Raw genomic sequence first — 57,671 nt, 5'->3', positions numbered from 1 at the left:
ATCGAACAGCGCCGCATCGCTCCATTTCGCCCCGAGCATCAGCAGCAGTTCGACCAGGCGCTGCGCCAGATCGATCGCATGGAGCACGTCGAGCCGCTGGATTTCCGGGATCAGGAAGACCGCGTTGGCCAGGCTCTGGTCAAAATCGACGCTTTGTTCGGCGGCCTTGAGCGCGCGGATATAGGCGGTCAACGCCGCGCGCCAGTCGTCATCCGGGCGCACGGCCAGCCGCGTTTCCTCGCCCATCGCGCGGACCGTGGCGATCTTGTTTTCATAGACCTTGCAGACGATCGCCTCCTTGTTGGGAAAGAGGCGATAGACCGTGCCCACCGCGACGCGCGACTGTCGGGCGACGGACTGGGTGGACAGTCCGTCGATCCCTTCGGTCTTGAGGATATGGTGCGCCGCCTCGAGGATCGCGTCGAGCGTGCGCGTTCCGCGTTGCTGTACGGGCAAGGTTCGCTGTTCGAGGTTGCGCCCGGCCCGGGCGACAGGCTTGATCACGCGCAGAGTCTCCTTGCGCGGCCTCCTGTCATGCGTTGGGCCTGGTGTAAACCAGCTTGCCCCGGAACCATGTTTTCAGCACGCGGGTCTTGCCGATCGCCTCGGGCTTGGCCTGATGCTCGAGGTCGAGAATGTCCTGATCGATCAGGATGAAATCGGCCGATTTGCCCATGGTGATCGATCCGAATTCGCGATCGCGACCCATCGCCCGCGCGCCGTCGATGGTATAGGCCTGCAAGACCTGGCTCAGCGCGATCCGCTCTGCCGGATTGGCCGGGGGCTGCCCCGGAACGGCGCGGGTCACGGCCAGTTGCATGTTTACGAACGGCTGCGGATCGGGCGTGTTGACCGGGGCGTCGGACCCGGCAACCAGTATCCCGCCCGCGTCGCGTGTCTGGCGCACCGGATAGAACTGCCGCTCGTAATAGGAATCCGGGTTGTGAAAGGCCTTGTAGCCGGTGCCGGTGATCCGCTCGAAAAAGGGGACGACTGCCAGGTCATACTCGGGTTCGACATTGGCCCAACTATACGTGTAGGCCAGAAACAGGTGATCCTTGCCGATGCGGGCGACGTCTTCGGGCGCCACGATCTGCAAGTGCGCGATGGTATCGGGCAGGTGATCGTTGCCATCGGCCGCGCGCGCGCCTTCGATCGCGTCGATCGCGGTGCGCACTGCCGCATCGGCAATCGCATGGATATGCAGGGTGAAACCGGCCAGATGCGCGGCCCGGGCATAATCGAGGATCACCTGACGGTCATGCTGCAACCGGCCGGAACTGATCGTGCATTGGGCAGGCGTGTAGCCATGCGCGCGCGCAAAGGCCGCCGCGGTCGCCGCGTCGGAAAATTTCGCCGGATTGGCGCGCACGGTGGCGCACAGGGCCGAGCCGGTATCGACATAGCCCTTGACGATCAGCTTGCCATCGGCGCCGGGGCCGAAGATGGGCTGCAGATAGGGTTTGAGCGAGGGCGCATCGGGCAGCGTCGGCGGGTTGGCATAGGGATTGCCCTCCAGCACGCCGTCGGCGAAAATCTTGATCGCTTCGGCCCGGATCAGGTCGTCGCCTGCATATTTCGTGCGGATCGACCGGGCCTGATCGACCACCGCCTGATAATCGATCGCGCCGTTGGCCGTGCGGAACTCTTCCGGATTGTAAAGCTGCATCAGATTGACGCGGAACGACATTTTTCCCGACTGACGCAAAAGATCGTAATAGGGCAGCATCGCCGGCGTGACATAGGCATCCTGCACGGCGGTAATCCCCGAACTGGCGAGGCGCTCGGGCACTTTTTCGGGGTGTTGCATGATTGCGGCGAAATTGACCGTCAGCAGGTCGGGGGAGCCGAGCGCCACGCGCGCATCTTCGTTGACCGTGCCGTCGGGTTCTCCGGCCTGATCGACCCCGACCAGCTTGACATAGTCGGCCAGATCGCCGGCCAGCGTCGCCTTGCTGAATCCGACGACTTTGCCCATCGCGTTTCGCGCTTTGGCCAGTGCCATGCTGTTATAGGCGCCATGGTGGCCGTCATTGCCGAGCAAGGCGACCGGATGGTCGCGCGATGCGCGGTCGAGCGCGGCGCGGAAATTGGCGGCTTCGGGGCCGGGTTCGTTGCCTTGCGAGAAATTCCACTGCGACACGGCGACCCATTCGCCGGGCTTGATCTGAAAGCGGCGAATGCATTCCTGCACGAACGGCGCGAGATCCTTCAGGCTGATCGGTCGGGAATCGAGCGTGCATGACGGGACGTCGGCGGTCGCCAGCGGATGAATATGCGCATCGACCAGCCCGGGCAGCACGACGCGTCCACCGGCATCCTCGACCGTGGTGCGGTCGCCGACAAAGGCCAGCGCCCCCTGATGATCGCCGACATAGACGATGCGTCCATCGCGCACGGCCACCGCCTCTGCACTTGGGCGCGACTGGTCTTCGGTAACGATCCGCGCATGGTCGATGACCAGATCGGCGGGCGCTGCGGCCATCGCCGGGCCGGCGCAAAGGCCTGCCCCGGCCAGCAGAATTGCCTTGATGTTCATGGTCTTTCCCTTGTTTCCTGACAGTCTTTGGCAGGTCAATAGCGATAAGTCGCGGTCAGCCCGGCGGTCATTGGGCGGAAGGTGAAATCGCGGTGCACCGAATTGCCCAGCACTTCGGAATAGCGCGTGAGCAAAGGCCGTGAATTGAACAGGTTGTTGACGAACGCCGACACGTCGGCGCGGCCAAAGCGAACCCCGGCGCGCAGATTGACGAGCTGGGTCTGCGGTGCCGGAACCGCCGCCGCATCATAGCCGCCGTTGGCCGTGTCGAGCAGGGGCGTGGTCGACGACCGCGAATGATAGGTATAATCGACCCGCGCATAGCTCTGCGCCGCGCTGGACAGCGCCCGTTCATAGGTTGCACCGACCGTGCCCGACCACGGCTGGGTGTCGATATGGTCGCCCTTTTGCACCAGATACGGGATGGTCTGGGTAAACGTTGCGCTGGTATAGCCGATGGCGCCTTCGAGGGTGAAACCGTCGAACGGTCGGATCGTGATCTGCGCATCAAAGCCGTTGGACTTTGCCTTGCCGAGATTGTCGACAAACTGCTGACCGCAATTGCTGACATAGATCAGCTGTTGAATGTTGCTCCAGTTGACGTGATAGGCGCTGGCGGCAATTTCGAGATGGCGGTCGAACAGCTTGGTCTTGGCCCCGAGTTCATAGCTCCACAGGCTGTCCGAGCGATAGGTCAGCGGGACGCTGGAATAGCCCTGCGCCCCGATGTCGCAGAAATCCGACAGCGGCGCATTCGACCCGCCGATGCGATAGCCTTTGGCGGCCGTGGCATAGAGCAGGGTGCCGGGGTTGGCCTGATAGGCCAGCGCAAACTTGGGCGTGACCGGCGTTTCGGTGGTCGACGTGCGCGGCGCGATGATCGTCGCGCCGGCGAACGGGCCGGTCGACGATCCTTCGCCGATAAAGGTCGCCACCGCGACACGCAGCCCCGCCGTGACTTTCAGCTTGTCGGTCAGATGATAGTTCAGCTCGCCGAACACCGCCGCCTGGCGATCCTGGCCCGTGCTTTGCGCGATCAGCGAATATTGGTTGTCGATCAGCGGCTGGCCCATCACGTCCTGCGGCGAACCGCCGAGCACTTCGCCGAATTTCGGATCGGAGATGGCTTCGTGGGACCGCTGCTGCGAAGTCGACAGGAACAGCCCCGCCACCCACGACAGCCGTGTGGCGCGATCGGTCGATTGGGCGCGCAGTTCCTCGGTCCACGACGTCTGCACATTGCGCATCGCCGCATAAGCGGAATAGCCGGTGTCGCCCGCCACGAAATTGTTCGGCGGGGAAAAGATCGCCGGGATCAGCGTCGAATAGTCGTCGATCGCATTGTCGACCCGGTCGAAGTACGAGGTGTTCGAGATCAGGTTGACCCCCGGCAGATCGAGCTGAATGCGGATCGCGGGCAGGACAAAGGTATCGTGATCGGGCTGGGCCAGCGGCTGACCGTTGAGCAAGTGCCCGCCGTCCTGCCCCTCATAGCCCTCCCAGAACGTGCTGATGTCGTGGACCTTGCGATCCTGGACCAGCACCGACGGGCTGATGCTGAGATTGTCGGCGGGTTTCCAGGTTGCCGCAAACCGGCCGACGACGCTGTCGGTGTGATTGGCGTTGCGCTCGATCGGGGCCTGTCCATTGAGGGCAGGGTTCATGTTCTGACGGTCGATATAGCCGCCTTCGTGCTGGGTCCAGATGCTGGCGCGAAAGCCCAGCTTGCCCGCGATGATCGGTGCGCCGAGCGCCACGCCGATTTCCCCGCTCGCATCGCCGCCCTTGGTCGCGGACACTTCGGCGCGGCCATAGGCCGATACCGCATTCAGGCTGGGCTCGGGGGTGATGAAGCGGATCGCGCCGCCTTCGGCCCCGCTGCCGAAGAGCGTGCCTTGCGGGCCGCGCAACACTTCGACGCGGTCGAGGTCAAACACCATCGGATAGGTGTTCGTCGAGGAATAGCCGACGACGCGCGTCTGGATCGGCGTGTCGTCGACATAGATCCCGGTCGTGGCCGAGCCGACCTGCGAGCTGATCCCGCGGATCGAGATGTCCGCCTGCGATCCGAATCCATTGGGATTCAGCGTGACGCCGGGGGTCATCGTCGAGATGTCGGCGATCCCCTTTATCCCGCGCTGGTCGAGCGCCTTTTCGTTCATCGCCGATACGCTCTGGGCGATCTTGGACAAAGGTTCGGCATGGCGGGTGGCGGTGACCACGATTTCCGCCGGTTGGCCGGCTTCGGCTTCGGCGGCCTGCGCCTGAGCCCCGGCAAGGCCGAGCCAGATGCAAGGAGCAATCCGCAAACTCTGTTTCAGCCGTGCGCTGCGCTGTCCGGTCATGTCTGCCCCCATCTTTATATGAATATGAATTCATATTCATGTTGTCGGAACGGCGAGTCAAGCGCCTGTTTGTAAAAAAAGGGGCCTGCCCGAACTGGCGCAATGGCCGCTTGCCCATGGCATGTGCCGCCGCATACACCCACCGCCGACGCAGATCGTTGAAAGCTCCCGATTCATGACCGCTCGTTTGATGGTTTTTGGCCGTACCTGGATCATCGCCTCCGTTCTGGCGGTGCCGCTGCTGATGGTGGCGCCCGCCCGCGCCGATGACGCACCGCTCAAACAGCCGGGCCTGTGGGCGCAGGACTATCTGCACCGCGAGGCCGATCCCGCGATGCGGTTCGGCACGCTGCCCAATGGTCTGCGTTATGCGATCATGCACAACGATACGCCCAGCGATGGCGTCGCGATGCGGCTGCGCATCGGGTCGGGCTCGTTGAAGGAGCGCGACGACGAACAGGGACTGGCGCACTATCTCGAACACATGGCATTTCGCGGCAGCACGCATATCGCCGATGGCGAAGTCGTGCGCATGCTCGAACGCCACGGTTTGCGCTTTGGCCCCGATACCAATGCCTTCACCGCGCAAGACGAAACCGTCTACATGTTCACCTTTCCCAAGGCCGATGCAGACGCGCTCGATACCGGGCTGACGCTGTTTCGCGAAATCGGCGAGCGGCTGACATTGGCAGGCGCGGCGGTCGATGCCGAACGCGGGGTGATCCTGTCGGAAGAGCGGCTGCGCGACACGCCGCCCTATGAATCGATCAAGGCCAATCTCGGCAATTCGCTGGCCGGGACGCGTCTGCCGCAGCGCTGGCCGATCGGTCTGACCGAAACGATCAAGGCCGCCACGCCCGAACGTCTGCGCCGCTATTACGAAGCCAACTATCGCCCCGACAACGCCACGATCGTCATCGTCGGCGCCATCGACCCCGCCAAAGTCGAGGCCGAGATCAAGACGCGCTTTGCCGACTGGAAACCGGCGGCACCTGCCGACCGGATCGATCCCGGCATACCGCGCCCGGCGCATCCGGCAGCAGAATTCGTCGCCGCCGGGGTGCCCGATGCGCTGAGCCTGTCGTGGCAGCGCCCGGTCGATCCGCGCGCCGAAACGATCGCCTATGACCGCGAAAAGCTGGCCGAACTGGTCGCAATGACCATTTTCAACAATCGCCTCGGCGATCGCGCCGCGCGTCCGGGTAGTCCTTATGTCGAAGCACAGGGGCAGATTTCGGCCTCGCTCTATGGCGTTGCCGCGCTGACGTTCGTGCAGATTTCCGCCGCGCCCGAAAAATGGCGCGAGGCCCTGGCCGCCGTCGTCGAGGAACAGCGGCGTCTGATCGCCGATGGCGCGGGTGAGACCGACCTGAAGCGTGCCCTGACCCAGACCACGACGATGCTCGAAGCCGCAGCCGCCAATGCGACGACGCGCAAGGACGGCGACATTGCCGACGCCTTGGTCTCCGCCGTCAATGACGATCAGGTCTTCACCAGCCCGGCGCAGGATCTTGCGCTGGCCCGGCCGATGCTGGCCGCGCTGACCCCGGCGGACATCGGCGCCGCGCTGAGCCGGGTCTTCGCCGGTGCCGGGCCTGTGCTGTTCCGCGCGGCGCAGGCCGGGCCCGTCGGCACCCCCGCGCTCGAAGCCGCGCTGGCGAGCGATCAGCACGCCGCGCTTGCCGCGCGCGCCGTCGATGCGGCGGTGGTCTGGCCCTATACTCGCTTTGGCACGCCGGGCAGCGTTGTTGCGCGGCAGGACGATGCCGCGCTCGGCACGACGACGGTGCGCTTTGCCAATGGCAGCCGCCTGATGGTCAAGCCGACCGCATTCGAAAAGGACCGCATCACGGTCAAGGTCTTGCTGGGCAACGGCCGCGCCGGGGCAGATCCGGCGCAAATTCACGCGCTGTGGGCCACAGCGATGCTGCCGACGGGCGGCACGGGCAAGCTGGCGGCGGGCGACATCGAGCGCTGGGCCCAGGCTGGCGGCCGCACGATCGCGACCGAGATGAAGGCCGACCCGCGCGCCTTCGTGCTCGGCGGGACCACGCGCCCCGCCGATTTCCAAAGCGAAATGCAAGTGCTTGCCGCCGAAGCGCGCGATGCCGGGTTTCGCCCGGAACTGGGTGACAAGCTGGCCGCGATCGGGCCGATGATCGCGGGGCAGATCGATGCCAATGCCGGTGCGGTGTTCAGCCGCGCGCTCCATCGCCTGCTGACCGGCGGCGACACGCGCTATGTCGATGTGCCTGCTGCCGCCGACATCGCGGCGACCCGCGCGTCGGACTTGCCGGTGTTGGTAAAGGATGCGCTGGCGGGCCCTGCCGATGTTGTCGTGGTCGGCGATGTCAAAGTCGATGACGCCATTGCCGCGATGCAGGCGACGTTTGCCGCAGGCCCGGCGCTGCCCGCGCGCGCCGACGTGGCCGCGCGCCCTGTCTTGCCCGCGCCTTCTGCCGATCCGCATGTCGCGTATCACACGGGCCGCGCGGATCAGGCCTATTATGGCGAATACTGGCTGCTGCCCGATTATTTTACCGATCCGCGCCTCAGCTACACAGCGCGTGTCGCCGCCGCCGTTCTGCAATCGCGGTTGATTGACACGGTGCGCGAAAAGCTCGGGATTACCTATACCCCGATGACCGACGCCGCTGCCTCGGTGCAATTGGCGGGGCTGGGCTATCTCGGCGCGGTGCTCGAAACGCCGCCGGCCAATTTTCCCACATTCCGCGCGATTCTTGCATCCGAATTGAAAGACCTCGCGGCAAAGCCGGTGACACCCGACGCGCTTGACCGCGCCCGCCGCCCGCTGGTCGAAGGCCGGATCAAGGACATGGAGAGCAATGGTTTCTGGGCGACCTGGCTGCCGCTGGTGCTGCGCGATCCGCGCGTGCGGCAAGCGGTGCTTGAATCCAGGGCCGGGTTCGGCGCGGTCAGTGCCGAAGACGTCCGCGCGCTGTTTGCCCGGATCGCCGCCGACACAGCGCCGCTGACCGTCGAGGCGCGCGCCAAATAAGGATGGCGATTTTTGTGATCACAGTGCCATAGTGGGCGCAACGAATCATCCTTTGGGGGAATTGTGCCATCATGAAAGCCCGCCTGCTCGCGACGATCGCCGCGGTTCTGCCGCTTCCGGCGCTCGCCCAGCCCGCTGCCGACACCGTGCTGACGGGCGGGCAGATTCACCTGCTCGATGCGGCTGACCGGGTCGTTCCTGCGCTGGCGGTCCGTGACGGGCGGGTGGTCTATGTCGGTGCCGATGCCGGGGCGAAGGCGCTGGTCGGGCCCGGCACGCATGTCATCGATCTGGCGGGCGGGGCGGTCATGCCCGGCCTGATCGACGGGCACATGCATCCGCTGGCGGGCGGGCTAGGCCTGCTTTCCTGCACGCTCGACTATCGCCGGCTGACCATTCCCGAAATTCAGGGGATCATTCGCGGGTGTCTGGCCAAGGATCCCGGCGCGGGGGATGACAAGTGGCTGGTGGTGATCAACTGGTTTCAGCAGGAGACCCAGCCGCTGGGTGTCGAAACGACGCGCGCGCTGCTCGACGCGCTGCCGACGAAGCGGCCGATCCTGATCTCGTCGTCGTTTGGCCATTCGTCGCTCGCCAACACCCGCGCGCTCGAACTTGCCGGGATCACCGCAAAAACGCCCGATCCCGCTGGTGGCCAGATTCATCACGATGCCGCAGGCGCGCCGACCGGCCTGCTTGAAGACATGGCGCAAGGCCTGGTGACCGACAAAGTCCCCCCGCCGAGCGAGGCAGAAACCCAGGCCGCCGCGCGCGCCGCGCTGGCGGCGATGGCGCGGCAGGGGATCACCGGCTTTCTCGACGCGGTCGCGCCGCCGAGCGACATTGCCGCCTTTGCCGCCGTCGAAAAGCAGGGCGGCCTGACCGCGCGCGCCCATTTCGCCCCGTTGATCGAGCCCAAGGACGGCCCCGCGCCCGATGCGGCGATTGCTGCAATCGTCGCGCTGCGCACCCAATACGATCAGGGCGCGCTTCGCCCGCAGCCCACGATCACGGTGCGCAATGTCAAGTTGTTCATGGATGGCGTGATTACCGCGCCTGCGCAAACCGGTGTCATGCTCGCCCCTTACTGGACCAATCACGGCAGCGCCGACCACCCCGATTGGCGCCCCGGCCCGACCACCGGTCCCGCGCCCTATTTCCCGCCCGCCGTGCTTGCGCCGCTGATCGAGAAGATCGCCGCGCTCGGCTTTGATCCGCACATGCACGCCGACGGCGATGGTGCGGTGCGCATCGCGCTCGACGCGGTGGCGGCCTTGCGTGCGGCGCACCCTGCCTATGATACCCGCCCGGCCATCGCCCATGACGAGATCGTCGATCCTGCGGACTATGCGCGGTACAAGGCGCTGAACGTTGTCCCCGTGCTGTCACTTCAATGGGAAAAGCGCGCCGCCGACACCGTGCCCGGCGCACGCGATCAGATGGGGCCCGAACGTTTCGCCCGGCTCGAACCGTCAGGTTTCCTTGCAGATGCCGCCGCGCCGATCGCCTATGGCAGCGATTGGCCGGTCGATCCGCTGGACGAATGGTTTGCCTTGAAAGTCGGCGTCACTCGCCGGAACGACCCCGCTGCGGGCGCCGACTACGTGGCGCCGCTGCCGGGCCCCGGCCTGACTCTGGCGCAAACCGTCCATGCGATCACCACCGGGGCGGCCTATGAATTGCGCGAAGAGACGGTCGCCGGCTCGCTCGAACCGGGTAAATTTGCCGACCTCATCCTGCTCGATCATGACATTTTCCACGATGCCCCCGACACGCTGGCCAAGACCACGGTCAAGTTCACCATGGTCGGCGGAAAAGTGGTCTATACGGCGGACGCGAAGGACAAGACGGCGAAGTAATTGACAGCGGGGGGCTGACACACGCCGCATCAAGCGCCTATGCCGACGGCCAAAGCACAGGAGGCGTCATGGCCGATCTTTATCTGAAGGCGCTCGAATCCGAGCGCAAGGCATTGTGGGCAACGTGTCGGCTCAAGGGCCTGTCCAAGGACACCCCCGAACGCCAACGCATTGCCGCGCTTGACGAACTTTTGCGCGAACACAAGGCGAAGCGCAAAGCCTGAACGCGGCGTCCTGCGCCTTCTACACCATGCGCCGCAAAAGGCCGATGGGGCGGATCAGGGTGTGCAGGATCACGCCTGCGACATGGAGCACGATCAGGCCCGCCAGTGTCGCGCAGCCGGCGCGGTGGGCCCAAAAGAACAGACGGAGCGCCTGATGCGTGGGCGGGCCGCCGTCGAACGGTGTCGGCACCGTCATCAGCCCGAACAGACTGTAGCTTTTGGGCACCATCAGATAGCCGCTGATCAGCACTTCGGCGATCACCGCGTAGAGCGCGTTCTGGACCATGCGGGCAGGGCGGATCTGCGCGGGGGTGAGCCCGGCGGGCGGCGCAGGCTGGCGGCGGACCATGCGCCACCACAGACGCAGCGGAAACAGCACGATCAGCACGCTGGCCAGCGACATGTTGAGCCGCGACAGCATGGTGTGCACAGGCCCCGGCGCGATGAAATGCAAGCCGTAGCCGACGATGGTCGCGTAAAGGATGCCCACCGCAAAGATCCAGTGCAGCGCACGGGTCAGCGGGTCATGGCGAGCGATGTGCGCCGCCGGTGACAGGCCGCCGGGGGGATTCCCGATCGTGTCCGGCTTTACCTCGCGAACGACCGATTGGGGCAAGCCTCGTCCTTTCCTGTCGAACGGCACCGACCATTGCAGTCTGGTCGGCGCCAATCCGCGCCTCTTAGCCGATGTGCCGGAAATATCGACCGCGATGTGTCTGTTTGCCTGCAAGAATCCCCGTAAAAAATGATCTGCTGCAATCTGCTCGGTCATTCAGGCGGGGCGAGGATCGCGGGCGCCATCTGTGCGAATGTCGGAACATTGTCGGGGATGGCGTGCCATGCCGGGGCTGATGCGGTGTAGATGTGCATTTGGGGGGCTAGGTCGGCCGTGTCATCGAAGGCGCCGACCTTGACCGGTATGAACGGCTTGTGTTCGGGGACGCTCCACAGCGGGGTGCCGCAGTCGGGGCAGAAAGCGCGGATGACTTTGTCGCCGCTGTCGCCCCTGTCGTGGAATTCGTGCGGAGTGCCGCGCGTTATGGTGATAACGCCTTTGGGAACGAGAGCGACGTAGTTGGGGCCGCCGCCCGCGAATTTCTGGCAATTGCGGCAATGGCAGGCGCCGGTTCCCAGCAGTGGGGCGTCGATGGTGAAACGGATGGCGCCACAGGCGCAGCCTCCTTCGCGATGCATGGCAAATCTCCTTGTGCGGTGGTCGATGTGCAGCTCTTGCCATGGCGCTGCTGCCACCGTTATGTCAGCAGCCTGACAGCAGGGCGGAACCATGCGACGAACCGAGCGGCTTTTCCGAATCATTCAGATCTTGCGTGGCGCGCGCCGGGCACAGACGGGGCGCGACCTGGCCGTTGAGCTGGAAGTGTCGCTGCGCACGCTGTATCGCGATATTGCCGAACTGATCGCGCAAGGGGTGCCGGTGCGCGGCGAGGCGGGGACGGGCTATGTGCTCGACAAGGGCTACGATTTGCCGCCGCTGATGCTGACGGCGGATGAACTGGAGGCGGCGGTGCTCGGTGCGGCGTGGGTGGCGGGGCATGGCGATCCGCAATTGGCCAACGGCGCGCGCGACCTGATTGCCAAGCTGAGCGCGATCGTTCCGGCGGACTTGCGCCCGATCCTGCTCGACGCGGGATCAAAACCGATCAGTTTTGCCCAGCGTCCGGTCGACGGGATCGATGTCGCCGCGCTGCGCCGGGCGATCCGTGACCGGCATAAAGTCGCCATAGTCTATACCGATGCGCAAGGGACGGTGACGCAACGCGTGATCTGGCCGATCTTCATCGCCTATATCGAACACGTGCGCGTGATCGTCGCCTGGTGCGAAACGCGGCAGGATTTTCGCCATTTCCGCACCGATCGGGTCGAGCGGTTAAGCCCCGTCGGCACCGGCTATCCTGCCCGGCGCGAAGCTTTGCTGAAAAGCTGGCAAGCAGACTTCGACCGGAAACAGGCCTGATTCGCCCAGGATTAGCGGAAATTGACCGGCACGGAAAATGCGAGGTCTGCCTCAGCCAGGTCCGCAGGCGGTGGCGGGAAGGGGGCTGCATCTTTCACGGCGCGCAAGGCCAGCCGATCGAGCAACACGATCCCGCTTGATCGGGCGATATCGGCGGATACGAGATGGCCGGTATGATCCAGTCGAAATTCGACCAGCGCACTGCCTGCAAGCTCGATTCCCGCAGGGCGATGCATCTCGATCCGTTGCCATAACAGGGCGGTATAGGCGGATTGTTCGCGATGCGCAGGTGCCGCCGCCACAGGCGCCGGGGGCGGCGGCGAATTGTCCTCGGCAGATTGCGCCAGAGGCGTTGCGGATGCCATCGCCGTGGTCGAGGGTATCACAAGTCGCTGCGCGTCCTGGCGCGGGGCAGCCTCGGCGACGCGATCCGTGACGGCATGCACCTTTGCGGGCGATGGTGATCGCGTCGGCGTGGGCGGCGTGGTCAGATTGACCAGCGTCAGCCCGGCGGTGCGTGGGGGGAGCACCGGTGCGGCGGTTCCTGCTGAAAGAGCGGACAACGCTATCAACGCCAGACCGTGAACGCCTGCCGATGCGGCCAGTGCCCAGGGGCGCAGGCGCGCCGTCGCGGACGGAGAGTACCCGCCGATACTCTCCGCCGCGATTGTTGGCCGATCATGATCCCGCTGCAAGGCGTTGCAGCGGCTCGCCCGGCTCATGTCAGAACCGGGCGGACAGCCCGAGATTGAACGACCGACCGCGCCCCGGCACAGGCCGGATCACGGTGCCGCCGCTTGCGGTGTAATCGCCCAGCGAGATGCCGCCGAGCGGCAGGGCATAAGCCGTGTCGAACAGGTTTTCGACATCGAGGCTGACCCGGACAACGCCCCATGAATAGGCCGTGCGCAAGTTGACCAGGGCATAGGCCGGTGTCGTCGGTTCGTTGCGCGCCGGATCGACGCGGGTCTTGGTCGACACGGCTTCAAGATCGAGCCCGCCCTCGAACCCGCCGATGCGGTGGGTCAGCCCGGCTTTGATGTCGAGCGGCATCTGGTGATAGAGCGGCGTGTGAGCGGTCAGGTTTTGCCCATGGACATAGGCCAGCGATCCGGTCAGCCGGGTCTGGCCCAGGGCGCCGCCATTCCACAGCGGAACCGCGCCGGATACGTCGATGCCGTACAAGGCGGCCTCTTCATTATCGAACTGCAATTGGGAAAAGCCGGTGGGCATGCCCATCATATTGGTAAAATTCTTGACGAAGCCCGCATCGATGTAGTCGTTGACATGGGTGTACCAGGGTTCGACTTTGACGAACCAGCCGGATTTGCCGCCGCCGCTGGCGGTGACCGCGACGCTGACTGTATCGGCGCGTTCGGGCTTGAGATCGAGATTGCCGATATAGCCGTTGCCGTCGCCGAACCAGCCGATCATGCTGCTCGACATGCCGCCCGTACCCCAGCTGTAGCGTTCATAGAGATTGGGCGAGCGCGCCTTGTGCGCATAGCCGAGCTCGGCCACGACGCCGGAGGCGGGGGCCCATGATACCAGCGCCGATGCGCTCCAGTTGTCATCGGCGCGCCGGTGATCGGCGGCGTTGAACGCCATGGCCGCCATGTCGTCGGCCATTTGCATCATGCCGGTGCCATAAGGCGCGACCTGGCCGGTGTTCATCACCACCCGGTCGAGCCGGGCGCCGATCAGCGTCGAAAGCCGATTGCCCCATTTCGATTCCAGTTCGCCATAGAAGCCCAGCCGATCGCGCGTGCCGCCGTTGATATTCTCATAAGTATTGGGCCCCATCATCATGCTGCCGGCGACGGGCGGCCACCAGTCGTCGAGCGTTTCGGCATGGTATTCGTGGCCGAGATGCACCGTGTTGCCCGCCGCGACCGGCACGTCGAGCTTGATCGTATAGCCGCCCGAACGGACGCGCGTATTCATCGGCATGCCGCCATCGGCATAGCCGCCTTTGTCGGGCAGGAAATTCATGCGGTGATCGACCGCCTGGTAATTGCCTTTGAGATCGATCGCCGCCCAGCCCAGATCGTCATGCCAGTGGCCGTTGACAAACCAGGCCTTGTTGCTGGTCATATCCATGTATTGATTGGGGAAACCTTCATAGGGCGCATAGTGATAGCCGCCCTTGATCTCGATCAGGCCCAGATTTCCCTGATAGGCGAGCGCCAGTGTGTGATCGGTCTTGCGATATTCGGTCGAATGGACTTCGCCCAGATTGCCGCCGCCCCAATAGCGCCCGGCCGAAGCAAACGACCCGCTATAAGTCGCGCTGAGGCTTGAAGAGGCGACTGCCACTTGCGCGCCCACGCCTGCGGCGCCGTCATTGCTGCGGAAAAAGGCCGATGCCTCGCCTGTGTAAAGCAAGCCATCGCCACGGGCAAAGCGCGGCGCGGGGCCATTGACCGCAATGATCGCGCCGATGCTGTCGCCGCCCAGGCTGACCGGAGCGACCCCGGTGATCACCCGGATCGAGGCCACCGTTTGCGGGTCGGTATAGGATAGCGGCGTATTCATGTCGTTTGGACAGGCGGAATCGACCGGATGGCCATCGACGGTCATGCCCAGCCTTTGTTCGGACAGACCGTGGATGGTCGGCATGCTGGAAAAGCCGCCGCCGGTGTTGGCGGCAATGCCCGCGATCGCGGAGAGCAGAGCGGCGGTGTCGCTGCTGTTGCTTTGTATCGCGCGGATCGCGTCGCGTTCGATCCGGTCGGCCGTGGCCTGTGTGGCCGCAGGCGTTGGCGCGCTGTCGACATCGACCGGAGGCAGCGGCGTTGCCTGCTGGGCCATGGCGGGTTGCGATACCGAGGCGAGCAGCGCCACGGCGAGCGATGAAGCGTGAAATTTCATGAACAAGGATCCCGTCTTGAACGGTTGCATGGCCGAGGATCATGACCTCGGCCTGCGCAAGGCAAGGCGCGCGCCGAGCGGCGTCGCGGTCACGGCAAAATCGATGGCTGATCGGGAAAAAATGCGCGGCGCCAGCATCTGGGCGCAGCAGAGCCAAGGCTCAGATCAGCGCGATCGCGCCGGGAGGGCCGCGCGGGGGCGGCAGGGCATGGAAAGTCCGCAAGGGCGCGGGGGCCATGCGCGGGGGAAAGGCGGGCGCCGACGCAAGTATCGGCGCAATCGTCAGGGGAACGCCGGGGGCATCGGCAAGACCCATGCCGCCCAATACGGCGTAAGGACAGACGCTGGTGGTTTTGCCGTGATCGGTCCGGCCATCTTCGGTCTTGCCTGTCTGCGGCAGGGCGATTGCGGCAAGCGTCTGGTGCTGTGTGCCGTCACAGATCGCGATGACGATCGATCGCGTTTGCGATTCGATCATGGTGCCGGCGGGTATCAGCGCCTTCAGCGCAAGCGCGAGCACCACGACAAGCGCGGCGAGGCCGCGATGGTGCTGAAAAAACGCGCGCAATTTCCCCATGACGATGGCTGCTTACGAGCAATCCGCAGGCTTGTCACCGCGCCAGATCAAATCGCCGGGGCTGCAAACGATTTGCGATGGCCCCCGGCGAAGGATGGTCAGCGTTTGACCGCGACCAGTGCTTCGGGCGCGTCGGCCAGGATCGCGAGCATGGCGGTCCAGGCGGCGACGTTTTGGCGCAGTTGGTCCGGATCGATGCGGTCGAGAGTGTCTTCCGCAGTGTGATGCACGTCGAAATAGCGCAGCGCCGACTGGTTGAGATCGATGCCCGGCGTGCCGAGCGCGAGCATCGGTTCGACATCGGTGCCCCCGTCGACCAGTTTTCCGCCGTGGACCACGCCGAGCGGGGCAAGCGCGGCGGTCAGGCGGGGGATCACGGTCGCGGCGCTGTCGGGAAAGGCTGTGCCAAAGCGCCAGACGCGATCGGCGCCAAGATCGCTTTCGGCGGCAAGCGCGTGGGGTTCGCCGGCGTGCGCTTTGGCATAGGCCTGTCCGCCGAAACCGCCGGTTTCTTCATCGCCGAACCAGACGACGCGGATCGTGCGTCGGTGCGGCCCGGCCTGCATCAGCAGGCGCGCGGCGGCGGTGGTGATCGCGACGCCCGCGCCATCGTCGATCGCGCCGGTGCCCAGATCCCAACTGTCGAGATGGCCGCCGATCACGATCACGCCCGCCGCCGGATCGGTGCCGGGTACTTCGGCAATGACATTGCCCGACGGCCGCGTGCCGAGCTGATGATCGTCGAGCTCGAGGTGCAGCATGACCGGCCGGTTGTCTGCTTGGCCCAGTTTGACCATGCGTTCGAGGTTTTCGGCGTCGGACACCGACAGCGCAGCGGCGGGGATCGGGGTCACGCCGGGGGCAAAGTCTGTCGCGCCGGTGTGGGGTGCGCGGCTGTGGTCGGTGCCGATCGAGCGGATCACGATGGCCGCTGCGCCGCGCCTTGCGGCCTCGCTTGGCCCCATGAAACGCGCACGGCCTTCGCTGCCATAGCTTGATGCGTCCTGCGTCGGCTGCATCGCGTTGGTGACGAAGGCGATCTTGCCCTGCAGGCTGCCGACGGGGGCCAGCAACAGATCGTTGAAGCTCGCGAACCAGGCAATCGGCAGAGTGAGGCCGCCGGGCGGGGTCGGCGCCGAATTGCCCAGGCCCGCGATATGCAGCGGCTGCGCATAAGGCGCGACCACGGCGGCGCTTTCGGCACCGCGCTGCCATGCGGGCAGCGTGAAAGGCTCGACATGGACATGGGCAAACCCCAGCGCCTTGAGCCGCGCCACCGCCCAGTCGCGCGCGCGGCCCTCGGCCTCGCTGCCGTCCGGGCGCGGGCCGATTTCCGTGGTCAGCCCGGTAACGACCTCCAGCGCGGTATCATCATGCAGCGCACGCTCGCGCAAGGCGGCGACTGCCGGATCGACGGGGGCAGGCGTTTCGGCGCCCTGCTTTCCGGGAAGGGGGGGCTTGCCGGGAAGGGCGGGCTTGCGGAGCAGGGGCGCTTGCTGCGCCGTGGCGGCACCGGCCAGCAAAAGCGATGTCGTGAGGGCCAGTGCAGACAGTTTCATGGGCGATTTTCCGTTTCGGGACGAAGCGATGGGGTGAGCCTGACCTAAGCGGTTCATCAGGCTATCCGCAAACGCTTTTGAGGTTCGCGCGATGTGTCACGCAGCGGTCACGTGCAACAGGCAAAGGCAAGCGAACAATTGCTTATGGGGAGTTAACCAGGATGAGCGCTACCGCAGCCGCGTTGCCAAGCCCGCGCCCCGACCTTGATGTCGGTCTGGGCGATGTCGGGCTATATGGATTTCTTGCCGTGCTGGTCGCGGGACTGGGGTTCGTCGGATACAGCATTTATGCCGATGCGACGGCGGCCGGGGTGCAGGCCATCACGCTCCTGCCGTTTCTGCTGCTGTTCGTCGCCTTGTTGATCGCGCTTGGCTTTGAATTCGTGAACGGGTTTCACGATACCGCCAACGCGGTGGCGACGGTGATCTATACCCATTCGCTGCCTGCCCATGTCGCTGTGGTGTGGTCAGGCTTTTTCAATTTTCTGGGCGTCATGGCTTCGACCGGCGCGGTTGCTTTCGGCATCGTCTCGCTCTTGCCGGTCGAGCTGATCCTTCAGGTCGGCAGCCAGGCCGGCTTTGCCATGGTCTTTGCGCTGTTGATCGCGGCGATCGTGTGGAACCTGGGCACCTGGTATCTCGGGCTGCCGTCGTCTTCGTCGCATACGCTGATCGGCTCGATTATCGGTGTCGGTATTGCCAACGCGCTGATGCACGGGCGCGACGGAACCGCCGGGGTCGATTGGGATCAGGCTGTCAAGATCGGCCAGGCCCTGCTGTTTTCGCCGTTGATCGGCTTTTTTGCGGCGTTGTTGCTGTTTCTCGCGGCCAAGGCGCTGGTCCGGGTGCCGGCGCTTTACAAGGAACCGGCGGGCAATGCCCCGCCGCCGTTCTGGATCCGCGCGCTGCTGATCCTGACCTGCACCGGGGTGTCCTTTGCCCATGGGTCGAACGACGGGCAAAAGGGCATGGGCCTGATCATGCTGATCCTGATCGGGATCGTGCCCACTGCTTATGCGCTGAATCGCGCGGTTCCGGCGCATTACGAAACGCAGTTTCACATCAGTTCACAAGCTGCCGAGCGTGTGTTTGCCGCCCACGCTGCGCCTGCACCGGCGATCACGGTCCCGGCTGCGCGCGCCGAAGTGACGCATTATATCGCGATGCGCCAGTTTACCCCGGCGACGATGGGCGCGCTGACCGTGCTGTCGGGCGACATCGATCATCAGGTGGCAAGCTATGGCTCGTTGACCAAAGTGCCGGCGGCCATGACGCGCAACATCCGCAACGACATGTACCTTACCGGATCGGCGCTCAAGCGACTGGGCAAGGAAAAGGCCGTGACGCTGAACCCCGCCGAGACCAAGGCGCTCGATGTCTATAAAAAGGATCTCGAAAAGGCGACGCAGTTCATTCCGACGTGGGTCAAAGTCGCGGTAGCGATTGCCCTGGGTCTGGGCACGATGATCGGGTGGAAACGGATCGTGGTCACTGTCGGCGAAAAGATCGGCAAGAGCCATCTGACTTACGCGCAGGGCGCCGTTGCCGAACTGGTGACGATGGCCACGATCAGCGCGGCCGACAATTTCGGCTTGCCGGTCTCGACGACGCACGTGCTGTCGTCAGGCGTTGCAGGGGCCATGGCGGGCAATGGATCGGGCTTGCAGATGGGCACGTTGCGCAATCTCGCGATTGCGTGGGTATTGACGCTGCCCGCGTCGATCCTGATCTCCGGCTTGCTCTATCTGGGGCTGTCGCAAGTGATCTGATCGGACCTGGGTCCGGGTGTTCAGCGCGCCAACAGGCGCGTGGCCCGGGCGAGGTCTTCGATCCGGTCAATGTCGAGCGCGGCATGGCCGGGCAGCGGCAAAGCGGGGGCGTCGCGCAACAGCGCCCCCGCGCCGCGATCGCCGGTCAGCGCACAAAGCGCGGAAAAGTGGCGGGCGCCAAACAGGGCCGGGGGCAAGGCCGTGCGCGAAGCAGTGGAATCCGATGTGCTGCTGGCCAGACGGTCGCCGTCGAACCGGGCAATCATCGTCAGGACATGCTCGGGCGGCACGAGCGGCATGTCGGCCAGCGCAATCAGCACTGCCTGCGCACCCCGTGCCTCGGCCGCCGCCACGCCCAGTGCCAGCGAGCGCGATTGCGGCGCACCGGGGGGATCGAGCAGGATCGTGTCATAGCCGGGCAGTGGCGGCGTATCGGGGCCGACGACGGCCAGATGCGCGCGAAACGCAATCGCGCGCAAAGGGTCGGCGCAATGGCGGGCGACGGGTTTTCCTGCGAGCAAGGCGGCAAGTTTGCCCCCGCCGAACCGTTCGCCGCGTCCGGCCGCAAGCAGGACCAGCGCGATGTCGGCCGCGTTCACGTGCGCAGCATGGCCCCACGCGCCACTACGGTCGGCCCCCAGACTTCGCGCCCGGCGCAGGCTTCGTAATCCTGGACGAGTTCGGCCAGGATCGACAGCGCGAGCGTGGCCGGGTGGCGCGTCGCCGGGATCAGCCCGATCGAACCGCGCAAGGCGTCGATCCGCGTTTCGGAGACGCCGAGCTTGCGCAGCCGCTCGATCCGCGCCCGGTGCGTGCGCCGACTGCCGACCGCGCCATGATAGAATGCCGCGATGTCCAGCGCCTGGGGCAGCAGGAATTCTTCCCAATCGCGGTCGTGAAACAGGAATACCACGGCGGTCCATGCGTCGCCGACGATGGCAGGCAGGCGCGTGCGCGTGACCAGCGGTAACACGCCTTCGTCAACCGCGGCGTCGTCCGTTGGCGCATAGGCGCAGACGTCAAGCCCATAGGCACGGGCCAGCCGGACCAGCGCCGCCAGGTCTTCGCCATGGCCCAGCGCAATCAGGCGCAGCCGCGGCGAGTAAGTCTGGAGATGATCGCCAAGCTGCAATGTGGCCGCCTCGCGCCGGTCAAGCCGGGCCAGTGCATCGGCCACTTCGGCAAGATCGGGGTGCGGCGTGAACAGAAGGTCGATCCCGCCGCCACAGGGCAGGCGCACGTCGATATAGGGCGATCCAATGCCATAGCGCACCGTGCGCGCACTTCCGGCATCGAGCACCTCGAGCGCTTCGGCAATGATCGCGCGCTCGATGCAACCGCCCGAAAATGAACCGACGTGGCGCCCGTCGGCGAGCACGGCCATTTGCGTTCCGATCGCCCGCGAGGAGCTGCCCTCGATCCCGATCAGCGTGACCAGCACGCCATCGATGCCGTTGCGCGCGCCCTGGTCGATCAGCCGCAAGGCATCGACGGGCTGCGCGGCGATCATTGCGCGGTTCCGGGCTTTTCGGTGATGTAAAGCTGGCGGATCGAGGCGGGCGCGTGGCACTGCTGCACCAACTGGTTGGCAAGGCGCAGGCGTTCTGCCGTCAGATTTTTGTTGGTCAGCGCCAGCTTGCGTTCGCGCGCCACTTCATCGGCGGTGAACGGGGCGGTTCCGACAGGCGCGGTGCCCTTGCCCAGCACGAACACGACATAGTTCATCATGTCGGCGAGCTCGGCATTGTCCTTGATCCGGCTGTGCGCGACATTGGGCAGGCGGATCAGATAGGCGCGCGCTTCGGGCGTACACATGAACCAGCCGACCCGACCGGCCAGTTCGGGCAAGTGCGCGGGCACGGTATCGCCGGCGACGCCATGGCAGCCGCCGCAATTCTCGACATAGTCGATCCGTGCCTGATCAGGATCGGCCATCACACTGTGGGGATCGGGGATGGCCGGGGCGGCATGGACGCCGCCCCGAGCCAGGATCAGCATCGATGCCGCGGCAACAGCGCCCAGCATCGCAGCGGTTTTGACACCCGATCGCATTTTTCCTGCAAATCTCATGACTTGCCTCAGGCTGCGCCCACCATCACCGCCGTCGAGCAGTGGTATTCCATGCTCTTGGTGCCAAAGCACCAGATGATGTCGTTGTTGAGTTGCTGCGTATAGAGCTGTGTTTCGCGATCCGACCCGTCGCAGTTGCACTTGTTGGCAAAGGATTTGCCGCAGCAGTCGCGATAGGCGATCAGATAGGCCTTGCCGTCATCGGGATTGATGCAGGTGCCGACCCACGACACCGGCGAAGGCTCGGCGCCCGGCGGGCAGCTGTGAATGCCGCCGCCCGAGCACGTGCAGAGCGACCCGTCGATCGCGCAATAGCGCCAATAGTCGCACTTGGTGTCGTCGGTCGTCTGCGCGTTGCGGGCGAAGACGGTCTTGGATTCGGGCGAGCGGTCGGGCTTGGCCGCTTCGGCACGGCTTACCGGCAAAAGCGGAAAGACCGGCGCAGCGACCAGCGCGACACCAATACGGGCGAGCATGCCGCGCCGCGAAGTCCCACCGGCAAAGCGGCGCAGAACCTTTTCACCCAGGCCGTCAGCATTGAATAGTTTCATCGTTTCCCCCGTTGTCCGGTCGGTAGGCAGGGGCCGCGATTTGCCCCGAACGATGTCGGGATGCGGCCCATGCCGGGCATGGTGGTTCAAATACGTTTCGTCGCCTGCGATCTGTCCCTCAGGCCAGCTCAGGCTTCAATCCATCGATATAGTCCTGCACCGAGCGCACGCCCATTTCATGAGCGATAACCAGGCTTTCGAGATGTTCGCGGCTGTTGACCAGGCCTTTTGACAGAATCACGCCATCGGCATCAAGCAGGATCGCATAAGGCAGCTTGCCCACCTGATAGGCCTGACCGACATCGGGACCGTTGATGAACTGGTATCCGGCGAGGCCGTGACGATCGATCATTGCCCGTTGCACGTCGGGCGTATCGTCGCCGACAAAGATCAGCTGCACGCGTTCGTCGCGGGCAAAGCTTTTGGCCATCGGGATCAGGTTCTTGCACAGCGGGCAAGAGGCCGACACGAACATCAACAGGCGCAGCACCGAGCCGGGCGCTGCCCCGCCCACGGTGACATGGGCGCCGTCGAGCGTCGTGGCCGGGATGGCGGTCGATTTGCCGCCGACAGCGGGGCCGCCGGCGGTGGTCAGGGCTCCCGCCGGTGCGACACGAATGTGCAGCACGCCGACCTGGCGCGCCAAAGCGAGCAAGGCCACGACCAGCGCCAGGATCACCACCCAGGCAAAGATCGCGGAAATGAGAAGGGCAGTCAGCATGAGAGGTCTTATCTCCGTCCGCTGGCCAGCGGCGAGGCCGCCAGCGCAGCGAGGGCATTGAACAGCAGGAAGAACAGGAACAGGCAAACCCCGGCCGCCAGCGCCAGCGCCAGATCGGCCGGCACGAAGCCTTGTGCCGGCGCGATGGCATGAACCGCGACCAGCATGGCCAGCACGACATTGCGCGCCACCAGGCCCCAGCCGAGCGGTTGACGCAGTTGCGACCGACCGCATCCGCAATCGATGTGGCTGCGTCCGCGCCGGATATTGATCGCCATGCCGAGCGCAAACGCCAGGAACAGCGCCGCCGCAGCCAACGCGACCCAATGCAGGGTGCCACCCAGGAAAACGCTGGCGATCAGCGCGAGCCCCAGACCCAGTTCGAGCGGTGGCAGGATCATCGCGACCGGCGCAACCAGCGCTTCGGGCAGCAGCCGATAATTGGCCACGACCCCCGGCACGAGTTCGCGATGGCGCAGTTTGGCCAGGCCCGCCTCGACGAACACGATCCCGGTGCCGATGGCACCTGCAAGACCGGTTTCGACGAGAATCGTGCTCATGACTATTTTACTGCCTTCGCTGCGTAGCGGTTAGTTGGGCGTTGCGGCTTAGTTGGCGAGCTGAACCAGACCCGATCCGGCGTCCTTGATGCTGTGCTTGATTTCGCCGGTGGCGGGATCGATCACTTGCGCGGTGCCAGCAAAGCCCGAGCCGGCGCCCTGGCCTTCGCCTTCAGCGACGACGATCAGCTTCGGCGACGCTTCCTGCGTGACATTCAGCACCGTGGGATGACCTTCGACCGCGATCCGCTTGACCACTTTGCGCGCGGCCAGATCGACGTCCCAGATCTCGCTCGCGCCGTCCTTGTGCGTCCAGTATTCGCCGGCATGCATCAGCACGAAGAGATGGCCTGAAGCGCGGTGCAGCGCGGTAGGCTGACCGCCGCCGGGATACCAGTTGAGATCGAGCGGCTTGGCTTCGGCCTTGCGCAGACCGGCTGCTTCCTGGAGCGAGAACGGCGCGCCGACAGTCGGCTTGGCGCCCAGCTTGGCCGTATAGACGAGCCCGGTATAGCTCATCATCACGACCTGACCTTTGGCCTTGTCATATTGCACGTTGTCGAAAATCGGGTCGGTCGTCGCGCTGAAGAACGGATCGGTGCGCGTGATGTCGACTTTGCCGCCGGTCAGGTCGATCGCCGCGAGCGAACCGTCGGAGCACAGCGCGGCAAGGCCGACGCCGGGGTTGAGAATGAGATCGGCGCAACCGGGCAGTTCGAAGCTCTTGACGAACTTGCGCTTGGCAAAGTCGACGATGTTGACCGACGAGACCGGGCTGAAATTGTAGATATAGCCGGTCTTGCCGTCATCGCTGACGATGAAGTTGTGTTCGCGTCCGCCGACCAGAATGCGCCCCGGAATGTCGATGTCACCTTCGAATTTCAGGGTGGTGCTGTCATAGACCGAAATGTAGTCCTGACGCGTGCCGTGAATGCGGCGGGTCCAGTGCGTTTCGGCCGAATAGTAATACTTGCCGTTCGGGTCGATCGCCAGATCGCCCAAAGTCGCGGTTTCGATCTGTGCCACGTACTTGCCGGTGGCGCTGTCATAGATCGCGGTGCCGGGCAGGACAAAGCCGCGCTGGACAAAGAACCAGCTCGGCTTGGGGGCGGGAATCGAATTGACAGTCGATTCTTCCGGTTCGGTCGAGACCGTGCCGGCATGGGCCGAGGCCGAAACAAGTGCGACCGCGCCAAGCGCGGTGGCGGCGGCGAAACGGAGTGCGGCGGAAAGCCGGAAATTCTGCGCGGCGGACTTCATCGTTGTTTGCCCCCTATGGACGCGGGTGACGTCGGCATGCGTCGGTGGCGGGCCGCAAGGCCCAGGATTGTGATCACAACGTTTGACGGATGTCCTATTTTAGTCAAGCCACATTTGGCGAGGCAAGGTGCCTTTGTTGTTCACATAGTGCCCGAAAGGCCATGGACCTCTTCGGAGGTGATCGTCTGGGCCAGGCGGACGAGATGGCTCGTGGCAATGCGGATGAGCGCCGGCATGCGGTCGGCCCACGGTTTGAGATGGCCCGCAAAAGGTGTCGTTCCTTCCATCGAGGCGCTGATGAAGATCGCCACGGTGCGGACGTCGTCGGCAGGCAGCGCAGGATTGAGCGCGGCGACATATTCGGCAATCACATCGTGTACGCGCTGATAAAAGGCGCGCACCCTGTCGGCAATGAACGGATTGTGATTGGCCAGAGCCCACAGTTCGGTGAACAGGCGTGTCGTGCGCATCCGGGCAATGTCTTCCAGGCATATCTCGATGACCAGTCGCAGGCGGTCCTGCGTGCTCAGGTCGGGCTGGCGGACCTGGTCGTCGAGCAATTTGTCATAGCTTTCGAAAAGATCGTCGAGCAGGACCTGGATCAGCAGTTCCTTGCGCGGGAAATGATAGCTGACATTGCCGACTTTCATCCCGCATTCGGCGGCGATCCGGCGAATGGTAAAGGCCCCGGCGCCTTCGTTGATCAGGACGCGCAAAGCCGCTTTCAAAATTGCGTCGACCGTCTCGGTGCCGCGCACATAGGTTCCTGGCCGACCGGCCTGCGCGGGCGCGTCGGGTGGGGGCGGTGCCGCCTGTGCCTGTATTTCCACGGCTTCGCCGGATTTCACGACGTAGCCGGAGGGGGCATCGCCCGCGTCATCGTCGGAACCGTGTTCGAATGCCTGCGTTTTCAAGTTTGATCCTTAAGCCGGTCGGGCCTTGACTGGTCGGGCCTTGGTCGGTCGGGCCTTGGTCGGTCGAGAGTGTGCCGCGCGCCCCGCCCGCCGCTCGCTTGTCGCGAAATGTGCGTCAAATGACGGTTCGTTGCCAGCGCAAAGTCAGGCAACGGCGCTTTTAGCGTGTGCGATCTCCTTTGTTCGGGTGCGTCGCAATAAAGCGTTTGACCAAACTCTGGACACCTGTTCAGTTTTGGCAAGTTCAATCAAGCGAATCAGTGTTGTGGCCGCAGGTCGTGCGGTGCCGCTCCGGCGATTTTGGTCGCGGGCGCGGTGCAATGGGCCGTGTGCGCAAACCGGAACGTTCATTCCATTGGCAAGGGGACAAGACTGGCATGATGGGCCCTGTTGCGGAACATGAAACCGAAACGTCTCAAGCCCCTGCCTGGGCGGTCGGCGGGCGCAGGATGCCGCGCGGGGCCAGGCTGTTGCTGGCTTCGGCGGCGCTGGTCACCGCGAGCGCGGTTGCCGGGCAGGCCGTTTCGGGCGGCGGCGCGCCTTCTGCTGCGGCAGAGACCGAAGAAGGCATTCCGGTCACCGACTCGCTGACCAGGGAAAAGTGCGGCGCCTGCCACACCGCCGATGCGAAAGGCAATCTGTCGCGGATTTCCTGGGTGCGCACGACGCCCGAAGGCTGGGATCAGGCGATCAAGCGCATGGTTCGGCTGAACGGCGCCGCGGTCACGCCCGAAGAGGCGCGGCATATCGTCCATTACCTCGGGTCGAGCCACGGGCTTGCTCCGGAAGAGGCCAAACCCGTCGCCTATTTCGCCGAAAAGCGGATGATCGACGAAACCAATATCCCCAGCGAATCGCTGCGCACCGCTTGCGCCGCGTGCCACGCCTTTGCCCAGCCGCTGTCATGGCGCCGCTCGGCGCACGAATGGAAATTGCTGCAGGATTTCCACGTCGCGCTCTATTCGCAGGCCGATGCGCAGTACCGTCGCCCGGCGACCGACGAGCCCGGCGATGTGTTTGGCCAGGTCAAGCCTGTGGCGGCCAAGCCCGGCGCAATCCCGTTGACGTCCGGCGAAGTCGCGCTGGCCTATTTGCGCAAAGTCGCGCCGCTGCATTCGCCCGAATGGGCCGCATGGAGCCAACGCGAACAGAGCCCGCATCTGGCGGGCAAATGGCTGGTTTCGGCCAGCCTGCCGGGCAAGGGTTCGTTTTTCGGAACGATGGAGGTTTCGCCCGGTGCGACGGGGGAAGCCTTTGCCACGCGCACCACGCTGGCACCGCTTTCCGGCGGCCCTGTGATCACAACAAATGGCGGCGGCGTGGTCTACGGCGGCTATTCCTGGCGCGGCAAGGCACAGACCGGCATCGCGGGCAAACCGGCCCCGGATTCGTTCGATCAACCGCTGCGCGAAGTCATGCTGTTTACGCCCGATCGCAAGAGCGCGGCGGGGCGCTGGTTCTGGGGCGAATATCAGGAATTCGGCTTTGACGTGACACTGACGCGGGCCGATGGCGCGCCGGTCATCGGCGCCATTTCGCCCGGCGGGATTCAGGCCGGGGTCAAGGGGCAGACGCTCACGATCCTGGGCGATGCGTTCCCTGCCGGGCTGACCGCGCGTGACATCGACCTTGGCCATGGCCTGGCGGTGACGAAGATCGTTTCGGCCTCGCCCGGCGAAGTGGTGGTCAGCGTCGATGCCGATGCGGGCGTGGCGGCGGGTCTGCACGATGTGACGGTGGGGTCGGCGGTGCTGAGCGCGGCGCTGCCGGTGTGGCACCGCATCGCCTATATCAAGGTCGCGCCCGAAACGGCGCTCGCCCGGCTTGGCGGGGCGGCGCATCCGGCGGGTTATGGCCAGTTCGAAGCCTGGGGCTACGATGCCGGCCCCGACGGCAAGCCTTATACTGCCGACGATGTGAAAGTCGGCGTGGTCGATGCCGATTTCAGCCTTGAGGAATTCCGTGCCACCTGGTTCGACGACGACATCGATTTCGTCGGCAAGATCAGCAAGGCCGGATTCTTTACCCCCAATCTCGACGGTCCCAATCCGCAGCGTTCGGGCAACCGCAACAATTATGGCAATGTCTGGGTGGTGGCGACGGCAAAGTCCGCGCGCGATGCCCATGGTCAGCCGCTGGTCGGCAAAGCCTATCTCGTCGTCACGGTGCCCTCGTTCAAACGGATCGATCAGCCGGAGGTGGCGCAGTGAGCGCCCCTCTGGCGCACCGCTATCGCGCGGGGGAAATGCATCGCTTTGCCGCGGCGGGGGCGGAATTCGTCTATCTGCCGTCGGCGGGGGCGATTTTTGCCTTTGACGAGGCGACGGCGGGGATTCTGGCGCGGCTGTCCGCAGGAATCGTCGCGCATGGCGATCTCGTTGCCGCGCTGGTCGAGGACGGGATGACTGCGGCCGATGCCGAGGGCCTGCTGCGCGAATTGCGGCTGGTACGGCTGATCGAGGCGGAAAACGTGGTCACGCCGGGGCCGAAAGTCGATGCGCCGCCGGCCGATTACCCGCTTCAGGCGCTGGTGCTCAATGTCACCAACCAGTGCAATCTGGCCTGCACCTACTGCTATGAATTCGGGGCCGACAAGATTTCGACCCAGACCGGCAAGCCCAAGTACATGACGCCGGAAACCGCGCGCGCCGCAGTCGATTTCCTGCTCGAAAGCGCCAAGGGGCGCGAGGCGGTGCATGTGACGTTTTTCGGCGGTGAAACGCTGATGAATTTCCGCCTGCTGAAGGATGTCGTCGGCTATGCCGATGCGCGCGCGGCGGAAACCGGGCGGCGCGTGACTTATAGCCTGACGACCAATGCCACGCTGCTGACCGATCCGATCATCGATTTCCTGAGCGAACATGCCGTCGGCGTGACGGTGTCGATCGACGGGCCGCAGGACATGCAGGATGCCCGCCGCGTCTACAAAAGCGGCAAGGGCAGCTACGATGTGATCCTGCCGCGCCTCAAGGCATTGATCGCCCGTCACACGACGCGCGCGATTACGGCGCGTGTGACGCTGAGCGCCGGGGTGACCGATGTCGTGCGCATCTATCATCATCTCAAGCACGAGATCGGCTTTCACGAAATCGGCTTTGCCCCGGTGACGACGACGGACGACGGGCATGATTTCGGGCTCAATGGCGATTCGATGGGCGCGGTGCTCGCCGGGTTTCACGCGCTGGCCGACGAATGGCTGGAATATGCCTTGCGCGGGCAGATGCACGGCTTTTCCAATGTCTCGGAAACGCTGAGCGAGCTGGTTTCGGGCACCAACAAATCGCATCCGTGCGGCGCGGGACTGGGCCTTTTGGGAGTCAGCCCGTCGGGCGACCTTTCGCCGTGCCACCGCTTTACCGATGCCGACGAGCATGTCCTCGGCCATGTCGACAGCGGGCTCGATCAGGACAAGCGCGCCGATTTCCTGACTAGCGGCCATGTCGGCGCGAAGTATGAATGCACGTCTTGCTGGGCGCGCCCGCTGTGTGCCGGGGGCTGCCATCACGAGGCCTTTGTCCGTTATGGCGATACCGGCCATGCGAACCTGCACTATTGCGACTGGATCCGCGAATGGACCGATCGCGTGCTCGACATTTATGGCACGCTTGCCGTTCGCAATCCTGATTTCCTTGACCGCTTTGCCGACCGAAAGGGCTTGTCATGAAGCACCTGAAGCCATTGAACGCCAAGGCGCGCCGGATCGAGGCCGATCTTGCCGCGCAGGATAATGCCGCGTTGGAAGAGGACGTCGTCGCGCTGCAGCAGGCGCCGCGTCCGCACGTGCCGCTCGGCTGTTCGCTGTCGTTCTCGCCGGGCTGGGAAGTCGATGCCACGGGCGGCACGGCCGGGCTGTGCCAGCCGGTCGAACGGGACATCTATGACTGCTATGTCACCTGCTTCTGGCCGGTGCAGGTGGCCGACCATGTCAATTACTCGCCCGACTGGGCCAGCAATTGCGCCGCAGCCACCAAGGACTGGCGCAATCTGGACATTGTTTTCCCCTAAGAACCTATTTTCCCTGAATTTTCTCGTTTCTCCTCGGGGGGCATGTCATGCAGTTGCGATCGCGCCTGTTGAAATCCATTCATACGCTCTCGGCGCTGATCGCCGTTCCGCTGGCGCTCGCGTCGGGCGCGGCTCACGCCGGGACCTTGCTGCTCGGCACGTATCCCGACAAGCTGTTCACGGTCGATGACACCAGCGGCGCGGTCAAGGACAAGGTCAAGCTCGATGCCGGCCTGCCGGTTTCGCTGCGGCTGAGCGATGATCACAAGAAGATCTATGCCACCACGATCACCACCAGCGGCATCGTCGTGCTCGATGCCGATACGCGCAAGATCCTCAACCAGTTCAGTCTCAACACCCCGACAGTGCGCTATCGCTTCATGGGCGGCGTGCCCGATCCGAGCGGGCGCTATTTCTACACGGTGCTGATCCGCTTCGACAAGCTGAACGACCGCTATACCGTGTCGAAACAGCAATATGCGGTGATCGATCTGGCGCAGAAAAAGATCGTCCGCACGGTCGATATGGACGCGCAGGACGATGCGCTGCCAGGCGGCTTTCGCGCCTCGCTGATGCTCTCGCCCGACGGCAAGACGCTCTATATGTTCAAGAGCAAGGTTCTGGTGATCGATACGGCCAGCCTGAAAGTGGTTGACCGCATCGATCTGCAGAAGGCTGATGCCGCAGGCTATGAAGACGTTGCGCTGGGTGGCGGGGTCGAAGGGCTGCAACTGACGCATCCCAACGAACTGGTTTCGCTGTTCACGGCGTCGGACCCTTATGTCCACAACAAGATCTTTGGCCTTGGCCGCTTTGACCTGACCGCGCGCAAGTTTACCTTTACGCCGATCGGGCCGATCACCAATCAGATCTCGGGGCTCGAAGTGACCCCCGACGGCAAGACGGCCTATACCACCGCGACCAACGGCCTGACCGGCAGCAAGCGCTGCGAATTCTGGAAATTCGATCTCACCAGCCTGAAGCTGACCGACAAGCAGGAATTCCATTGCCGCTCGCGCTATACGCTCGGCATGTCGCAGGATGGCGCCAAGCTCTATATCTACGGCGCCAGCTACGACATCGAAGTCTATGATGCGGGCACGCTGAAACACGAAAAGACCTGGGATCTGGGCGCCGACGCGACCATGGCCGGGATGCTGGCGCTGCATTGATCATGGCAGTTCCGGCTCGGTCGGGCGGCGTTGGCATTGTCGGGCGCGGAATCGGTGCCGCTACGGCGGCGCATTGCCTCTTGGGGGGGGGGATCCCGGTGGTGCCGATGGTGCCGCCGGGATTCTCGCGCGGACGTGCGCCGCTGGTCATGCTGGGCGATCAGGCGCAAGCTCTGTTGCGCGATGTCTTTGTCGGGCATGCCCCGCTGATCGCCGGGCTGGATGGGGCTCATCGGATCACGCGGCGGATCGTGCGCTGGGGCGGCGAAGACCTTCATGCGGTGCCCCATACGGGGCTGGTGATTGCGGCTGACCGATTGGGCGATGCGCTGCCCTGGCCCGATGCGGCCGAGGCCTGCCCGCGTTTCAGCCTGTCGACCGAGGCACCCTGCGGCAGTGCGCTGCTTCGCTTTGGTCGGCGCGAAGCGGCGGCGACCCCGGTCGTGCTGCGGCCCGAAGCCGATCGCCATGCCGCGCTGGTCGAAGCGATCGAGGCGGGCTGGCTATTTTGCATTCCGACGGGCGATGACACCGGCTGGCTTTTGACAGTGGGTGCCGAGCCCGATCAAGCCTTGCGCGAGAGCCGTTTGGTCGCACCGGCGCTCGCAGCAACCGGCGCGGTCTCGAACAGGTTCGAGACCGCGCCGAGAATGCTCGATGATCCGACAGCGCCCGGATGCCTGACTCTGGGCAGCGGGGCGGTAGCGTTCGATCCGATCTGCGGCGATGGCGTGGCGACGGCGGTGCGCGGGGGGATTCTTGCGGCGGCGGTTGCAGCCGGGATGGTCGACGGCAAAAATCGGGAACTGGATCACGGCGCGCTGATCGGGCATTACCGCGCCATGCTGATTGCTGCGATGCGCCGCCACCTTGCCGTTTCCTGGCCGTTCTATGCGCGCGGAGGAACGGGGCCGTGGTGGCAGGAACAGGCCGAGGCGCTGGCCGAGGGGCACGCCTGGTGTACGCGTCAGCTTGCCGCGGCGGGCGAGGCGCGCTTTGTCCTGGCCGGTAATCGGCTCGTGCCCCGGGATTGCGCAGCCTGACCCCCTCTTCGCAACCCGCACCCTCTGCACCCGTTGCCAGCTGGCGCACCTATCGCCGGCTGGTGCCCTGGCTCATGCCCTATCGCGCGCGGCTGGTCGGGGTGCTGCTGATCAGCTTGTGCGCGACTGCTGTTTCGCTGGTGCAGCCGTGGTTGTCGAAGCTGATGATCGATGATGCGCTGCTGCGTCACAATTTTACCGCACTGGTGCAGATCGCAGTGGCGGTGGTGGTGGCGACGGTGGCGGGCGCGGTGCTCAATATCCTGTCGTCCTATCGCTATGTCGCGCTGTCGGCGGCGATGCTGTTTGACATCCGTGTTGCGCTGCTGGCGCATCTGCAGCGGCTGAGCCCGCGTTTCTATGCGCGGTTCCGGCTGGGCGATCTGATGAGCCGGATCAACAGCGATGTCAGCGATGTGCAGCGCGCGGCGGGCGATACCCTGCTGGCCGTGCTGGGCAATGTGCTGTTTCTGATCGGCTCGCTGGGCATGATGGCCTGGCTCGACTGGCGGCTGTTTCTGGTGGGCACGGTGCTGGTGCCGGTGGCGACGCTGCTTTTTGTGGCACTGCAACGCCGGCTGGTCGACATTACGCGCACGATGCGCGAACGCGGCGCGGATCTCGGCAGTTTTCTCGTCGATACGGTGATGGGCATGCGCGTGGTCACTGCGCTGGGCGGCCAGGCGCACGAGGCGCGGCGCTTTGCCACGCGCAATCGCGCGTTTGTCGGGTCGATGTTGCAGATGCAGATGGCCTCGTTCCTCGCCGGGGCCTTGCCCGGTGCGGTGCTGGCGGTGTCGAGCGCGGCGGTCACGCTCTATGGCGGATGGCGCATTCTGTCGGGGGCGATGACGATCGGCACGCTCGTCGCGTTCATGGCCTATCAGTCGCGCCTGTTCGCACCGGTGCAGTCGTTGCTGGGGCTGTCGGCGGGGCTGGCGTCGACGCGGGTGGCGCTGGGGCGAATATTCGAACTGTTCGACACGGCCCCCGATGTGCTCGATCCCGCAACGCCGCGCGCGCTGCCGCCGGGGCCTTTGTCGATCGTGTTTGAAGGCGTGCATTTCCGCCATGATCGCGACGCGGTGCTGACCGGGGTCGATTGCACGATCCCGGCGGGCGCGATGGCGGCCATTCTGGGGGAAAGCGGCGCGGGCAAATCGACGCTGGCCGATCTGGTCGTGCGGTTTCGCGATCCCGATGCGGGCCGGGTGCTGATCGGCGGGATCGATGCGCGCGATCTGGCGCTGGCCGATCTGCGCCATGCGGTGGTGCTGATCGATCAGACGCCGTTTCTGTTCAATGCGACGATGGCCGAAAACATCGCCTTTGCCGTGGCGGGCGCGACCCCCGAGGCGATTGCCGATGCGGCGCGCGCGGCGGGCCTCGGCGATCTGGTCGCGCGGCTGCCGCAAGGGCTCGATACCCCGGTCGGCGAACGCGGGCAGGCGCTGTCGGCGGGCGAGCGCCAACGGATCGCGCTGGCCCGCGCGCTGTTGCGCCGCCCGGCGGTGCTGGTGCTCGATGAGCCGAGCGCGGCGCTCGATAGCGAGACCGAACGGCGCGTCGCGGCGGGCCTGCGCCAGGTCTTGCCCGATGCCACGATCCTGATCATCACGCACAAGCCCGCGCTGGCGGAGCTGGCCGACAGGGTGATCACGCTTGCCGACGGGCAGGCGCAGACCGAGCTGCGCAAGCGTGCCTGATCGCGTGCGCGTCGCGGTGATCGACAGCGGCGTCTATCCGACGCACCCGCATATCGTGCCCACCCGCCTGTTGCCCGGCGTGGCGATCGCCGCCGACGGCACGATCGATCATGGTGCAGACGCGACGCTCGATCGGCTGGGCCACGGCACGGCGGTCACCGCCGCGATCCAGGAACTGGCGCCTGAAGCGGACATCCTGCCGATCCGCGTGTTTCGCGATGGCCTGCGTGCCAGCGCGCGCGCCCTGACCAAGGCGATCGTCTGGGCGGCGGGGCAGGGGGCGCAGGTCATCAATTGCAGTCTGGGCACGATCAACCCGGCCCATGCCGCCTTGTTTGCCGAAGCGGTGGCCCGGGCGGGCAACGCGCGGATCGTGGCGCCCTGGACCGGGCCCGATGATGCGCCATGCTGGCCGGGGCAATGCGCCGGGGTGATCCGCGTCGGGCTCGACTGGGATCTGCCGCGCGGGGTGGTGCGGCTGGCCGATGGCCTGCACTACGCCTCGGGCTATCCCCGCCCGATCCCCGGTGTCGAACAACGCCGCAATCTCCACGGCATCAGCTTTGCCACGGCGCAAGTCAGCGGACTGTTCGCGGCCGAGCGCATGTTCTGAAAAAAATGCCCCCCGTGCCTTGGGCACGAGGGGCATCTGTATGCGATGGGCCGGGATCAGTACTTGTAGCCGAGCTTGATCCCGAAGAATTGCGGTTTGATCGGATAGCTTCGCGAGGAATTGGCGCAGAGCTGGATCGAACAGAACGTATTCTTTGACAGAATGCCGCGTTCGTCAAAGGCATTCTGGATGAACGCCTCGGCGGTCCACTTGTCCTTCTTGATCCCCGCCGAGAAGTCAAAGCTGGCAAAGCCCGCCGTATCGCCCAGCAGACTGTCATTGAGCGCGATCACGTCCGACGTGCTCGACGTCTGGTAGAACATGGTGCCCTGAACGAACGATTCGAGACCGCTAACCTGGAAGTTGTACCGTGCGGTCGTTTGCAGTTTCAGGCGCGGCTGGCGCGGCAGGCGCGTGCCCTTGGGGGCGGCAACGTCGGCAGAATTGGGGCAACTGGCCAACTGGGTGTAGTAGTTGTTGTTGGCATCAAGGTTGCAGATGTCCTTGGACAGGGCTGCGTCGTTGTACGCACCCGAAGCCGACAGCACGAGTTTGCCGAGCCGCCATTCGGCATCGAGTTCGGTGCCATAGACGCGGGCGGCGCCGGCGTTGAGCGTCAAAGTCGAGCCTTGCGTATTCGGCACGACGACGCCGAACTGCATGTTGTTCCATTTTTCGTAATAGATCGCGCCGTTGAAGCGGAAATTGTTGCCCCAGCGCGTCTTGAAGCCGAATTCAAAGTTGTCGAGCGTATCGGCCTGGTAATTCGGACGCGGCGTGCGGTTGCCGCCGCCCGGACGGAAACCGGTCGAGTATGTGACGTAAAGCATCTTGTCCGAAGCGGCCTGCCACGTCAGGCTGAGCTTGTGAGTCTCGCCGGTCTGGTGGAATGTCGTGTTGGTATTGATGCAGGTCAGGCGTGGGTTGCCTTCGAATTTTCCGTAGATGACCGTCGGATCGCTATTCCAGCAGCCCGCCTTTCTGGCCTGTTTCCATTCACCGCCAAACCCGACCGTACCATTGTCCGAGACATAATAGCGAACGCCGCCGGTCGCCTTGAGGTTGCTGAGGATGTTGATGCTGCCTTCGGCAAAGGCGGCGCCGTCCTTGTAGTGCTGGTCGGTTTCAACGAGGTATAGCACGTCGGGATTGAGTGTGGTGTTGATGGCCGGCGAAAAGCCCGTCCACGCACCAGTGCCCGTAGCCTGACCCAGGCCCTGAATGTAATAGTCGCCGTTGTTTTCGGCCTTCTGGAATTGATAGAAACCGCCCACGGTCAGGTCAAAGGGCCAGCTCTTGGGCACCGACAGGCGCACTTCCTGAGTAAACTTCTGCTGATGGATCAGGCTGTTATACTGCTGGGTCGGATCAATGACATTGCCGTTCTTGTCCAGAAACTTGGAATAGACGCCGTAATCAACCGGGTCTTTTTTGGCAAGATTGTCGTAAGTGACCGAATAATAGGTATAATCACTGGCATTGCGGATCTTGCGGTTGAAATAGCCGGTCGCCGAGACCAGGTCGAAATCGCCAATTTTGCCGTGGACGGTCAGCGCTGCCTGATACCAGCCGTCTTTGTCGTAGGTCGGGCGGAAGTCGTGGACCGCGAGATCGCCGATGCGCGGGTCGAAGTTGAACGAACCTTTCGCATCGAGATATTGGTATGTGAATTCAGGCGTGATCGTCCAGTCGTCCGAAGCCTGGATCGTTGCCGTCGCGCGGGTGCCATATTCGTCGACCGGGTTGTAGTTCTTGCCGGCAACGGCTGCGTTGTTGGTGGTATAGCCCGTGTACTGATAGGTCAGCGTGGCATAAGGGTTGTTGATATAGCCGCCATCGTGGCGATAGAATCCGACGAGGCGCACCGCAATCTTGTCGGTTACGGGCAGGTTGATGAAGCCTTCGATCATCCCGCCGGCATTGCCCTTGCCGTATTTGTTGGCCTGAACGTCAATGCCGCCCTCGACCACGCCGAGCTTGGCCTTGTTGGTGATGATGCGGATGGTGCCGGCCATCGAGCTTGAGCCGAACAGGGTGCCTTGCGGGCCGGAAAGCGCTTCGAGGCGCTCGACGTCATAGATGTGAACTTCGGGCAGGCGCCCGGCCGTGGTGATCGGGATTTCGTTGAGATACGTGCCGACGGTCGACGCGGCGCCGCCCGACGCGGTGATGCCGCGAAAGAACGGCTGGCTGCGACCGGGCCCGAGCGTCGAGAACGAGACCGACGGCAGCATGTTGGCAAAGTCGGCAAAGCTGACCACCTGATGCTGTTCCAGCTTGGCCGGGTCGATTGCCAGCATGCTGATGGCGACTTTTTGCACGCTTTCCGTCTTGTGCGTCGCGGTGACGACGATTTCGGTAAGGCCGGAGGAGGTGTCGCCTGCGGCTGCCGGTGCGCTCTCTTGCGCCGCGGCCAGCATCGGCCATGCCATGCCGGCCAGCGCCGTGGTTGCACCCAGTATTTTCAACAGTCGCGATCGGCGATCCGTTTGCATTTCCATTGCTTGCTTTCCCCCATGTCTATGCATGTCTCGTCGCTCTCATGCCGCAGTGCGGCATGAACGAAGGCCGGTCGTGTCGGCGCTGGCATCATTGATGGCAAAAGTCCCCCAATGCCGGAATCAAGGCACATGCCCCGGCATCGGGCGCGCTAGCGCCACATCAGCAATTGCGTTTGGTTCCCCTTGAACTTTCGCCGAATTTCACAAATACATGACGACCGTCCAAGGTTGATAATGGTGCAACGCGGCGCTGAGTCAACACCCTTGTCTGCGCCTTGTTTGACAAGGATTGTGGCGCTTCAAATCGGGATTCGGGCGATCGGCGACGGGCGCGTATCATGCGGTTGCGAAGGTGATTGAGGTGCAAAAAAGGCGGGAGGGGCGTGGGCCCATCCCGCCATGTTTTGGTGCAGGTCCGTGATCAGTACTTGTAGCCGACTTTCAATCCGAAAAACTGCGGCTTGGTCGGATAGCTGCGCGACGATCCCGAGCAATACTGGATCGAGCAGAACGTGTTTTTCGACAGGATGCCCCGGCTGTCGAAGGCGTTCTGAATGAATGCCTCGATCGAGAACTTGTCGATCGAAGTGCCTGCCGAAAAGTTGAAGGTGGTAAAGCCGCTGGTATCGCCCAGCAGTTGGTCGTTCGACACGTCGAGGTCTGACGTGCTGCCCGACTGATGAAAGACCTGCGCCTGGAAAAAGGCATTGGTCCGGGCCAGTTCAAAGTCATAGCGGGCGGTTGCGCTGCCCTTGAAGCGCGGCTGGCGCGGCAGGCGGGTGCCCTTGGCGGCGGCCATGTCGCCAGTTTGCGTCGCCGGGTCGAAGAGGACCGAGCAATTCGGAAGCTGGGTGAGGTCGGTTCTCGATGTCAATTCGCAGAACTTGGATGACAACGCCGCGTCGTTATAGGCGCCGTTCGCCGACAGGCTCAGCCCGTTGAACGGCTTCCATTCGACATCGCTTTCGATCCCGTAAACGCGCGCATTGCCGGCATTTACGGTCACCCCGGCGCCCTGATACCCCGGCGGGATCACGACATATTGTACGCCTTTCCACGCTTCGTAATAGATTGCGCCGTTCCAGCGCAGATTGCGGCCAAAGCTCGTTTTCCAGCCCATTTCGTAGTTGGCCAGCGTATCGGCCTTGTACGGCGCGGCATTTGACAAGCGGTTGCCCCCGCCGGGGCGGAAGCCTGTCGAATACGTGGCGTAGAGCATTTTCGAAGGCTCGAACTGCCAGGCCAGGCTGACCTTGTGCGTTTCGCCGGTCTGGTGATAGCCGACGTCGGTGTTGATGCAGCTCAGCCGGGATGGGTGGATGAACTTGCCGTACAGCACGCTCGAATCTTCGTTCCAGCAGCCACCGGTGCCATTTGCCTGATGGGCGTTGGGCGAGTCCGCGCTGCCCCAGGTGCCTGCAAAGCCATAAGTGCCGTTGTCCGATACGAAATAGCGGATGCCGCCGGTCGCTTTCAACGTGCTGGTCAGATTGACATTGCCTTCGGCGAAGGCTGCGCCATCCTTGAAGTGGCGATCTTCTTCGACGAGGTAATAGGCATTGGGGGTGTAGACCCCGCCCACCGCCGGAGAGAATGGCGGATACGTGTCCGGCACGCCGTTGTTTGTTGCGCTGCTCAGGCCCGGAATGTAATAGTTGTCGTCATAGCTCAGGCGCTGGTATTGATAAAATCCGCCTAATGTGACTTGGAATGGCCAGATTTTCGGGGTGCTCAGGCGTACTTCCTGGGTAAATTTCTTGTCATGCTCGTGGCCGTAGTATTGTTGCGTCGGGTTGATGTATTTTCCATTTTTGTCCGTAAAATTGGTGTAATAGCTTCCCACCTTGCCTTTGGCGACGAGTTGGTCATAGGTGACCGAATAATACGTGTAGTCATTGGCATTGGAATAGGTGCGTGAAAAATATCCGGTGGCCGAGACGATGTCGAAATCGCCGATCTTGCCCTGAATCGACAGTTCTGCCTGATACCAGTGATCGCGCAGCCAGGTCGGGCTGTAGTCATGGACGGCCAGATCGCCGACGCGCGGATCGTAATTGTACCCGCCTTTGGCATCGAGGTATTGATAGGTGATCTCGGGCGTGATCGTCCAGTCGGGCGCGACTTGCCAGGCGAGGGCGGCGCGACCGCCATATTCCTCATCGGGGTTGTAAGCGTTCTGGACCAGCGCCGCGTTGTCGAGCGTAATCGGCACCGACTGGTAATTGTAGACCCCGTGCGTGTTGTTGATGTAGCCGCCGGTCTTGTCGTAAAATGCCATCAGGCGGATCGCGACAGTGGGCGCGAGCGGCAGGTTGATAAAGCCTTCGATCTGGCCCCCGGCGTTGCCTTTGCCCCATTTGTTGGCTTCGACATCGATGCCGGCTTCGATCTTGTCGAACTTGGGCTTGTTGGTGATGATGCGGATCGTGCCGGCGAGCGAACTGGCGCCGAACAGCGTGCCTTGCGGACCCGAAAGCGCCTCGACGCGCTCGACGTCATAGATATGGACTTCGGGGTTCGATCCGGTCGAGGTGATCGGAATGTCGTCAAGATAGGTGCCGACGGTCGAGGCCTGGCCGCCGCTGACCGAAATGCCGCGAAAAAACGGTTCGCTGCGTCCGGGCCCGAGCGTTTCGAACGAAACCGACGGCAGCATCTGCGCATAGTCGGCAAAGTTGGAAACGTGGTTCTGTTCGAGCTTGGCGGAATCGAGCGCCTGAAGGCTGATCGGAACCTTTTGCAGGCTTTCCGACTTGTGCGTCGCGGTCACCACGATTTCGGTGATGCCCGAACTTGTCGCCGGTTGCGGCGCGGTGTCGGGCGCTTCGCCGGCGCGGGCGATGGTGGGGGCCAATGCGGCAAGGCCGGTCAGCATGGTCGAAGCCAGGATCATGGAGGCCCGGCCATGCGCCCGCCGGATTTGCTGCGTCCGGATTTGCCGGAAATGTGTTTGGCTCATTCTGCGCACCCCATGTTTGCCCGGCCTCTTGGCCGTGGCGTATCCGACACGTTTGGAGGTCCGCGAAAATCCCCAGCCGGCTGGCTGATTTTCGCGCACGACCGGCTCAATGGCCTGCCTCGCAAAGGCCTGTTTCGAGGCGGCAAACGGCTTTTGTATTGGGGGCAGCCGCATTGAGGTTGCCCGTCCGGAATTCAATCTGGCAGTGATCGTTTCGCAGTCAACGACCTTGCTCGCAGGTGCGTAAAAAGGGTGGCGGGACATACGATCGGCATAAGGCGCGCAGGACTCGACAAGCTGCACCAGATGCCGCAGGACTTGACGCAATCAGGCGCAATCAAGACGGGTCGTCGCAATCGATCGATCCGAAGGCAGGAGCATACAAGCCATGGCTGGACCCAATGCGGCAGGAGAAACCACCGTTTCCCTCGATGCTGCATTAGCTCATGCTGCAGCCCTGCGGGGCCGCGATCCGCGCATGGCGCTGGAGCAGGTGCGCGAAATTCTGCGCGTCGTGCCCGGCCATCCGCAGGCGCTGCTGATCGAGGGGCAAGCGCTGCACATGCTCGGCGATCTGCCGGCGGCGCGCATGGTGCTGACGCGGCTGATGGCCGAACAGCCGCGTTCGGCGCTGACCGCGTTCGAGCTGGCCTTGACGCATGGGGGGCTGGGCGAACACGATCTGGCAGTCGACGCGCTGGAGCGCACGGTCGCGTTGAAGCCCGATTTCCTGCCTGCCTGGCACGTGCTGCCGGTCGCCTTGCGCGCCGCCGGGCGCGAGCGGGAGGCGCGCAAGGCCGATGTCCGCGGCGTGGCGGCATCGGCGCGCGATCCGATGCTGGTCAAGGCGGCGGTGGCCATGCACGAGGCCAAGGACAGCGGGGATTTCACGCCGGTCGAAGCCATGCTTGACGAGCGCGTGCGCCTGATGCCGCGCGATGCGGCGGCGCTGCGTCTGCGCGGCGAAGTGGCCTGGCGGCAGGGCAAGCTGGACGAGGCGATGGACCTGCTCAACCGGACGCTGGAGATTGCGCCGGGGTTTACCGCCGCGCGCGAATTGCTCGTGCGGATCATGCAGATGGGGCCCGATGTTGCGGGCGCGCTGGTCCATGCCACCGAACTGCTCGATGACGAGCCGGACAATGTCGGCCACGCGCTGCTCAAGGCTTCGCTGCAAGTGCGGCTGGGCGAACAGGACGCTGCTGCCGAAATCTATCGCGCGCTCGTCGCGCGCGGCATCAAGAATCCCCGTATCTGGCTCAATCTTGGCCATGTCGACAAGACGCTGGGCAATCAGGCTGATGCGATCGCCGCCTATCGCAACGCGCTGGCGCTCGATCCGGCGCTGGGCGAGGCATGGTGGAGCCTTGCCAATCTCAAGACCGTGCATCTGACTGCCGAAGACATCGCCGCCATGCTCGGCGCCGAAGCGAATGTCGAAGACGACGAACAGGCGAGCCAGCTGCAATTCGCGCTGGGCAAGGCCTATGAAGACGCGGGCGACGCCGCCAAAAGCTTTGCCCATTACGAGCGGGCCAACGCGTTGCGGCGCAAGGATGTCGATTACGAGGAAGCGCGCATCCTCGGCGGGGCGCAGGAACACGCCGCGCTGTTCACCGCGCCGTTTCTGGCCAGCCGGGCCGGGCAGGGGTGTCCGGCCAATGATCCGATTTTCATCGTCGGCCTGCCGCGCGCGGGATCGACGCTGGTCGAACAGATCCTGTCGAGCCATTCGCAGATCGAAGGCACGATGGAGCTGCCCGATCTGATGATGATCGGCGACCGGCTCCATTCGCGTGTCGAAGACGGCGAATTCGCCAGCTTTTCCGACGTGGTGCGCTCGCTCCCCGCCGCCGATCTGGCGCGGCTGGGCGAAGAATACCTCGATCGCACGCGCGTCCACCGCAAAGAGGGCAAGCCGCGCTTCATCGACAAGATGCCCAACAACTGGATGTATGTCGGGCTGATCCGCCTGATCCTGCCCAATGCGACGATCATCGATGCGCGGCGCCATCCGATGGGATGCTGCTTTTCCGGGTGGAAGCAGTTTTTCGCGCGGGGCCAGTTGTTTACTTATGATCTTGCGGAAATCGGCCGGTACTATCGCGGCTATGTGGCGCAAATGGCCGCGTTTGACCGCGAAGCCCCCGGCGCAGTGCATCGCGTGATCTACGAACGCATGGTCGCCGACACCGAAGGCGAAGTGCGCCGCCTGCTCGATCACGTCGGCGTGCCGTTCGAAGAAGAGTGCCTGTCCTTTTACCGCAACCGCCGCGCCGTCCGCACCGCCAGCTCGGAACAAGTGCGCCAACCGATCTTCACCGGCGGCGTCGACCACTGGAAACAGTTCGAACCCTACCTCGGCCCCTTGCGCGATGCGCTGGGCTCGGTCGAGACGGCCTATCCGGACGTTCCGGCGGATCTGGTCTGACTCGAGCGCGGGGCGATGGGGCGTCTTGCCGGCGCGCTATTGGAGTGAGTGGAATTGGGGACGGACGGGAAAGGCTGCTGTCAGCAGGGAATGGCAATTGCTGTCGTTCATTCAAGTCTTGCGCGACACCGGATTGAAGGCGTAAAATAAGAATACCACTCCTCGAATTTTCCTGACCAGATGATCTCTATAATCTTGGAAAGGCCGATGGTCGATCAATTGCCGCAATGTCGGCACAAATCGCATTAGCAATTTCAAAAACTTTTGAACGAACAATTTTTGTCCGTCACGCCATTAAAAGTAAAAGATCTCTTTTTGCTTGAGTTGAACATTACAACTGGACCATCGTCCTGATCAGATTGATAAAAATAACTTCCGCCATCAGCAGGGTATTTTTTTCCTTTATAATATATGAAAACTTTATCGTGATCGTAACCCTCGATCATCAAATTTCCATACTTCTTAAAGTTACAAACATATCTCCACTCTAGTCCGTCAGGTGCTCTTGCATAAGAAAAATCGCATATAGAAAAAAATAATAAAACTAGAATTATTTTGCGAAATTTAATATTATTTGACATAATGAGTCGCCTATTTATTCGAAATATTACTATTGAGGCAATTGAATGCTGTATGCTTGAGGTTTGAACCTTTGAAGCGATGGAACCGTTCCGTGTACGTGTATCGCGTTTCCACGGCCAAATACCGGCCCGTCAAGCGCCCTAATCCAGGCGATGTTGTTTGGACTGGAAAAGTTTGGGTTGGCATAATTCAGGTTTTCGCCAACAGAGGATGGAGTTCCGTTGGCGCGGTCCCGAAGATATGAATCCACGAGGTCGCTGACATTGGGCTTGACCCAATTATCCGGTATTTCCTCAACAGATGAATGTGGTCCAATTCGATCCTTACCAGTCCAAGCTATGGGTCCGTTAATATCAGAAAACTGCTTTCTCGCATCAACAACATCAAAAACATTTCCTCCCCAATGCCCTGATGATACACGATTAAGTATCGTATCTATGATGCCATACGCCTGTTGATTCCCCGCACTTCTGACCCATTCTGTCTGAAGAGTTTTTTTTAAATTCGTTATGTCTTCTCTTGAAAGAATAAGAGTGTTGTCTGTCTTCCCGGGGTTTGCTTTGGCTATCGCTGCGGCCGTTGTCATAGGCGCCGTTACAACAATTTCATTGTTGCTGTCCGTGGGCAGCGCCGCTGACGCCTGCCCTTGCTGCGAATTCGAGCCATCGATTGTGCTCTGTGACACGGCGGCGGGCGCATCTGCGTCCTTTGCAGTAAGCGAGGCAGGGCCGGTTGGGTTCGGCGCAGCCGCACTTTCGGGCGGCGCGGCCTCATTTGCAACGCCCTGCCGAGCGCTAGCCCCATCCGCGACAGCATTCCCGGTGGTATCACCATCCAAGCCAGGCGCCCAACCGGGACCAACAAGATGCGCGATCCCGGCGATCCGCCCATATTTCGCGGCGAAGGCCTGGGCTTCTGCGATTGGCGCAGCAAGCAGAGCACCAGCCCCTGCATTTTGCGCATCACGCGCCTTTGCCGTCAAATCGGCATCGGGCTCCCAGCGATACTGGTCGATCCTTGGCGTTCGATACAATACCCCTACTTCATTGGTCACGTGGTTCCAGGCGAGCACATCCTGCTTGGAAGGGTCCGGTTCGCTTGCGGCAGTGCCATCCGCAGGCGCACTTGTGGCTGTGCTTTCACTGACCGGCGTTCCTGCAGCGTTCACATCCGCAGGCTGGGCCACAGGTGTTTCGGAAGCATCAGCACCGGTGCCTGCTGCATCGATCACCTGTTGTGCAAGCGCGCGTTGCGCCGCCAATGTCGTGCCGCGCGCAATGCCCCACTTGAGATCGTTCATGGCGGCAAAGCTGTCGTTGTGTCCCCAAATCGGGCGCGGCGTAAACACTCCGGCCATCAAGTTGGCGATACGCGCGGGGATCGGTCCCGTACCTGGGTAGGGAGGCGTCGGGTCATCCGTTGATGAAATGATCGGAGAGGCCCCCGTGCCGGGACCATTTGCGCCCACATCGCCTGCGTCGGGCACGCGCGCCGATGGATTGCCTGCGGCAGGCGAAGACAGCGACGGGTCGTATGGCGGCACGGTCAATCCACTCACGTCAGGGGTGAAAGGCATTGGCGGATCAGATGACCACATCGGAATTTCCTTTGCAAGGCGGCGCAACACCCTGCTGCAACCGACAAAGAAAATTGGATCGCGCAGGACCACACTTCGCCCTGTTTCGAATTCGCGTGGGTCGCATATCGGCAGATACTCAGGGAGCTGGCCCTTAGTTCGCGCAGTACCCTGTAGTCGGCCATTCCGGCCACCGGAGAAGCAGAACGGGGCATTCAGACCTTGACCCCGCCGTGCATGAACGACACCCCTGGAATGCTGGCCAAGAGGTCGGACCAAAACGTCCTTTGAAACCCCGTGACATTTGGGCGATTCGCTTCTTCCTCGATGAGCACAAGCGAATGCGAGATCGCGCGCTGTTCGATCTCGCCATCGACAGCAAACTACGCGGCGGATTGGCGATCTCGTGAGCGGGGGATCTGTGCGAAACCGCGCTACCGTTATTCCACAGAAGACCGGCAGGCCGGTGCAATTCGGAATCATGACCGAAGCGCGCAACAGCCTGGCGATCTGGCTGGCGAGGCGGGGTGGTTCGCTGCGCGATTTTGTCTTTCCCAGTCGCGTGGACTACCTCGGTCATCTCAGTACCCGCCAATATGCGCGACTGCTCGATGAGTGGGTCTCGGCGGTCGGCCTGGACAAACGTGAATATGGAACACATTCCATGCGGCGAACGAAAGCTGCGCTGATCTACAAGGCGACTGGGAACCTGCGCGCCATCCAGATTCTGTTGGGTCACACCAACATTGAGAACACCGTGCGTTATCTCGGTGTCGACATCGATGACGCTGTCCGAGCGAACGGAGCGCTGATCAATTGCTGGCCCATTGCACTGTCGGTGGGCCGACAATCACATCGTGAACCAACGACGGCTTACATCGACGTGAACGGCCAGCTTAAAGGTCAGCTTTTAGGGCGGCAGCCGACCGTTTTGACGCCGGGGCCTGTTCCTATTACGGACGGCGGCATGATTGTCCTTCTTTCGCCTGCAAAGACGCTCGACTTTGAGCGCGCTCTCCCGCCGCTGGAGGCCACACGGCCGCATTTCGCCGAGGAGGCGCGTGGGCTTGCCAAGGCGGCGGCGGACTTGTCAGCGCAGCAGTTGGCGAGCCTGATGCATATCTCGCTGCGGCTTGCCGAGCTGAATGCTGGGCGTTTTCGGGACTTTGACAGTTTGCCCGAGCGGGCGGCGCTGTTTGCCTTTGCCGGGGACGTGTACACCGGGTTTGAGGCGCATACGCTGGACGAGGCGGGGGTTGCCTTTGCGCAGGACCATGTGCGGATGTTGTCGGGGCTTTATGGGCTGCTCCGGCCGCTCGACGCGATCCGGCCATACCGGCTGGAAATGGGTACGCGTTGGGCGCCGGGGCACACAAAACTGACTGACTGGTGGGGGGCGCGTATTGCCGAACTGCTGCTTGGGCAGTTGGCCGACGAGGGATCGGGCGTGGTGCTCAATCTCGCCAGCTTGGAATATTTCGCTGCCGTCAAAGGCAAGCTGAGCGGCGCGCGCATCATCGAGGTCGAATTTCGCGAGCCCGGCCCGGATGGGCCGCGCTTCGTCAGCTTTCATGCAAAGCGCGCGCGCGGCATGATGGCGCGCTGGCTGTGCGAGCATCATATTACCGACATCGATGCGATGCGTGGTTTCGACAGCGACGGCTATCGCTTCGATGCGAGCCAGAGCGAGGCCGATCGCTGGCGGTTTACCCGCGCATGAGCGGCTCGGGAAAGGGTTCCGCCGTCGTCATCGGGGCATCCGGCGGGATCGGCGGCGCATTCGAGGCGGCGCTGATCGAGGAAGGCGCGTTCGATGCCGTTTACGGCTTCGCCCGGTCGCGGGGCGGGGCGCAGCATCTCGATCTGACTGACGAGGCGAGCATCGCGGCAGCCGCCGCCATCGTGGGCAAGGGGGCGCCTCCGACGCTGGTGATTGTCGCGACGGGGCTGCTCCATGCAGGCGGCCACGGGCCCGAAAAGGCGTTGCGCGAGCTCGACCCGGCCTGGCTCGCACAAGTCTATGCCGTCAATGCGATCGGCCCTGCGCTCGTGGCGAAACATTTTCTGCCGATCATGCCCAAGGCCGCGCGCACGGTCTTTGCCGCGCTTTCGGCGCGCGTGGGATCGATCAGCGATAACCAGCTTGGCGGGTGGTACGGCTACCGCGCGTCAAAGGCGGCGCTGAACATGCTGGTGCGCAACCTCGCTATCGAGGAACGCCGCCGCAACGCCCGCGCGATCGTCGTCGCGCTGCACCCCGGTACGGTCGACACCGCGCTGTCCCGCCCGTTTCAAGGCCAGGTTCAGCCCGGGCGGCTGTTCGACGCCGAACGGGCCGCGCTGCAATTGCTCGATGTGATCGAAGACCTGAAAGGGCCCGACAGCGGCAGGCTGTTTGACTTCGAGGGCAAGGAAATCGCATTTTGACTGCGTCAAGCGACGGCGCCGCCTGAGCTGCACCCTGCAAAAAAAGGGTTCATCGCGGATTTGCGGGATGAGTTTGTCAACTTTGTCACCCCGGACTTGATCCCTACGGCATTCACACATTCCACTTTTGTTCATCAATTCCCGCGAAGGCGGGAATCCAGAATTCGACGTATGATCAAGACGTCAGGCTGACTGGATTCCCGCCTTCGCGGGAATGACGATGGTTTATACCTCATTGATTTCACGGTATAAATTTCGTGAGCCGTGATGTGTGAATGCCGTAGGGATCAAATCCGCGATGAATCAAAAAATAGGGGGAACCAAAAAATGGGGGCCAACTTGCGTTGGCCCCCATTGTCATCCGCGTCTGCCATTCGGCAACCGTACAGTCTGCAACCATGCGTTTGGGCGCATTCCCCGCCGAGGGGGCGGGGCGGTCGCGACCGGTCGGACGGGCTTCCCCGCGGGGCAAGGCCATCTGGCCGGGTGCCGTCGTTGCGTGATGCCCTTCTTGCTGAGGCAAGGTGGCAGGCATGCGCGCCGCTTCGGCGGATGGTTTCCTTCGCCCCTCATCCTTGCGGCATGATCCCTTGCGGGGCTCTGCCTGTAGCACCGCTCCTTTACCGCGCGCCGGCTGACGCGCGATGAAAGACGGATTCCCACGGGCAGCGTGGGGAAGGTGCGGACACTGCCCTTATGCCGACATTCGGGCGCACTTCATTCCATTCGGCGCGGAGCGGGTCCGCGTCGGCCGGGCGCATGCAAGCCACGCTTTTCGTGTCGGTATTCGGTTCGCATCCTTACGGCGGCCTTGCCCATGACGCACCGTCCCTGCCCGAGCAGCCGCGAGCGCTCGTGCCGGTATGGCATGCCGACAGGGTTCGGATAACCGTTCCAAGGCCGGGAATTTCGCTTACCGATCAAGCGCTTCGGCCGATCATTCGGCGATATTTCCAGTCTCGATGAAGAGAAGCTGCGCCTCTGTTCCGAGTCGATCAAGTGAAATTTTTCGAACTTATCCACAGGTCGCGATCTTGGCGGTGGACAATCGGGCAAGCCTTTGGCGGTGTGTCAAAAAACAAAAAAGGAGGGCGCAAAACGCCCCCCTTTCATGTCCGGAATGCGTTTGCGCTTAGCGGTCGCGCTGGGCGAGCAGGCGCAGGCGCAGGGCGTTGAGCTTGATGAAGCCTGCCGCGTCTTTTTGATCATAGGCGCCGGCGTCGTCTTCAAAGGTGACGTGGCGTTCGGAATAGAGGCTGTCGGGCGATTTGCGTCCGACGACAGTGGCCTGGCCTTTGTAGAGCTTCAGCCGCACGGTCCCGTTTACCTTGATCTGCGAATGGTCGATCGCGGCCTGCAGCATTTCGCGCTCGGGGGCGTACCAGAACCCGTTGTAGATCAGTTCCGCATACTTGGGCATCAGCTCGTCTTTGAGATGCGCCGCGCCGCGATCGAGCGTGATCGATTCAATCCCGCGATGCGCGACGGCATAGATCGTGCCGCCGGGCGTTTCGTACATGCCGCGGCTCTTCATCCCGACGAAGCGGTTTTCGACGAGGTCGAGCCGCCCGATGCCATGCTTGCGACCATATTCGTTGAGCGTGGTGAGCAGTGTTGCCGGGCTTTGCGCCACGCCGTTGATCGCGACGCCATCGCCCTTTTCAAAGTCGATGGTGATATATTCCGGCTCGTCCGGCGCGTCTTCGGGATTGACCGTGCGCGAATAGACATAGTCGGGGACTTCGGCCCACGGGTCTTCGAGCACTTTGCCTTCGGACGAGGTGTGCAGGAGATTGGCGTCGGTCGAAAACGGGCTTTCGCCAAGCTTGTCCCTGGGCACCGGGATCTGATGCGCCTGGGCCCATTCGATCAGCGCGGTACGGCTGGTCAGATCCCATTCGCGCCAGGGGGCGATGACCTTGATGCCCGGTTCGAGCGCATAGGCCGACAGTTCGAAGCGGACCTGATCGTTGCCTTTGCCGGTGGCGCCGTGCGAGACGGCATCGGCGCCGGTTTCGCGCGCGATCTCGATCAGCCGCTTGGAAATCAGCGGGCGCGCGATCGACGTGCCGAGCAGGTAATCGCCTTCATAGCGGGCATTGGCGCGCATCATCGGAAAGACGAAATCGCGCACGAATTCTTCGCGCAAGTCGTCGATATAGATGTGTTCCGGTTTGATCCCGAGCAGTTCCGCCTTGGCGCGCGCGGGCTCAAGCTCTTCACCCTGGCCGAGGTCGGCGGTGAAAGTCACCACTTCGCAATTGTAGGTGACCTGAAGCCACTTGAGGATGACGGAAGTGTCGAGCCCGCCGGAATAGGCAAGGACGACCCGCTTGATATCGGACATGTGCGATTCCCTCATGAATCGGGGCAGAAATAGGCGTGGGCGCGCGTATCAGGCGACGCCGGTCGACGCAACCGCCCGGCTGCCGATCACCCGGCGGCGGAGCGCGGGCAACTGCGTCGCGAGCGTCGCGGCGCGAAAGCCATAGCTGATCAACAGCGCCAGCCAAACCCCGCTGTCGCCAAACGGGCGCAAGACATAATCGCAGGCGAGATAGCCCATCGTCGAGACCAGCGCCGCATTGCGCAAGGCGCGCCCCTGCGTCGCGCCGATGAACACCCCGTCGAGCAGCCAGCTCGGCGCGCCGACCAGCGGGGCGAGGGCGGCAAAGGGCAGAAAGGCGAGCGCGGTCTGGCGGACATGCGGATCGGTGGTGATCGCGGCAACGCCCCAGGGCCCGCCCGCCAGAAACAGCGCCGACAGCAGCGCACCGCCCGCCAGCGAAAATTCCGCCGTCAGCCGCAAGGCCCGATCGAACGCTGCCGCCGAGCCGCCGCCGATGGCATGGCCGATGCGTTCTTCGGCCGTCAGCGCAATGGCATCGAGCATGAACGCGGCAATCGCGATGAATTGAAACAGCACATGGTTCGCCGCGAGCGTCACTGCGCCGAGCCGAGCCCCGGCGCTGGCAAACCAGGTAAACAGGATCAGCAGCGCCACCGTCCGGATCATCACATCGCGGTTTACCACGAACAGCCGCGCCAGCCGATCGCGCGCGAGCACGACGCCAAGGCCCGTGCGCGCCAGCAAGGCCCGCGGCCGCGCGCCGCCGGGGCCGATCGCCAGCGCCAGCCCGATCGCCAGCGCCGCCCATTCCGCCGCTGCCGTGCCCAGCCCGACGCCGCGCGCGCCCATGCCGAAATGCCACACCAGCGTGACATCGAGCGCGACATTGATCGCGTTCATGGCCAGTTGCAGCACCAGCGCCAGCCGCGTCTGCCTCCGCCCGATCAACCAGCCGTTGACCGCAAACCCGGCAAGCGAGGCTGGCGCGCCATAGAACCGCGCGGCGACAAATGCCCGCGCCGGCCCCGCCACCGCGCCGCCTGCCGGCAAGGCGACAAAGCCCAGAGCCATGATCGGCCCGGTCAGCGCGAGCAGCAGCGCCCCGATGGCGAGCCCCAGCACGACCCCGCGCACGAGCAAGGCATCGCCTTCGTCCGCATCGCCCGCGCCCGCCGCTTGCGCCACCAGACCCGAAATCCCCATGCGCAAAAAGCCGAAGCTCCAGAACACGAGATCGATGATCGCCGCCCCCAGCGCCACGCCCGCCAGCGCCGCAGCATCATCCATCCGCCCGATCACCATGGTATCGACCAGCCCGACCAGCGGCACCGACGCCTGCCCGATCATGATCGGCCAGGCCTGCGCGATCACCGCGCGCCGGGTGAGCGGGCGTTCGGTGTGATGGACGTGATGCGGGGCAGGATCGCTCATGCCCCCGTCCATCGGGGGACGTCGCGGCCAAGGCAAGATCTTATCGGCCGCTCTCCGCGACAGTCGCAGGCGGAACCGGCCACGGGGCACATTACCGATCCTATCGCTCGGATCTTGCCGTACTCTGGGTGACCACGGTCAGGCTTTCGGGCGGGAGCGTTATCGAAAGCCGCGCGCCTTTCAGGCGCGACAGGCGCGGCGGATCGCTGCGCAAGGGGTGGCTGTCGGCGCCGTCATCCTTCCACGCATATTGCGCGGGGCCATATTGCATGAAACGGGCCGGGCCATGCATCGCACTGATCTGCCTGCCCCGGTTTCTTGTCAGGAGTTGCACCGTGAACGGCTTGGTCGGGCTTCGGTTGATCAGCAGCACGCCGAGGCGGTGGTCGGGGCGGCGCACGGCATAACTCATGACCCATTCGTCCCGGCTCCCTTTCACGCGCGCGCCTTTCACGATACTGGGCAACAGTTCATGACGACCGCCGCCCGGCACCAGCCAGTCCCTGGTGATAAGATGCGCTGCCTCGAAGCTGGGCATCGGCTGAACGGCCTGACCGTTGCCGTCTGCGGTGTAGAGCATCATGTTGCCAAAGCCGCTGCACGGCTGGCTTTCATTCATCGGCAGGTCCGGCCCATAGCCGTACATATAAACGGCCCCGCCGCCCGCATCGAGAAACTGGCCGATAATGTCCGCCATCAGCAAGGCACTGGGCATTTCGGCCATGGCGCGCCCGGCAAAGGCCGAGAAGCCGTACTCGGAAATGACCCAGGGAATATGACGCGGCACCCCGTCGGCTGCAATTCGTGCGAGCGCCGCCCGCATCAGCCGGTTTTCCTCCAGCAGCTTGGCATGAATATCGCCGCAGATGTCGTCGAACGGGAAATGTTCGAACGAAAAGAAGCCCAGATCGCCCATCCGCCCGCGCGCCTTCAGATAGCGCATGAAATGGCTGTTCCATGAGTGATCGGGATCGGCATCCAGCTCCAGATCGGTAAACGCGCTTTGCAGGCTCGGCCCGCCAAACGTGATTCCGGGATTATCCGGCTTCAACTGGTCGACCAGCGCGAGATAGAGCGCGCCATAATCGGCCGCTTCGCCATATTGCCCGTCGGGTTCCTCGCCCAATTCGACCTGACGAACCGGATAGCCGCGCCGACGGACGTATCGCGTCTCAGCCACGGCATTGTCGGGCGTGTCGTACAACAGGCCGATCGGCAGCAGTATCGGCCGACCGTTGCCCAATCCGTCGGCAAAGATGCGGTCCAGTCCGGGCTGTTCGGTATCGTCATCGCGGTCCTCTTCCCGGTGCCACGGGTCGGTCGAGGAAACGCGCGCGAAAGTCTGGTTTTCTCCGGACGGGAGATGGTGGATCAGGTCGATCAGGTGCCCATCGGGTCCGGCCTGGCCCAGCGCAATCTCGCGCACGGCAAAGCCCGCCTTGTCACGCCAGTCGCCGCCGCCGCCGGGCATCGCCGTGTGCGATCCCTGTTTGAGCAGCACGCGCACAAACTTCGCCGTGATCGGGTGATCGGTCAGCCGCAGTGTCTCTGTTCCGCCTTTGCCGCGAGCGTGTCGTTGCAGCGGAAAGGTAGTCCAGGTTGCCGTGTCGTCGTATTCATCATCGCTGGTCCAATACTGGACTTCGTATTGCACGGCGTAGGGATCGGCCCAGGCAATCCTGATGGTATCGATCGGCGCCATCGCATCGAGCCGCACGACCAGCCATTGCCAATGCGGCTGGCCATCAAGGACATGGGTCGGATCGAGATAGGGGTTCGACTTCCAGAAACTGCTTTCGTCACCGTCGGTCAGCCGCGAGTAGTCCTCGTCATTGGCCTGATCGGTGGTGTCTCCCCGCCTCGGCAGCCGATAGCCCCAGGACAGCCGGATCGGCGGCCCGAGCGCGTCGCTCGATGTCCAGTAGCCCTGTTTGTGAACCGGGTCGCTCCATTGGCCGACGGGGTTCCAGTGCCACGCCTCGATGCCCAATTCCGTCCGCAGCCGATAGATGGAGGACTGCAGGCCCGACGCTTTCACGGCGGCGATGTTGCCGGGCGTCAGCAGCCTGTCGCTGTCGCCGGCCCTGACGCCGTCGATCCCGATGCCCAGCGCCTCTGCCGGGTCGAAGATGCGGTGTTTGCCGGAGGCCAGATCAACGATCACTTGCGCCCGATTGCTGTCCTTCGTTTCGGCCCGGGCATCCCCGGGGAGCAGGGCCAGGCCGATGGCGCAGCCGAGCATGCGGCGCCCCCTGACGCGGGCCGTGCCGTGACCGATCGACCCGGCACTCAATTGTGCGGTTGGGGTGCTGAGGTTGGCTGCGCGTGGGGATGGTCCCAGTGGCTGGCGGCGTTGTCGTTGGGGTTTTTGTGCTTGTCTGTATTGGAATGGCCGGGCTGGGCCTGCGGGCCGCGATCCGGCGCGGGCATTGGTGCAGAGGCGTGGCGATTGGGGTGCGTTTCTGCCGCTGCGGCGGGATGCGCAGGCAGAGTGCGAGCAGGGAGGGCATGCGTGGGGCGGGGGGCTGCGGGGCGAGGCAGGTTCTGATGAGACGGGGCAGGCGCCTGCGGATTCACGCTTGCCCGTGGTTGCGCGGCAATCGGGGCAACGGCGTGATGCGGCAACGGGGGCTGGCGAGCAGGCATCACTGCCCTGTATGGCGCGGGCTGCATCGGCGCCGGGTTCTGCCGTTGCGGCTGGGGTTGCGGGCGATTGGCAAAGGCGCCTTGTCGGGGCTGGGCTGCAGGCGGCGCGTACTGGTTCTGTCGGTCGCCGGAATAGTTGCCCCCGGAATGGTTGCCTGACGTGATGATGGCCGTGCCGACGACGGCGGCTCCGATCGCGACGGCATAGGCGGCGCGGCGGTCCTGTTCGGGCTGCCAGGTTGCGCTTTCGCCCTGCTGATGCTGATCGTGCCACGTCTGCCAATCGGAATCGCGTGACCGTGCTGCGTTCCAGCGTTGTTGCTGCTGGAACAGATTCTCGCGGCGCGCCTGCCAATCGTCGGCATAGGCCGCCTGTCGCTGACTATATTGCGCGGCGTGATAGATCGCGCGCGACCGATCGTAGTAGCGGGCCGCGTTTGCTGCCCGCTGCTGTGCATAGCTGTCGGAAAGGGGGGCTCCATCCGGGCCGTAAAGACCGACCAGATTGTCCCCGTCATAGGCATATCCGCCATCGGGATCGGTAATGTAGAATGGCCGATCGGCGCCGCGTTCATAATAATAGGTGCGCTGCCCGCCGGGCAATTGTTCGACCATGCGATAGCTGCCGTCGTCCGAACGCCATACCCACGGTCTGGTGCCATCATAGCTGACGGTATAATCGGGCGGTGTATCGCCAAAGGCGCGGCTCATCGCATAGGCGCGGTCGGTATATCCATAGCGCGTCCGGTCATGCCTGAGGCCGACGTGGATGGGCTTTGCGACCGGCGGGAGCGCGGCTGCCGACGGGGCATAGGCGATCGGTGCCGCAGGTGTCGTTGCCAGGGGAAGTGCGGCAATCGGGGGAGCCGTCGCCGGCTGATCGCTGGCCGAAGCGCTTTCGTTCGCGCCGGGCTTTTGACAGGCGCTCAGGCTCAAGGCGAGTATGCAGGCCGTCATGGCTGTTCGCGATGCGGTAGAGCGAAATGTCGGCATGGATTTTCCAATGTGTTGTGGCGATTATGACCGTTACCGTGCAGGAAAATCCGTGAACCGGGCCTGAGGTGGCCAGTCATTGGGCATTAACCTGGCCCCCTTTGTGGCGTAGATGTTCACCACTGAACGGGGCGGTCATATCGGCTTTCGCCAAGTATACTGGGGCCTATACCGGGGCCGGCAGTCCCGCGGCAGCTTCGGAAAATACGCAGAACCAACGTGCAGCTTCTCACAGGTGCGCGCAGGCCTGTCGCTATTGGTTTTTTATCCTGAAATGCCTGCCGACTCGGCGTGTCTGTCGTTGATGGTCGTTTGCGGGCGATGGATCATCGGTCCAAAGCCCGATATTCCCGAGTTCCGGCGCATATTTCCCCGGTAAATCCGTACTTTTCGTCAAACCTGCATACATCGCTGCGATCTGGTGCTAGGGGGCCCGATTGAACATTCCCCAAAATTGCGAGCCCTATGCCTTTTCCCCCGCTTCCATTGCCGATTTCCGAAGCCCTGACCGAACAGGGATATGCCGAACCAACGCCGGTGCAGGCCGCCGTGCTGGCCCCCGAGGCGCAGGGGCGTGACCTTCTGGTTTCTGCGCAGACCGGCTCTGGCAAGACGGTCGCCTTTGGGCTGGCGATGGCCGATGCGATTCTTTCCGCCGACATGGGCCCCGCTGCGCGCGCGCCGGTCGCTCTGGTGATTGCGCCGACGCGCGAACTGGCGCTGCAGGTCAGCCGCGAATTGATGTGGCTGTTTGCCAAGGCCGGGGTGCGGATCACGACTTGTGTCGGCGGCATGGATGCCTCGCGCGAACGGCGTGCGCTCTATCAGGGGACGCAGATCGTCGTGGGTACGCCCGGACGCTTGCGCGATCACCTTGAACACGGCGCGCTCGACTTGTCGTCGTTGCGCTATGTCGTGCTCGATGAAGCCGACGAAATGCTCGACATGGGCTTTCGCGAAGATCTTGAGGAAATCCTCGAAGCGACGCCGGGCGATCGCCGCTCGCTGCTGTTTTCGGCCACGATGCCCAAGCCGATCGTCGCGCTGGCCAAGCGTTATCAGCAAGACGCGCTGCGCATTTCGACTGTCAGCGAAACCCCCGGTCACGGCGATATTTCGTATCAGGCGGTGGCGGTTTCGCCTGCCGATATCGAAAACGCGGTGATCAACCTCTTGCGCTTTCACGAGGCGGAGACCGCGATCCTGTTTTGCGCGACGCGCGACAATGTTCGCCATCTCCATTCCTCTCTCACCGAGCGCGGCTTTGCCGCTGTCGCCTTGTCGGGCGAACACAGTCAAAAGGAACGCAACGCCGCTTTGCAGGCCTTGCGTGACGGGCGCGCGCGGATTTGCGTGGCGACCGACGTCGCGGCGCGGGGGATCGATATTCCTTCGCTGAGCCTCGTCATCCATGTCGAAACGCCGCGCGATGCCGAAGTGCTTCAGCACCGCTCGGGCCGTACCGGGCGCGCCGGGCGCAAGGGCGTGGCCGTGTTGATCGTGCCCTATCCGCGCCGTCGCCGGGTCGAGGGCATGTTACGCATGGCGCGCGTTCAGGCCGAATGGGTGCCGGTGCCTTCGGCCGAAGCGATTCGCGAACGCGATCGCGAGCGGATGCTGGCCGATCTGGTCAAGCCGGTCGAGGCAAGCGATGCCGACCGCGCGCTGGCCGAACAGATCGTCGACAAGATGAGCCCGCTGGACCTCGCGCTCGCGCTGGTTCAGGCGCGCAAGCACGGCATTCCCGAGCCCGAAGACCTGATCGAGCAGTCGTCGGGCGATGGCCCGGTACGCCCCGAACGGCGCGCAGGGTTTGAAGACGTGGCCTGGTTCCGCATGGACATCGGGCGACGCCAGAATGCCGATCCGCGCTGGATCCTGCCGCTGCTGTGTCGGCGCGGGCATATTACGCGCAACGAGATCGGGGCGATCCGCATTGCCGCCAACGAGACCTATTTTCAGGTTCCCACGGCGGTCGAGGCGAAATTCCGCGCTGCGTTGAAGCGCACCGGAACGCCGGGCAGCGAAGACGAAAACGGCATCACCATCGAGCCTTCGCTCGAAGCGCCGCAGGATGGCGGCAATGACGGCCCGCGCCAGCCCCGCGACAATTCGGCGCCCCGGCGGCGCGGCCCCAATGCCGGACCCAATTCCGGTCCCAGGGGCGGGGCCAATGGCGGCCCCGGTGGCGGGCGCCCGACTCTGCATCGCAAAGGCGCGCCGCCCCGGCGCCGGGACTGATTTTTCGGGAATTGGACTCAAGGCGCGCGGCGTTAAAGGCGCCCGCGTGCCGTTCAATCGGCTTGGCGGGCCGAGAGCATTTCGTGCTCCCGCTTCTTTCGGAGCATGATGAATGACGGCGCACCACCACGTTTCTCTGTCGGGCCGCTGCTTGCATGGCTGAGCGGATCTTGGGGCAGGCGCGCGCCGACAGGGCTTTGCGGCGAGGCGGAGGCGACTCTGCGGCGCTGGATACCGCACATGCGGCGATGGCGGCGGGCTGCCGCTTCTTGATCGTGCGCGGGCTGACCGTGCAGGGGCCAGAGTCGGCCATTCGCCCCAATATCCGCCTGCGCCGGGTGGGCAATTGCCTCAATGAACTCGATCGCTTTCTGTCGGTGCTGATCACGGAATGCGTTCGTGCGGCGGGCCTGGCCCCGGATGGCCCCGCAGACGGAGCGGATGATTTTCCGCGTCGCCTGGATACCGCGCGCCGCTTGCGCCGGATCGAGGCGCATTGCGGATATTTTTCCGCCGCGACGACGCGGTTGCGCGCCATCGGGCGTATTCGGGAAATGGCCTGCGGCGATGGCCTGCTGCGTCCCGGCGCCTGGTTGGAACGCGATATGGCAGTGGCCACGGCAGGCGCGGAATTCGTGCCGGGACAGCCGACAAAAGCGCCTGAAATCAGCGACCAAGCCCTTGCCGCGATCGCCGAATTTTATGTCTCGATCGCCGATCGACTGCACGTGTTCTTTGCGGCCACTGCGGCAGAGGCTTGACTTTTCGGGATTGTGGTTCCATATAGACAAGTGCTCACGTCGCCTGCGACGGAATTTGACGCCTACCATCGGCTCTCCTTCCTCTCTCACGCTACCCGGCTCCATCCGCGCTGTTGCGGGTGGGTTTTTTGTTTTCGTGATAAGGAAACGTTTCATGCCTATTGGTGTCGTTAAATTCTTCAATGCCGACAAGGGCTATGGCTTCATCGCGCCGATCGACGGCGGCAATGACAGTTTCGTCCACATCAGCGTCGTTCAGAAGGCGGGTCTCGCCACTCTGAACAAGGACCAGCGTCTGAGCTATGACATCGAAACCGATCGTCGTGGCAAGCAGTCGGCTGTCAATCTGGTCGAGGCCTGATTGCATGGTTCGCCGGGGTTCCTTCGGGATCTTCGGCGAACTGCACGGCGCGGCGGTGGATTTATCCTCGGCGTACCGGCCCGTGTCTGGCCTGTTTGAGCCGCTCGCCGCGTGATCGCGGGCCGGGCACGGGAATATTCTGTATTTACCCGTCTTGTAAGGTTCAGGCCATGGTTTGTTTGATACGAACCTGGCCCCACGCCGAACCCTGTTTCAGGGCTTAGGCCGATCCGGCGCTCCCAAAGTTGCCATGACTCGCCAGAGTTACCATGCTCCCGGGCCCCGACGATCCCATTCCTACCCAATATCGCGCGGTTACAGCGCACGATTTTCGTAAAGTTCCAAGAATAGTCTCATGCATTTTTCATCAAATAATTTTCGTTCGATTTCAAATAATCCCGCAATTTTTGCATCGCCTGCCCTGGGCAGGGGATTCGCTTCCAGCCCGACGCGCCATGCCACGCCCCAGGGCGGCACGCTGTCCCGGGCCGAATTGCAGCGGATCGTCGCCGACATGGTCGGCTGAATGCGCTGATCTCCGGCATGGGCCGGACAATGAAAGGAAAAGTTCATGTCCGGCACCAGTGAATTCTATCTGGCCTGTGCGGCGCAAAGCCTGCGCGATGCCGATGCCAGCACGTTGACCAATGTGCGCGATCGGTGCCTGCGTTCGGCAGCGTCATGGCAAGCCATGGCCGTTCGCGCCGCAGAGATCGAAGCCAACCGCCGCGCCCGCGAAAAACGCGCGCCGGACGCCGTGGCCGATCTCGGCGACCCTGTTTCCAGTTGATCGAATGCCTTGGGCCCGGTGCCCAAGGCGGCCGTTCGGCAGGGACAGATCTTCGGCACTGGCATCGCCGCACTCGGCAGCGTGGACAAATTCGAGCCGCTGCTTGATGCGAAGTCGTATGGCCGGAGTCGCCCCAGTTGCTGTCATTAAGAGGCAATGGGCAAACCCATAAAAGTCGCCATTCCCCCTCGCGATAAAAATTCGGTCCGAATACAGTTATTTCCCTCCGTCCGGGGCGCTATGATGCTTTGATGCGCATCAAATGACGAG

At 63.6% G+C, this 57,671-nt stretch carries 45 protein-coding genes and 1 pseudogene (1 of these 46 running past the window's edge); 20 read left to right on the top strand and 26 right to left on the bottom strand.

Annotated features, from left to right (window positions below; genetic code table 11):
* The 3 genes in view from AQZ50_RS17505 to AQZ50_RS17495 are tightly spaced (at most 35 nt apart) and all read right to left on the bottom strand, a layout consistent with a single transcriptional unit that may run on beyond the window.
* Nucleotides 1–504, bottom strand: the 5' portion of a protein-coding gene (locus AQZ50_RS17505) for a TetR/AcrR family transcriptional regulator (RefSeq protein ID WP_067748245.1). The gene continues 204 nt to the left of window position 1, outside the view; 504 of the gene's 708 nt are visible here — the first part of the coding sequence; it begins with the start codon at nucleotides 502–504; its stop codon lies off the left edge, out of view.
* A gap of 28 nt (nucleotides 505–532) precedes the next feature.
* Nucleotides 533–2,539 (bottom strand): amidohydrolase, encoded by a 2,007-nt coding sequence (locus tag AQZ50_RS17500; protein WP_067748243.1) that lies wholly within the window; start codon nucleotides 2,537–2,539, stop codon nucleotides 533–535.
* 35 nt (nucleotides 2,540–2,574) lie between these two features.
* The gene (locus AQZ50_RS17495) at nucleotides 2,575–4,884 is read right to left on the bottom strand and encodes a TonB-dependent receptor (protein WP_067748241.1); all 2,310 of its coding nucleotides are present in this window, start codon (nucleotides 4,882–4,884) and stop codon (nucleotides 2,575–2,577) included.
* Nucleotides 4,885–5,059: 175 nt separating this feature from the next.
* On the opposite strand from AQZ50_RS17495, the gene AQZ50_RS17490 reads away from it, so the two are divergent.
* The 3 genes from AQZ50_RS17490 (at nucleotide 5,060) to AQZ50_RS20795 (ending at nucleotide 9,986) form a co-directional block, all read left to right on the top strand.
* A complete protein-coding gene (locus tag AQZ50_RS17490) occupies nucleotides 5,060–7,903 on the top strand; it encodes a M16 family metallopeptidase (RefSeq protein ID WP_197412544.1) in 2,844 nt (947 codons plus the stop codon).
* A gap of 71 nt (nucleotides 7,904–7,974) precedes the next feature.
* The gene (locus AQZ50_RS17485) at nucleotides 7,975–9,762 is read left to right on the top strand and encodes an amidohydrolase (protein ID WP_067748237.1); all 1,788 of its coding nucleotides are present in this window, start codon (nucleotides 7,975–7,977) and stop codon (nucleotides 9,760–9,762) included.
* 68 nt (nucleotides 9,763–9,830) lie between these two features.
* The gene (locus tag AQZ50_RS20795; RefSeq protein ID WP_197412543.1) at nucleotides 9,831–9,986 is read left to right on the top strand and encodes a hypothetical protein; all 156 of its coding nucleotides are present in this window, start codon (nucleotides 9,831–9,833) and stop codon (nucleotides 9,984–9,986) included.
* 19 nt (nucleotides 9,987–10,005) lie between these two features.
* Here AQZ50_RS20795 and AQZ50_RS17480 read toward each other — a convergent pair whose 3' ends face one another.
* Nucleotides 10,006–10,602 (bottom strand): cytochrome b, encoded by a 597-nt coding sequence (locus tag AQZ50_RS17480; protein ID WP_231730385.1) that lies wholly within the window; start codon nucleotides 10,600–10,602, stop codon nucleotides 10,006–10,008.
* A gap of 152 nt (nucleotides 10,603–10,754) precedes the next feature.
* Nucleotides 10,755–11,180, bottom strand: a complete 426-nt coding sequence (locus tag AQZ50_RS17475; protein WP_067748235.1) for a GFA family protein — start codon at nucleotides 11,178–11,180, stop codon at nucleotides 10,755–10,757.
* A gap of 91 nt (nucleotides 11,181–11,271) precedes the next feature.
* Between AQZ50_RS17475 and AQZ50_RS17470 the strand changes: the two genes are divergently transcribed.
* Nucleotides 11,272–11,961: a helix-turn-helix transcriptional regulator gene (locus AQZ50_RS17470; RefSeq protein ID WP_067748234.1), complete on the top strand. Its 690-nt coding sequence runs from the start codon at nucleotides 11,272–11,274 to the stop codon at nucleotides 11,959–11,961.
* Between the two features lie 11 nt (nucleotides 11,962–11,972).
* On the opposite strand, the gene AQZ50_RS20195 is transcribed toward AQZ50_RS17470, so the two are convergent.
* The 4 genes from AQZ50_RS20195 to AQZ50_RS17450 all read right to left on the bottom strand — a co-directional run bounded on the left by AQZ50_RS20195 (nucleotide 11,973) and on the right by AQZ50_RS17450 (nucleotide 16,968).
* On the bottom strand, nucleotides 11,973–12,491 hold the full coding sequence (locus tag AQZ50_RS20195) for an energy transducer TonB (RefSeq protein ID WP_231730384.1): 519 nt from the start codon (nucleotides 12,489–12,491) through the stop codon (nucleotides 11,973–11,975).
* A gap of 193 nt (nucleotides 12,492–12,684) precedes the next feature.
* Nucleotides 12,685–14,832 carry a TonB-dependent receptor gene (locus tag AQZ50_RS17460; RefSeq protein WP_067748289.1) on the bottom strand — a complete coding sequence of 716 codons (2,148 nt, stop codon included), beginning with the start codon at nucleotides 14,830–14,832 and terminating at the stop codon, nucleotides 12,685–12,687.
* 160 nt (nucleotides 14,833–14,992) lie between these two features.
* A complete protein-coding gene (locus AQZ50_RS17455) occupies nucleotides 14,993–15,409 on the bottom strand; it encodes a DUF2946 family protein (protein ID WP_067748232.1) in 417 nt (138 codons plus the stop codon).
* A 98-nt stretch (nucleotides 15,410–15,507) separates the two neighbouring features.
* A complete protein-coding gene (locus AQZ50_RS17450) occupies nucleotides 15,508–16,968 on the bottom strand; it encodes a M20/M25/M40 family metallo-hydrolase (RefSeq protein ID WP_082703757.1) in 1,461 nt (486 codons plus the stop codon).
* A 161-nt stretch (nucleotides 16,969–17,129) separates the two neighbouring features.
* Between AQZ50_RS17450 and AQZ50_RS17445 the strand changes: the two genes are divergently transcribed.
* The gene (locus tag AQZ50_RS17445) at nucleotides 17,130–18,737 is read left to right on the top strand and encodes an inorganic phosphate transporter (RefSeq protein WP_067748229.1); all 1,608 of its coding nucleotides are present in this window, start codon (nucleotides 17,130–17,132) and stop codon (nucleotides 18,735–18,737) included.
* 20 nt (nucleotides 18,738–18,757) lie between these two features.
* Here the strand turns inward: AQZ50_RS17445 and AQZ50_RS17440 are convergent, their stop codons facing one another.
* From AQZ50_RS17440 to AQZ50_RS17405, 8 genes are all read right to left on the bottom strand, one after another.
* Entirely contained in the window at nucleotides 18,758–19,336 is a 579-nt protein-coding gene (locus tag AQZ50_RS17440; protein ID WP_067748227.1) for an NTP transferase domain-containing protein, read from the bottom strand.
* On the bottom strand, nucleotides 19,333–20,247 hold the full coding sequence (locus tag AQZ50_RS17435) for an XdhC family protein (RefSeq protein ID WP_067748225.1): 915 nt from the start codon (nucleotides 20,245–20,247) through the stop codon (nucleotides 19,333–19,335). The genes AQZ50_RS17440 and AQZ50_RS17435 overlap by 4 nt, the downstream gene beginning before the upstream one ends.
* Complete coding sequence (locus AQZ50_RS17430; protein WP_082703755.1) at nucleotides 20,244–20,789, bottom strand: cytochrome c family protein; 546 nt, start codon at nucleotides 20,787–20,789, stop codon at nucleotides 20,244–20,246. The genes AQZ50_RS17435 and AQZ50_RS17430 overlap by 4 nt, the downstream gene beginning before the upstream one ends.
* Before the next feature lie 26 nt (nucleotides 20,790–20,815).
* On the bottom strand, nucleotides 20,816–21,358 hold the full coding sequence (locus AQZ50_RS17425) for a methylamine dehydrogenase light chain (RefSeq protein ID WP_067748224.1): 543 nt from the start codon (nucleotides 21,356–21,358) through the stop codon (nucleotides 20,816–20,818).
* A 118-nt stretch (nucleotides 21,359–21,476) separates the two neighbouring features.
* Entirely contained in the window at nucleotides 21,477–22,079 is a 603-nt protein-coding gene (locus tag AQZ50_RS17420; RefSeq protein ID WP_067748222.1) for a thioredoxin domain-containing protein, read from the bottom strand.
* 8 nt (nucleotides 22,080–22,087) lie between these two features.
* Nucleotides 22,088–22,639, bottom strand: a complete 552-nt coding sequence (locus AQZ50_RS17415) for a MauE/DoxX family redox-associated membrane protein (RefSeq protein ID WP_067748220.1) — start codon at nucleotides 22,637–22,639, stop codon at nucleotides 22,088–22,090.
* Nucleotides 22,640–22,687: 48 nt separating this feature from the next.
* Complete coding sequence (locus tag AQZ50_RS17410; protein ID WP_067748218.1) at nucleotides 22,688–23,899, bottom strand: amine dehydrogenase large subunit; 1,212 nt, start codon at nucleotides 23,897–23,899, stop codon at nucleotides 22,688–22,690.
* A 140-nt stretch (nucleotides 23,900–24,039) separates the two neighbouring features.
* On the bottom strand, nucleotides 24,040–24,723 hold the full coding sequence (locus AQZ50_RS17405) for a TetR/AcrR family transcriptional regulator (RefSeq protein ID WP_067748285.1): 684 nt from the start codon (nucleotides 24,721–24,723) through the stop codon (nucleotides 24,040–24,042).
* A gap of 467 nt (nucleotides 24,724–25,190) precedes the next feature.
* On the opposite strand from AQZ50_RS17405, the gene peaA reads away from it, so the two are divergent.
* The 7 genes from peaA to AQZ50_RS17370 all read left to right on the top strand — a co-directional run bounded on the left by peaA (nucleotide 25,191) and on the right by AQZ50_RS17370 (nucleotide 33,352).
* Nucleotides 25,191–27,023: a quinohemoprotein amine dehydrogenase subunit alpha gene (gene peaA, locus AQZ50_RS17400; protein WP_067748283.1), complete on the top strand. Its 1,833-nt coding sequence runs from the start codon at nucleotides 25,191–25,193 to the stop codon at nucleotides 27,021–27,023.
* Nucleotides 27,020–28,477, top strand: a complete 1,458-nt coding sequence (peaB, locus tag AQZ50_RS17395; protein ID WP_067748217.1) for a quinohemoprotein amine dehydrogenase maturation protein — start codon at nucleotides 27,020–27,022, stop codon at nucleotides 28,475–28,477. Before peaA ends, peaB begins: the two co-directional genes overlap by 4 nt.
* Nucleotides 28,474–28,818: a quinohemoprotein amine dehydrogenase subunit gamma gene (gene qhpC / locus AQZ50_RS17390; protein ID WP_067748215.1), complete on the top strand. Its 345-nt coding sequence runs from the start codon at nucleotides 28,474–28,476 to the stop codon at nucleotides 28,816–28,818. Before peaB ends, qhpC begins: the two co-directional genes overlap by 4 nt.
* A 47-nt stretch (nucleotides 28,819–28,865) precedes the next feature.
* Nucleotides 28,866–29,990: a YncE family protein gene (locus tag AQZ50_RS17385; RefSeq protein WP_067748213.1), complete on the top strand. Its 1,125-nt coding sequence runs from the start codon at nucleotides 28,866–28,868 to the stop codon at nucleotides 29,988–29,990.
* A 2-nt stretch (nucleotides 29,991–29,992) separates the two neighbouring features.
* Nucleotides 29,993–31,033, top strand: coding sequence for a hypothetical protein (locus AQZ50_RS17380; RefSeq protein ID WP_231730382.1), 1,041 nt, complete (start codon nucleotides 29,993–29,995; stop codon nucleotides 31,031–31,033).
* A 74-nt stretch (nucleotides 31,034–31,107) separates the two neighbouring features.
* Nucleotides 31,108–32,739, top strand: a complete 1,632-nt coding sequence (locus AQZ50_RS17375; protein WP_082703754.1) for an ABC transporter ATP-binding protein — start codon at nucleotides 31,108–31,110, stop codon at nucleotides 32,737–32,739.
* Nucleotides 32,732–33,352, top strand: coding sequence for a S8 family serine peptidase (locus AQZ50_RS17370; RefSeq protein WP_067748211.1), 621 nt, complete (start codon nucleotides 32,732–32,734; stop codon nucleotides 33,350–33,352). Before AQZ50_RS17375 ends, AQZ50_RS17370 begins: the two co-directional genes overlap by 8 nt.
* 56 nt (nucleotides 33,353–33,408) lie before the next feature.
* On the opposite strand, the gene AQZ50_RS17365 is transcribed toward AQZ50_RS17370, so the two are convergent.
* Nucleotides 33,409–35,853, bottom strand: a complete 2,445-nt coding sequence (locus tag AQZ50_RS17365) for a TonB-dependent receptor (protein WP_231730381.1) — start codon at nucleotides 35,851–35,853, stop codon at nucleotides 33,409–33,411.
* Nucleotides 35,854–36,274: 421 nt separating this feature from the next.
* Nucleotides 36,275–38,746, bottom strand: coding sequence for a TonB-dependent receptor (locus AQZ50_RS17360; protein WP_156427421.1), 2,472 nt, complete (start codon nucleotides 38,744–38,746; stop codon nucleotides 36,275–36,277).
* A 454-nt stretch (nucleotides 38,747–39,200) separates the two neighbouring features.
* Here AQZ50_RS17360 and AQZ50_RS17355 point away from each other — a divergent pair, with 454 nt between their 5' ends.
* A complete protein-coding gene (locus AQZ50_RS17355) occupies nucleotides 39,201–41,243 on the top strand; it encodes a tetratricopeptide repeat-containing sulfotransferase family protein (RefSeq protein WP_067748209.1) in 2,043 nt (680 codons plus the stop codon).
* Nucleotides 41,244–41,497: 254 nt separating this feature from the next.
* Here AQZ50_RS17355 and AQZ50_RS20590 read toward each other — a convergent pair whose 3' ends face one another.
* Both AQZ50_RS20590 and AQZ50_RS20585 read right to left on the bottom strand, forming a co-directional pair.
* Complete coding sequence (locus tag AQZ50_RS20590; protein ID WP_156427420.1) at nucleotides 41,498–41,689, bottom strand: hypothetical protein; 192 nt, start codon at nucleotides 41,687–41,689, stop codon at nucleotides 41,498–41,500.
* A gap of 164 nt (nucleotides 41,690–41,853) precedes the next feature.
* On the bottom strand, nucleotides 41,854–43,494 hold the full coding sequence (locus AQZ50_RS20585; RefSeq protein WP_156427419.1) for a hypothetical protein: 1,641 nt from the start codon (nucleotides 43,492–43,494) through the stop codon (nucleotides 41,854–41,856).
* 140 nt (nucleotides 43,495–43,634) lie between these two features.
* On the opposite strand from AQZ50_RS20585, the pseudogene AQZ50_RS17350 reads away from it, so the two are divergent.
* The 3 genes and pseudogenes from AQZ50_RS17350 to AQZ50_RS17340 all read left to right on the top strand — a co-directional run.
* Nucleotides 43,635–44,194 (top strand): annotated as a pseudogene (locus tag AQZ50_RS17350) (tyrosine-type recombinase/integrase); the annotation flags it as partial.
* 174 nt (nucleotides 44,195–44,368) lie between these two features.
* Entirely contained in the window at nucleotides 44,369–45,121 is a 753-nt protein-coding gene (yaaA, locus tag AQZ50_RS17345) for a peroxide stress protein YaaA (RefSeq protein ID WP_067748272.1), read from the top strand.
* Nucleotides 45,118–45,828, top strand: coding sequence for an SDR family NAD(P)-dependent oxidoreductase (locus tag AQZ50_RS17340; RefSeq protein WP_067748207.1), 711 nt, complete (start codon nucleotides 45,118–45,120; stop codon nucleotides 45,826–45,828). Before yaaA ends, AQZ50_RS17340 begins: the two co-directional genes overlap by 4 nt.
* 1,132 nt (nucleotides 45,829–46,960) lie before the next feature.
* Here AQZ50_RS17340 and AQZ50_RS17335 read toward each other — a convergent pair.
* The 4 genes from AQZ50_RS17335 to AQZ50_RS17320 all read right to left on the bottom strand — a co-directional run bounded on the left by AQZ50_RS17335 (nucleotide 46,961) and on the right by AQZ50_RS17320 (nucleotide 53,212).
* Nucleotides 46,961–48,175 carry an argininosuccinate synthase gene (locus tag AQZ50_RS17335; RefSeq protein ID WP_067748205.1) on the bottom strand — a complete coding sequence of 405 codons (1,215 nt, stop codon included), beginning with the start codon at nucleotides 48,173–48,175 and terminating at the stop codon, nucleotides 46,961–46,963.
* A 48-nt stretch (nucleotides 48,176–48,223) separates the two neighbouring features.
* Nucleotides 48,224–49,609, bottom strand: coding sequence for an MATE family efflux transporter (locus tag AQZ50_RS17330; RefSeq protein ID WP_231730380.1), 1,386 nt, complete (start codon nucleotides 49,607–49,609; stop codon nucleotides 48,224–48,226).
* Between the two features lie 100 nt (nucleotides 49,610–49,709).
* Entirely contained in the window at nucleotides 49,710–51,851 is a 2,142-nt protein-coding gene (locus tag AQZ50_RS17325; RefSeq protein WP_067748201.1) for a discoidin domain-containing protein, read from the bottom strand.
* A gap of 47 nt (nucleotides 51,852–51,898) precedes the next feature.
* Complete coding sequence (locus tag AQZ50_RS17320) at nucleotides 51,899–53,212, bottom strand: hypothetical protein (protein WP_067748199.1); 1,314 nt, start codon at nucleotides 53,210–53,212, stop codon at nucleotides 51,899–51,901.
* Nucleotides 53,213–53,713: 501 nt separating this feature from the next.
* Here AQZ50_RS17320 and AQZ50_RS17315 point away from each other — a divergent pair.
* From AQZ50_RS17315 to AQZ50_RS17305, 3 genes are all read left to right on the top strand, one after another.
* Nucleotides 53,714–55,489: a DEAD/DEAH box helicase gene (locus tag AQZ50_RS17315; protein WP_067748197.1), complete on the top strand. Its 1,776-nt coding sequence runs from the start codon at nucleotides 53,714–53,716 to the stop codon at nucleotides 55,487–55,489.
* Between the two features lie 155 nt (nucleotides 55,490–55,644).
* Nucleotides 55,645–56,250, top strand: a complete 606-nt coding sequence (locus tag AQZ50_RS17310) for a hypothetical protein (protein WP_231730379.1) — start codon at nucleotides 55,645–55,647, stop codon at nucleotides 56,248–56,250.
* Nucleotides 56,251–56,404: 154 nt separating this feature from the next.
* A complete protein-coding gene (locus AQZ50_RS17305) occupies nucleotides 56,405–56,611 on the top strand; it encodes a cold-shock protein (protein ID WP_067748190.1) in 207 nt (68 codons plus the stop codon).
* A 315-nt stretch (nucleotides 56,612–56,926) separates the two neighbouring features.
* On the opposite strand, the gene AQZ50_RS17300 is transcribed toward AQZ50_RS17305, so the two are convergent.
* Nucleotides 56,927–57,184, bottom strand: coding sequence for a hypothetical protein (locus tag AQZ50_RS17300; protein ID WP_067748188.1), 258 nt, complete (start codon nucleotides 57,182–57,184; stop codon nucleotides 56,927–56,929).
* On the opposite strand from AQZ50_RS17300, the gene AQZ50_RS17295 reads away from it, so the two are divergent.
* On the top strand, nucleotides 57,183–57,401 hold the full coding sequence (locus AQZ50_RS17295; protein WP_067748187.1) for a hypothetical protein: 219 nt from the start codon (nucleotides 57,183–57,185) through the stop codon (nucleotides 57,399–57,401). The genes AQZ50_RS17300 and AQZ50_RS17295 overlap by 2 nt on opposite strands.
* Nucleotides 57,402–57,671 lie beyond the last annotated feature (270 nt).

The sequence above is a fragment of the Novosphingobium sp. Fuku2-ISO-50 genome, from assembly GCF_001519055.1.
Lineage (GTDB): Bacteria > Pseudomonadota > Alphaproteobacteria > Sphingomonadales > Sphingomonadaceae > Novosphingobium.
Note: the sequence above shows the minus strand (reverse complement) of the source record. Positions and strands in the feature narration are given on the sequence as shown.

Excerpts from the sequence above, each read along its gene's own strand:
- AQZ50_RS17450 (WP_082703757.1), bottom strand. The coding sequence starts at position 16,968 with ATGAAACTGTCTGCACTGGCCCTCACGACATCGCTTTTGCTGGCCGGT.
- AQZ50_RS17310 (WP_231730379.1), top strand. The coding sequence starts at position 55,645 with ATGGCTGAGCGGATCTTGGGGCAGGCGCGCGCCGACAGGGCTTTGCGG.
- peaA (WP_067748283.1), top strand. The coding sequence starts at position 25,191 with ATGATGGGCCCTGTTGCGGAACATGAAACCGAAACGTCTCAAGCCCCT.
- qhpC (WP_067748215.1), top strand. The coding sequence starts at position 28,474 with ATGAAGCACCTGAAGCCATTGAACGCCAAGGCGCGCCGGATCGAGGCC.
- AQZ50_RS17490 (WP_197412544.1), top strand. The coding sequence starts at position 5,060 with ATGACCGCTCGTTTGATGGTTTTTGGCCGTACCTGGATCATCGCCTCC.
- AQZ50_RS17305 (WP_067748190.1), top strand. The coding sequence starts at position 56,405 with ATGCCTATTGGTGTCGTTAAATTCTTCAATGCCGACAAGGGCTATGGC.
- AQZ50_RS17335 (WP_067748205.1), bottom strand. The coding sequence starts at position 48,175 with ATGTCCGATATCAAGCGGGTCGTCCTTGCCTATTCCGGCGGGCTCGAC.
- AQZ50_RS17380 (WP_231730382.1), top strand. The coding sequence starts at position 29,993 with ATGGCAGTTCCGGCTCGGTCGGGCGGCGTTGGCATTGTCGGGCGCGGA.
- AQZ50_RS17445 (WP_067748229.1), top strand. The coding sequence starts at position 17,130 with ATGAGCGCTACCGCAGCCGCGTTGCCAAGCCCGCGCCCCGACCTTGAT.
- AQZ50_RS17325 (WP_067748201.1), bottom strand. The coding sequence starts at position 51,851 with ATGCTCGGCTGCGCCATCGGCCTGGCCCTGCTCCCCGGGGATGCCCGG.
- AQZ50_RS17320 (WP_067748199.1), bottom strand. The coding sequence starts at position 53,212 with ATGACGGCCTGCATACTCGCCTTGAGCCTGAGCGCCTGTCAAAAGCCC.
- AQZ50_RS17500 (WP_067748243.1), bottom strand. The coding sequence starts at position 2,539 with ATGAACATCAAGGCAATTCTGCTGGCCGGGGCAGGCCTTTGCGCCGGC.
- AQZ50_RS17485 (WP_067748237.1), top strand. The coding sequence starts at position 7,975 with ATGAAAGCCCGCCTGCTCGCGACGATCGCCGCGGTTCTGCCGCTTCCG.
- AQZ50_RS17470 (WP_067748234.1), top strand. The coding sequence starts at position 11,272 with ATGCGACGAACCGAGCGGCTTTTCCGAATCATTCAGATCTTGCGTGGC.
- AQZ50_RS17420 (WP_067748222.1), bottom strand. The coding sequence starts at position 22,079 with ATGCTGACTGCCCTTCTCATTTCCGCGATCTTTGCCTGGGTGGTGATC.
- AQZ50_RS17315 (WP_067748197.1), top strand. The coding sequence starts at position 53,714 with ATGCCTTTTCCCCCGCTTCCATTGCCGATTTCCGAAGCCCTGACCGAA.
- AQZ50_RS17295 (WP_067748187.1), top strand. The coding sequence starts at position 57,183 with ATGTCCGGCACCAGTGAATTCTATCTGGCCTGTGCGGCGCAAAGCCTG.
- AQZ50_RS17365 (WP_231730381.1), bottom strand. The coding sequence starts at position 35,853 with ATGGAAATGCAAACGGATCGCCGATCGCGACTGTTGAAAATACTGGGT.
- AQZ50_RS17425 (WP_067748224.1), bottom strand. The coding sequence starts at position 21,358 with ATGAAACTATTCAATGCTGACGGCCTGGGTGAAAAGGTTCTGCGCCGC.
- AQZ50_RS17455 (WP_067748232.1), bottom strand. The coding sequence starts at position 15,409 with ATGGGGAAATTGCGCGCGTTTTTTCAGCACCATCGCGGCCTCGCCGCG.
- AQZ50_RS17435 (WP_067748225.1), bottom strand. The coding sequence starts at position 20,247 with ATGATCGCCGCGCAGCCCGTCGATGCCTTGCGGCTGATCGACCAGGGC.
- AQZ50_RS17300 (WP_067748188.1), bottom strand. The coding sequence starts at position 57,184 with ATGAACTTTTCCTTTCATTGTCCGGCCCATGCCGGAGATCAGCGCATT.
- AQZ50_RS17340 (WP_067748207.1), top strand. The coding sequence starts at position 45,118 with ATGAGCGGCTCGGGAAAGGGTTCCGCCGTCGTCATCGGGGCATCCGGC.
- AQZ50_RS17410 (WP_067748218.1), bottom strand. The coding sequence starts at position 23,899 with ATGAAGTCCGCCGCGCAGAATTTCCGGCTTTCCGCCGCACTCCGTTTC.
- AQZ50_RS17360 (WP_156427421.1), bottom strand. The coding sequence starts at position 38,746 with ATGATCCTGGCTTCGACCATGCTGACCGGCCTTGCCGCATTGGCCCCC.
- AQZ50_RS17495 (WP_067748241.1), bottom strand. The coding sequence starts at position 4,884 with ATGACCGGACAGCGCAGCGCACGGCTGAAACAGAGTTTGCGGATTGCT.
- AQZ50_RS17355 (WP_067748209.1), top strand. The coding sequence starts at position 39,201 with ATGGCTGGACCCAATGCGGCAGGAGAAACCACCGTTTCCCTCGATGCT.
- AQZ50_RS17375 (WP_082703754.1), top strand. The coding sequence starts at position 31,108 with ATGCCCTATCGCGCGCGGCTGGTCGGGGTGCTGCTGATCAGCTTGTGC.
- AQZ50_RS20795 (WP_197412543.1), top strand. The coding sequence starts at position 9,831 with ATGGCCGATCTTTATCTGAAGGCGCTCGAATCCGAGCGCAAGGCATTG.
- AQZ50_RS17385 (WP_067748213.1), top strand. The coding sequence starts at position 28,866 with ATGCAGTTGCGATCGCGCCTGTTGAAATCCATTCATACGCTCTCGGCG.
- AQZ50_RS20590 (WP_156427420.1), bottom strand. The coding sequence starts at position 41,689 with ATGATCGAGGGTTACGATCACGATAAAGTTTTCATATATTATAAAGGA.
- AQZ50_RS17460 (WP_067748289.1), bottom strand. The coding sequence starts at position 14,832 with ATGAAATTTCACGCTTCATCGCTCGCCGTGGCGCTGCTCGCCTCGGTA.
- yaaA (WP_067748272.1), top strand. The coding sequence starts at position 44,369 with ATGATTGTCCTTCTTTCGCCTGCAAAGACGCTCGACTTTGAGCGCGCT.
- AQZ50_RS17430 (WP_082703755.1), bottom strand. The coding sequence starts at position 20,789 with ATGCGATCGGGTGTCAAAACCGCTGCGATGCTGGGCGCTGTTGCCGCG.
- AQZ50_RS17415 (WP_067748220.1), bottom strand. The coding sequence starts at position 22,639 with ATGAGCACGATTCTCGTCGAAACCGGTCTTGCAGGTGCCATCGGCACC.
- AQZ50_RS17475 (WP_067748235.1), bottom strand. The coding sequence starts at position 11,180 with ATGCATCGCGAAGGAGGCTGCGCCTGTGGCGCCATCCGTTTCACCATC.
- AQZ50_RS17330 (WP_231730380.1), bottom strand. The coding sequence starts at position 49,609 with ATGAGCGATCCTGCCCCGCATCACGTCCATCACACCGAACGCCCGCTC.